Annotated in this window: 41 protein-coding genes, 2 tRNA genes, 2 rRNA genes and 1 riboswitch (1 of these 46 running past the window's edge); of the genes, 10 read left to right on the top strand and 35 right to left on the bottom strand. The window is 44.7% G+C overall.

Annotated elements, in window-relative coordinates; genetic code table 11:
• On the top strand, positions 1 to 1,153 hold the final stretch of the coding sequence (locus HRQ85_RS19650; RefSeq protein ID WP_086971272.1) for a TRAP transporter permease. The gene continues 1,427 nt to the left of window position 1, outside the view; only the last 1,153 of its 2,580 coding nucleotides appear in the window; its start codon lies off the left edge, out of view; the stop codon is at positions 1,151 to 1,153.
• Positions 1,154 to 1,260: 107 nt separating this feature from the next.
• Positions 1,261 to 1,698 carry a universal stress protein gene (locus tag HRQ85_RS19645; protein WP_172380428.1) on the top strand — a complete coding sequence of 146 codons (438 nt, stop codon included), beginning with the start codon at positions 1,261 to 1,263 and terminating at the stop codon, positions 1,696 to 1,698.
• Positions 1,699 to 1,802: 104 nt separating this feature from the next.
• Here the strand turns inward: HRQ85_RS19645 and HRQ85_RS19640 are convergent, their stop codons facing one another.
• Complete coding sequence (locus HRQ85_RS19640) at positions 1,803 to 2,765, bottom strand: D-2-hydroxyacid dehydrogenase (RefSeq protein ID WP_172380427.1); 963 nt, start codon at positions 2,763 to 2,765, stop codon at positions 1,803 to 1,805.
• Between the two features lie 34 nt (positions 2,766 to 2,799).
• Entirely contained in the window at positions 2,800 to 3,534 is a 735-nt protein-coding gene (locus tag HRQ85_RS19635; RefSeq protein ID WP_172380426.1) for a pseudouridine synthase, read from the bottom strand.
• A 158-nt stretch (positions 3,535 to 3,692) separates the two neighbouring features.
• Between HRQ85_RS19635 and HRQ85_RS19630 the strand changes: the two genes are divergently transcribed.
• Positions 3,693 to 4,970, top strand: coding sequence for an NRAMP family divalent metal transporter (locus HRQ85_RS19630; protein WP_172380425.1), 1,278 nt, complete (start codon positions 3,693 to 3,695; stop codon positions 4,968 to 4,970).
• Between the two features lie 111 nt (positions 4,971 to 5,081).
• On the opposite strand, the gene rapA is transcribed toward HRQ85_RS19630, so the two are convergent.
• Positions 5,082 to 7,991 carry an RNA polymerase-associated protein RapA gene (rapA, locus tag HRQ85_RS19625; protein WP_017062952.1) on the bottom strand — a complete coding sequence of 970 codons (2,910 nt, stop codon included), beginning with the start codon at positions 7,989 to 7,991 and terminating at the stop codon, positions 5,082 to 5,084.
• A gap of 466 nt (positions 7,992 to 8,457) precedes the next feature.
• Between rapA and HRQ85_RS19620 the strand changes: the two genes are divergently transcribed.
• Entirely contained in the window at positions 8,458 to 9,837 is a 1,380-nt protein-coding gene (locus tag HRQ85_RS19620) for a PhoH family protein (protein WP_052880148.1), read from the top strand.
• 108 nt (positions 9,838 to 9,945) lie between these two features.
• On the opposite strand, the gene tldD is transcribed toward HRQ85_RS19620, so the two are convergent.
• The 26 genes from tldD to HRQ85_RS19490 all read right to left on the bottom strand — a co-directional run bounded on the left by tldD (position 9,946) and on the right by HRQ85_RS19490 (position 41,078).
• Positions 9,946 to 11,391: a metalloprotease TldD gene (gene tldD / locus HRQ85_RS19615; RefSeq protein ID WP_172380424.1), complete on the bottom strand. Its 1,446-nt coding sequence runs from the start codon at positions 11,389 to 11,391 to the stop codon at positions 9,946 to 9,948.
• Positions 11,392 to 11,410: 19 nt separating this feature from the next.
• The gene (locus HRQ85_RS19610; protein WP_172380423.1) at positions 11,411 to 12,223 is read right to left on the bottom strand and encodes a carbon-nitrogen hydrolase family protein; all 813 of its coding nucleotides are present in this window, start codon (positions 12,221 to 12,223) and stop codon (positions 11,411 to 11,413) included.
• A gap of 95 nt (positions 12,224 to 12,318) precedes the next feature.
• Positions 12,319 to 16,194 (bottom strand): YhdP family protein, encoded by a 3,876-nt coding sequence (locus HRQ85_RS19605; RefSeq protein ID WP_172380422.1) that lies wholly within the window; start codon positions 16,192 to 16,194, stop codon positions 12,319 to 12,321.
• A 10-nt stretch (positions 16,195 to 16,204) separates the two neighbouring features.
• Complete coding sequence (rng, locus tag HRQ85_RS19600; RefSeq protein ID WP_017061363.1) at positions 16,205 to 17,674, bottom strand: ribonuclease G; 1,470 nt, start codon at positions 17,672 to 17,674, stop codon at positions 16,205 to 16,207.
• 20 nt (positions 17,675 to 17,694) lie between these two features.
• The gene (locus HRQ85_RS19595; RefSeq protein WP_017066953.1) at positions 17,695 to 18,318 is read right to left on the bottom strand and encodes a Maf family protein; all 624 of its coding nucleotides are present in this window, start codon (positions 18,316 to 18,318) and stop codon (positions 17,695 to 17,697) included.
• 7 nt (positions 18,319 to 18,325) lie between these two features.
• Positions 18,326 to 18,814, bottom strand: coding sequence for a rod shape-determining protein MreD (gene mreD, locus HRQ85_RS19590; RefSeq protein ID WP_017061361.1), 489 nt, complete (start codon positions 18,812 to 18,814; stop codon positions 18,326 to 18,328).
• Entirely contained in the window at positions 18,804 to 19,691 is an 888-nt protein-coding gene (mreC, locus tag HRQ85_RS19585) for a rod shape-determining protein MreC (protein WP_004735927.1), read from the bottom strand. Before mreC ends, mreD begins: the two co-directional genes overlap by 11 nt.
• 94 nt (positions 19,692 to 19,785) lie before the next feature.
• The gene (locus HRQ85_RS19580; protein WP_017062957.1) at positions 19,786 to 20,829 is read right to left on the bottom strand and encodes a rod shape-determining protein; all 1,044 of its coding nucleotides are present in this window, start codon (positions 20,827 to 20,829) and stop codon (positions 19,786 to 19,788) included.
• Between the two features lie 150 nt (positions 20,830 to 20,979).
• Positions 20,980 to 25,428, bottom strand: coding sequence for a DUF6701 domain-containing protein (locus HRQ85_RS19575; protein ID WP_172380421.1), 4,449 nt, complete (start codon positions 25,426 to 25,428; stop codon positions 20,980 to 20,982).
• 5 nt (positions 25,429 to 25,433) lie between these two features.
• Entirely contained in the window at positions 25,434 to 25,886 is a 453-nt protein-coding gene (locus HRQ85_RS19570) for an MSHA biogenesis protein MshP (protein WP_172380420.1), read from the bottom strand.
• The gene (locus HRQ85_RS19565; protein WP_172380419.1) at positions 25,876 to 26,598 is read right to left on the bottom strand and encodes a PilW family protein; all 723 of its coding nucleotides are present in this window, start codon (positions 26,596 to 26,598) and stop codon (positions 25,876 to 25,878) included. The genes HRQ85_RS19570 and HRQ85_RS19565 overlap by 11 nt, the downstream gene beginning before the upstream one ends.
• The gene (locus HRQ85_RS19560; RefSeq protein WP_172380418.1) at positions 26,598 to 26,960 is read right to left on the bottom strand and encodes a type IV pilus modification PilV family protein; all 363 of its coding nucleotides are present in this window, start codon (positions 26,958 to 26,960) and stop codon (positions 26,598 to 26,600) included. Before HRQ85_RS19560 ends, HRQ85_RS19565 begins: the two co-directional genes overlap by 1 nt.
• Positions 26,957 to 27,454 carry a prepilin-type N-terminal cleavage/methylation domain-containing protein gene (locus HRQ85_RS19555; RefSeq protein WP_172380417.1) on the bottom strand — a complete coding sequence of 166 codons (498 nt, stop codon included), beginning with the start codon at positions 27,452 to 27,454 and terminating at the stop codon, positions 26,957 to 26,959. The genes HRQ85_RS19560 and HRQ85_RS19555 overlap by 4 nt, the downstream gene beginning before the upstream one ends.
• Positions 27,455 to 27,602: 148 nt before the next feature.
• Entirely contained in the window at positions 27,603 to 28,097 is a 495-nt protein-coding gene (locus HRQ85_RS19550; RefSeq protein ID WP_172380416.1) for a type II secretion system protein, read from the bottom strand.
• 35 nt (positions 28,098 to 28,132) lie between these two features.
• Entirely contained in the window at positions 28,133 to 28,708 is a 576-nt protein-coding gene (locus tag HRQ85_RS19545) for a prepilin-type N-terminal cleavage/methylation domain-containing protein (protein WP_048618134.1), read from the bottom strand.
• Positions 28,709 to 28,787: 79 nt separating this feature from the next.
• Positions 28,788 to 29,243, bottom strand: a complete 456-nt coding sequence (locus tag HRQ85_RS19540) for an MSHA biogenesis protein MshF (RefSeq protein ID WP_172380415.1) — start codon at positions 29,241 to 29,243, stop codon at positions 28,788 to 28,790.
• A gap of 3 nt (positions 29,244 to 29,246) precedes the next feature.
• The gene (locus HRQ85_RS19535; protein ID WP_048657953.1) at positions 29,247 to 30,470 is read right to left on the bottom strand and encodes a type II secretion system F family protein; all 1,224 of its coding nucleotides are present in this window, start codon (positions 30,468 to 30,470) and stop codon (positions 29,247 to 29,249) included.
• A gap of 12 nt (positions 30,471 to 30,482) precedes the next feature.
• Positions 30,483 to 32,207: a GspE/PulE family protein gene (locus HRQ85_RS19530; RefSeq protein WP_061039550.1), complete on the bottom strand. Its 1,725-nt coding sequence runs from the start codon at positions 32,205 to 32,207 to the stop codon at positions 30,483 to 30,485.
• Entirely contained in the window at positions 32,197 to 33,372 is a 1,176-nt protein-coding gene (locus HRQ85_RS19525) for a tetratricopeptide repeat protein (RefSeq protein ID WP_081230430.1), read from the bottom strand. Before HRQ85_RS19525 ends, HRQ85_RS19530 begins: the two co-directional genes overlap by 11 nt.
• A gap of 2 nt (positions 33,373 to 33,374) precedes the next feature.
• Positions 33,375 to 34,214 carry an ExeA family protein gene (locus HRQ85_RS19520; RefSeq protein WP_061039552.1) on the bottom strand — a complete coding sequence of 280 codons (840 nt, stop codon included), beginning with the start codon at positions 34,212 to 34,214 and terminating at the stop codon, positions 33,375 to 33,377.
• A 53-nt stretch (positions 34,215 to 34,267) separates the two neighbouring features.
• A complete protein-coding gene (mshL, locus tag HRQ85_RS19515; protein ID WP_172380414.1) occupies positions 34,268 to 35,911 on the bottom strand; it encodes a pilus (MSHA type) biogenesis protein MshL in 1,644 nt (547 codons plus the stop codon).
• A 15-nt stretch (positions 35,912 to 35,926) separates the two neighbouring features.
• The gene (locus tag HRQ85_RS19510; protein ID WP_172380413.1) at positions 35,927 to 36,259 is read right to left on the bottom strand and encodes an MSHA biogenesis protein MshK; all 333 of its coding nucleotides are present in this window, start codon (positions 36,257 to 36,259) and stop codon (positions 35,927 to 35,929) included.
• Positions 36,252 to 36,899 carry a type 4a pilus biogenesis protein PilO gene (gene pilO, locus HRQ85_RS19505; protein WP_172380412.1) on the bottom strand — a complete coding sequence of 216 codons (648 nt, stop codon included), beginning with the start codon at positions 36,897 to 36,899 and terminating at the stop codon, positions 36,252 to 36,254. Before pilO ends, HRQ85_RS19510 begins: the two co-directional genes overlap by 8 nt.
• Positions 36,899 to 38,341: an MSHA biogenesis protein MshI gene (locus tag HRQ85_RS19500; protein WP_172380411.1), complete on the bottom strand. Its 1,443-nt coding sequence runs from the start codon at positions 38,339 to 38,341 to the stop codon at positions 36,899 to 36,901. Before HRQ85_RS19500 ends, pilO begins: the two co-directional genes overlap by 1 nt.
• A 2-nt stretch (positions 38,342 to 38,343) precedes the next feature.
• Complete coding sequence (csrD, locus tag HRQ85_RS19495) at positions 38,344 to 40,359, bottom strand: RNase E specificity factor CsrD (RefSeq protein ID WP_172380410.1); 2,016 nt, start codon at positions 40,357 to 40,359, stop codon at positions 38,344 to 38,346.
• 161 nt (positions 40,360 to 40,520) lie between these two features.
• Complete coding sequence (locus HRQ85_RS19490) at positions 40,521 to 41,078, bottom strand: single-stranded DNA-binding protein (protein ID WP_017061342.1); 558 nt, start codon at positions 41,076 to 41,078, stop codon at positions 40,521 to 40,523.
• A gap of 278 nt (positions 41,079 to 41,356) precedes the next feature.
• Here HRQ85_RS19490 and HRQ85_RS19485 point away from each other — a divergent pair, with 278 nt between their 5' ends.
• The 4 genes from HRQ85_RS19485 to HRQ85_RS19470 all read left to right on the top strand — a co-directional run bounded on the left by HRQ85_RS19485 (position 41,357) and on the right by HRQ85_RS19470 (position 47,875).
• A complete protein-coding gene (locus HRQ85_RS19485) occupies positions 41,357 to 42,004 on the top strand; it encodes a LuxR C-terminal-related transcriptional regulator (protein WP_172380409.1) in 648 nt (215 codons plus the stop codon).
• A gap of 157 nt (positions 42,005 to 42,161) precedes the next feature.
• Positions 42,162 to 43,034, top strand: coding sequence for a UTP--glucose-1-phosphate uridylyltransferase GalU (gene galU, locus HRQ85_RS19480; RefSeq protein WP_052880156.1), 873 nt, complete (start codon positions 42,162 to 42,164; stop codon positions 43,032 to 43,034).
• Positions 43,035 to 43,183: 149 nt separating this feature from the next.
• The gene (gene uvrA / locus HRQ85_RS19475) at positions 43,184 to 46,015 is read left to right on the top strand and encodes an excinuclease ABC subunit UvrA (RefSeq protein WP_122082109.1); all 2,832 of its coding nucleotides are present in this window, start codon (positions 43,184 to 43,186) and stop codon (positions 46,013 to 46,015) included.
• A gap of 96 nt (positions 46,016 to 46,111) precedes the next feature.
• Positions 46,112 to 47,875, top strand: a complete 1,764-nt coding sequence (locus tag HRQ85_RS19470) for a PglL family O-oligosaccharyltransferase (RefSeq protein ID WP_172380408.1) — start codon at positions 46,112 to 46,114, stop codon at positions 47,873 to 47,875.
• A gap of 113 nt (positions 47,876 to 47,988) precedes the next feature.
• On the opposite strand, the gene HRQ85_RS19465 is transcribed toward HRQ85_RS19470, so the two are convergent.
• Positions 47,989 to 49,128 carry a pyridoxal-phosphate-dependent aminotransferase family protein gene (locus HRQ85_RS19465; protein WP_172380407.1) on the bottom strand — a complete coding sequence of 380 codons (1,140 nt, stop codon included), beginning with the start codon at positions 49,126 to 49,128 and terminating at the stop codon, positions 47,989 to 47,991.
• Between the two features lie 176 nt (positions 49,129 to 49,304).
• Positions 49,305 to 49,482: riboswitch (Lysine riboswitch) on the top strand.
• A gap of 108 nt (positions 49,483 to 49,590) precedes the next feature.
• Here HRQ85_RS19465 and lysC point away from each other — a divergent pair.
• Positions 49,591 to 50,958 carry a lysine-sensitive aspartokinase 3 gene (lysC, locus tag HRQ85_RS19460; protein WP_172380406.1) on the top strand — a complete coding sequence of 456 codons (1,368 nt, stop codon included), beginning with the start codon at positions 49,591 to 49,593 and terminating at the stop codon, positions 50,956 to 50,958.
• Between the two features lie 115 nt (positions 50,959 to 51,073).
• Here the strand turns inward: lysC and metH are convergent, their stop codons facing one another.
• Positions 51,074 to 54,751: a methionine synthase gene (gene metH / locus HRQ85_RS19455; protein ID WP_172380405.1), complete on the bottom strand. Its 3,678-nt coding sequence runs from the start codon at positions 54,749 to 54,751 to the stop codon at positions 51,074 to 51,076.
• A gap of 169 nt (positions 54,752 to 54,920) precedes the next feature.
• Here metH and HRQ85_RS19450 point away from each other — a divergent pair, with 169 nt between their 5' ends.
• Positions 54,921 to 56,201 carry a cation:proton antiporter gene (locus HRQ85_RS19450; protein WP_017061334.1) on the top strand — a complete coding sequence of 427 codons (1,281 nt, stop codon included), beginning with the start codon at positions 54,921 to 54,923 and terminating at the stop codon, positions 56,199 to 56,201.
• A gap of 634 nt (positions 56,202 to 56,835) precedes the next feature.
• Here the strand turns inward: HRQ85_RS19450 and HRQ85_RS19445 are convergent.
• From HRQ85_RS19445 to HRQ85_RS19430, 4 genes are all read right to left on the bottom strand, one after another.
• A tRNA-Trp gene (locus HRQ85_RS19445) sits at positions 56,836 to 56,912 on the bottom strand.
• A 59-nt stretch (positions 56,913 to 56,971) separates the two neighbouring features.
• Positions 56,972 to 57,048 (bottom strand) — tRNA-Asp (locus HRQ85_RS19440).
• A gap of 67 nt (positions 57,049 to 57,115) precedes the next feature.
• A 5S ribosomal RNA gene (gene rrf, locus HRQ85_RS19435) occupies positions 57,116 to 57,231 on the bottom strand.
• A 93-nt stretch (positions 57,232 to 57,324) separates the two neighbouring features.
• Positions 57,325 to 57,671, bottom strand: a 23S ribosomal RNA gene (locus tag HRQ85_RS19430); the annotation flags it as partial.

The raw sequence follows: 57,671 nt of genomic DNA, 5'->3' as shown, positions 1-57,671 counted from the left end.
GATCACTCAGCGTCCTTTAATGACTTTGATGAACAAATCAGACGATCTTGCAGAGCAAACTAAAGCTGGCTTCGTTGATCTCGCAGAGAGCTTGGTTTCAGGCGCACGTAACATGATTGGTATCGGTGTCGCGACAGCGGCCGCAGGTACGGTTGTAGGCGTGGTGACTCTAACGGGTATCGGTCTAGTAATGACGGACTTCGTTGAGTTTATCTCAGGCGGTAGCATCATTCTTATGTTGCTATTCACTGCAGTAATCAGCTTGATCTTAGGTATGGGCTTGCCAACAACGGCGAACTACATCGTTGTATCAACGCTGATGGCTCCGGTAATCGTGACCCTAGGCGCTGCGCACGGCTTGATCATTCCATTGATTGCGGTTCACTTATTCGTGTTCTACTTCGGTATTCTTGCAGATGACACACCTCCGGTAGGTCTGGCAGCCTTTGCGGCCGCCGCGATTGCGAAATCAGACCCAATTCGTACAGGTATTCAAGGTTTTACCTACGATATCCGGACCGCGATCTTGCCGTTCATGTTCATCTTCAATACCCAACTACTGTTGATGGGCATTGATTCTTGGTGGCACTTAGCACTAACGATTTTCTCTTCTGTTACTGCAGTACTTATCTTTGCCGCAGCAACACAAGGATGGTGGTTTACTAAGAACAAGTGGTGGGAAACATTACTGCTGTTGATTCTAACCTTCTCTTTCTTCCGCCCTGGTTTCTGGTGGGACATGATTTATCCAGAGAAAGTTCTTTCACCTGGAGTTGAGATTGCTCAAATCACAGAAAATCTATCTGTGGGACAATCACTTGAATTGAGAGTAGGTGGCGAAAACTTAGAAGGTAACTATTCTGAGAAAACAGTTCGCCTTCCGTTTGAAGATTCTGCGACAACAAGTGAAGACCGCATTGCTTCAATGGGCCTAATGCTGACACAAGCTGACGACAAGATGATTGTTGATATGGTTGAGTTTGGTAGCCCTGCAGAAGCCGCTGGCATTGACTTTGATTGGGAAATTAAATCAGTTATCCAAGACGCAGAACGACCAATGAAAGAGTGGGTATTCTTACCTGCCCTACTGATTTTGATTGGTTTAGCGATGAACCAAAGAAGGCGTGCTCGTAAGGATGAGATTAGCGCGTAATGGATAGAGCCAAGTAGCGCTCTACTCTATTTGGCTTTTTTACTACATGGAAAAGATAATTACAGCGTTTGGTATGTACTAAGCGCTGCTCAAAAAGAGACGAATACATGTATAGACAAATCCTTGTTCCCGTTGATCTTAACGACAAAGGCTTTTCTGATAAAGCAGTCGAACTAGCGGTATGGCACGCGAAACACAGCAATGCTGAAGTCCACATTCTGAACGTACTACCGGGCATTCACATGTCGATGGTGGCGTCTTACTTCCCGAAAGATGCAGCGAACCAAATGAAGCTTGATGTGAAAAATCAGCTGAAAGATTTTGCTGACAAGCACATTGACGATGAAGTGGTGTATAAAGTTCACGTTGCCGAAGGCAAGACTTACACAACGATCCTTGATTACGCAGAAAAACTGGGCGCTGACCTTATCGTGATGCCTAGCCATAAGCGTTCGAAAATCGACAAAGTTGTGCTTGGTTCTGTCGCAAGCAAAGTGGTACAGAACTCACCAATCAATGTATTGGTAGTTAAGCCGCAAGGCTAAATCACTTAATCGACACAACGATCTAAAAAGGTTGGCCTAAAAGCCAACCTTTTTTGTTTTGCGTTCGCACCGTTTAATACCAATCGTAGTAAAGATCTCAAGAATCAACGCACTAAGTTCTGCGGATTACCCGCGACAAACCCATCAATATTATCGATTAAGATATCAGACAGCTTTTGAATTGAACTGTCACAGCCCCACGCCACATGAGGTGTCAGCAGTAAGTTAGGTAGGTGACTGTTGGCCAATAGTGGATTCGAGTTATCTGCTGGCTCTTGTGTGAACACATCCATACCTGCACCTGCGATCTCATGTTTTTTCAAAGCTTCAACCAAAGCTTGTTCATCGACAAGCCCACCACGGCCAGCATTAATTAACACCGCACTTGGTTTCATCATTGCTAGCTCTCGCTCCGAAATCAGATTTTGGGTCATATCAGTCAATGGGCAATGTAGGCTGATCGCATCCGCTTGCTGCAACACTGTATAAAAAGGCAAATACCCCTCTCGACAAGACTCCGCACCTTTTCGCTCTGCAAAAATCACTTTCATACCAATCGCTTTAGCCAATATCGCAGTCGCTTGCCCTAAACTGCCACTACCAATTAAACCCAATGTACTACCAGCCACATCTTGAATAGGGTGAGTAAAGAAACAGAACTGCTTATCCTTTTGCCACTCGCCGGATTCAATGTCTTGATGGTAGCCAACAAGATTTCGTTTTAGCGTAAACAGCATAGCAATCACATGTTCAGGTACCGACTGAGTCGCATAGCCTTGCACATTAGCCACTGCGATATTGTTACTCTTGCAGTAGTCGACATCGACATTATTGACGCCTGTCGCTGACACAGCGATCAGCTTGAGTTGTTGTGCTTGAGCTAAATTATCAGCGTTGAGCACAACCTTATTGGTGATAACAACATCCGCTCCGACAACGCGTTCAGCAACGAGCTCTGGAGCAGTAAAGTCATACTCTACCCACTCATGTTCAAAGCTGAGAGGTTTTAAATGGATTTGAGATGGGATGGTGGCTCTGTCGAGAAAGACCACTTTCAACTTCGGCATTGTACGTCCTTGAATTGGTATTGATGAGACCATTCTAAGCTTTTAGCTTACTGTAGTCTGGAAGCTCTGGCGCAATTTCAAAGTGCTGCTCGATTTGTGGCGATGCTTGAGGATAAAACTCACACGGAACAAAGGCTTTAAATAACTGATCATTAGCCGGGTGATAAAAACTGAGTTCACACGCGTGCAGAGCCAACCTATCGCTATAGTTAAAAGCATCTAGCGTGGCATAAAACTCATCACCCACAATAGGATTTCCTATCTCCATACAGTGCACTCGCAACTGATGAGATCGTCCCGTGATAGGCAGTAGCTTCAATAAGGTCGTTTGTACCTCATCTTGTTCCACCACATAGCGAGTCTGAGATGATTTACCATCCTCGAAACACACTTTCTGCTTCGGGCGGTTTGGCCAGTCGCAAATAAGAGGAAGGTCAATCAAGCCTTCTTTGTCTTCAACTGCACCCCATACTCGCGCGTAATAGAGCTTATGTGTCAGGCGATATTGAAATTGCTTCTTCAAATGTCGCTCTGCTTGCTTGTGTTTAGCGAGCAGCATCAAGCCCGATGTCGACATGTCCAATCGATGCACGACTTGAATCTCTGGAAATTCGACAACTAACCGACTCCACATACTGTCGTAATGATCAGGTAACCTACCCGGAACAGAAAGTAGGCCTGCAGGCTTGTTCACCACAAGAATATCGTCATCTTGATAAACAATATCAATCCACGGTTCACGCGGTGGTGTGTACTGTTCTAACGCCATTGGAGCCTCTTAATTGCTAGTGAACAAATAATTCACGGTTGATTCGTTTATAAATAAATACAATTTTCAACATTTTCGTACATAAAAGTTGACGACCTTACAAAACATGGTATTGATAGGGTAACGGATAATAAGAAGTCAGCATCAAAGGAAAAACGATGGACAGTACGGTTAAAACCACCAACACAAAAACACCAACCTCAGCTCCCCTATCTAGTTTAATTAAGTCTCTTGGCCCAGGCATTATGATGGCCGCAGCGGCTGTTGGTGGCTCTCACTTAGTCGCCTCAACCAAGGCGGGTGCGATTTATGGTTGGCAGCTCGCCGCGCTTATTATCCTCGTTAATATCTTCAAATACCCATTCTTCAGAGCCGGCATCCAATACACGCTAGGAACGGGTCAAAGCTTGGTGGAAGGTTACTCTAACCTAGGCCGCCCTTACCTTGTGATCTTTTCGATCTTGAGTTCCATATCAGCGGTCGTGAATACCGCTGCCCTGCTATTATTCAGTGCAAGTCTACTCAGTTACTTTATTCCTTTCGATTTAGCCACTAGCACCTTGTGCATGATCGTTTTGGCGACCTGTTTGATCATTCTGTTTGCTGGCCATTACCGCGCGCTTGATACTCTATCTAAAGCGATCATGGCGATCTTAACCATCACAACCTTAGCTGCTGTTGCGATTGCTATTGGCTCCCCAGTCCAGCCTGATGCTGCTTTTGTTCCGCCATCGCCTTGGTCATTGGCTGCTATTGGTTTTATCGTGGTGACCATGGGTTGGATGCCTGCGCCTATCGAGATTTCAAGCATCACCTCTATGTGGCTAAAAAGCCAAAAAGAGAAGCAGGAAGTGACCGCACAATCAGCACTGTTCGATTTTAATGTCGGTTACATTGGTACTGCACTGCTTGCTTTAGTATTCGTTGCGTTAGGCGCGCTAGTGCTTCACGGTTCGGGTGTTGAACTGTCTCGCTCTGGTGTTGGCTTTACTCATCAATTGGTCGGCATCTACGCTTCGACAATTGGTGAGTGGTCTCGTCCATTAATCGCTCTTATCGCTTTCTTCTGTATCTTTGGTAGCACGATTACCGTTATCGATGGCTACTCTCGCGTGCTTGCTGAATCACAGCGCCTATTATTCAAAAAAGACTCAAGCCCAAGAATGCTGCAAGGTTGGATCATCATAGTCTCTCTCGCGGCATTGGCGATTGTGATGTTCTTTAGCGCTGCACTGATGCCAATGCTTGATTTTGCGATGGTACTTGCCTTTGCGACTACGCCATTCTTCGCGCTGCTTAACTTCATCCTAGTGAATAAGGCTAAGCTTCCAGAAGCACTAGCCATTGGCAGCAAGCTAAAATGGCTGTCTGTCGCGGGTCTTGTTTACCTGTTTGGTTTCTTAGCAGTCTTTGTTTGGTGGAAGTGGTTGATGTAATTCTTCAGCCAATACATCTTTCAACAACGAAAACAGCTTTCAAGCGCTAGATAAAAATAAGGCCTTCATGATGAAGGCCTTATTTCGTTGAAGCATCTCGCTAATTCAAAACTAGTTGTGAGAAACCACAATCAAGCGTAATGAATCTAGCTGAACCTGAGCTTTGCTGATGTAACCTGTCAATTCATTGATTTGAGCTTCGATTACCTCTAGCTCTTCATCACGAATATTAGGGTTCACAGCTTTAAGCGCTTGTAGGCGCTCTAATTCACCGTTCAGGTTAGTCTGCATGTCTCGTTGAGCTTGTTCACGCACTTCTTCCACTTTAGGAAGTACGTGCGTCTCACCCGCTTCGATTAGCTTGTGAATTTCACCTTGTACCGAGTTAACTAGCTTGCTCGCTAGGTGACGGTTTACAGGGCTTAATTGACGGTTAAAGCTGTCGAACTCAACCTGAGCTGATAAGTCATTACCACGGCCATCCATCATCAAACGAATTGGCGTCTTAGGTAAGAACTGGCTGATACCACTGCGTTTCGGAGCTTGCGCATCCACAAGGTAAACCAACTCAAGCAGGATAGTACCCACTGGCAGCGCTTTGTTTTTCAGTAGCGATACCGCTGATGCACCAACACCTTCACTCAGTAGCAGATCGATACCGCCCTGAATCATTGGGTGTTCCCAACTAATGAAGTTCATGTCTTCACGAGAAAGCGCAGTATCACGATCAAACGTGATGGTTGCGCCTTCGTATGGTAAGCCCGGGTAGCTTGGTACCATCATATGCTCAGATGGCGTCACAACCAGCGCATTTTCACCCTTGTCGTCTTGGTTCAAGCCAATCGTATCGAACAGGCTCAATGCAAACGTCACTAGGTTAGTATCGCCGTCAGTCGACGCGATCTTTTCTGCAATTTCATGCGCTTTGTCGCCGCCGTTTGAGTGCATCTCTAGTAGGCGATCACGGCCTTTTTCTAGATCTGATTTCAGGCTTTGGTTTAGCTTGGCAGATTCTTCAATCACTTCATCAAGTTGCTCTGTGTTACCAGAAGCCAGCATCTCGATAAGAACATCTGAGTACTTGTCGTAAACCGTGCGACCCGTTGGACAAGTTTCCGCAAATGCGTTCAGGCCTTCATCAAACCAACGCGCAAGAATCGCCTGTGATGTACCTTTTAGGTAAGGAACATGAATGTCGATATCACGTAGCTGACCAATACGGTCCAAGCGACCAATACGTTGCTCAAGCAAATCTGGGTTGAACGGTAGATCAAACATCACTAATTGGTTAGCGAACTGGAAGTTACGACCTTCAGAGCCGATTTCACTACAGATAAGAACCTGAGCGCCGCCCTCTTCTTGAGCAAAGTAAGCCGCAGCTTTATCACGCTCTAGAATCGACATGCCTTCGTGGAATACGGTTGCACGTACACCTTCACGCTCACGCAGTGCTTGCTCTAATTGAAGAGCCGTACTTGCACGAGAGGCGATCACTAGGATCTTCTCGCTGCGCTTGTCTTGGATCTTTTCAATCAACCAGTTAACACGTGAGTCGAACTGCCACCAGCTTGAATCTTCACCTTCAAACTCTTGGAAGATCTCTTCTGGGTACAGCATCTTCATTGCACGAGCTTCGGGAGCCATCTTGCCACCGATCATGCCAGATACACGCATTGAGGTTGTGTACTGCGTTGGAATTTCCATCGGCAATAGGTTTACATTTCGCTTAGGGAAGCCTTTGATTGCAGCACGTGTGTTTCTGAAAAGAACACGGCCAGTACCATGGCGATCCATAAGGTTATCAATCAATTCTTGGCGAGCTAACGCTTGCTCTTCTTCGCTGCTATCACCTTCGATAACGCGGAATAGAGGCTCAACATCTTGCTCAGAAAGCAGTTCCGTAATCTGGTTCTTCGCGCTGTTTTCAAGCTTCACGCCTGAGAACAATGCAGTTACTGCATCGGCAACCGGTGCGTATTGGTCTTCTTCTTCAACGAATGCTTCGTAATCGTAGAAGCGGTCAGGATCAAGCAGACGCAGACGTGCAAAGTGGCTCTCACGACCCAATTGCTCAGGGGTTGCTGTTAGTAGTAGCACACCAGACGTATTTTCCGCTAAGCCTTCAACCACTTGGTATTCACGGCTTGGTTTGTCTTGGCTCCACTCAAGGTGATGCGCTTCATCGACAACCAACAAGTCCCACTCGCCTTCAAGTGCTTGCTCGTAGCGCTTACGGCTCTTACGTAGGAAGTCCAAAGAACACAGAACGTACTGCTGGGTATCAAATGGGTTGTCAGATTCAGCAAACGCTTCAATACAACGCTCTTCGTCAAAGATAGAGAAGTGCAGATTGAAACGACGCATCATCTCTACTAACCACTGGTGTTGTAGAGTTTCAGGAACCACTATCAGAATACGTTCAGCACGGCCAGACAACACCTGTTGGTGGATGATCATGCCCGCTTCAATGGTTTTACCTAGGCCAACTTCATCGGCAAGTAAAACGCGCGGAGCGTGACGACGACCCACTTCATGAGCGATGTATAACTGGTGAGGGATCAAGCCAGCACGCATACCACACAAGCCACGCATAGGGCTCTTGTGCTGTTGGTACTGGTTACTCAGCGCGCGGTAACGCAACACAAAATTATCCATACGGTCGATTTGACCTGCGTACAGCTTGTCTTGTGGCTTGTTAAAGCGGATCTGGTTGCTTAAGAAGATTTCACGCAGAGTGACTTCTGTTTCTTGGGTATCTTCGCGAGTACCTAAGTAGGTTAGCAGTCCTTTGTCTTCGATAACTTCTTCGACAGACAGAGACCAACCTTCTTGGCATTCGATGACATCGCCTACATTAAACGTTACTCGGGTTACGGGAGCATCAGTACGTGCATAAACACGGTTTTCTTCTGACGCTGCAAACATTAGTGTCACTGTGCGAGCATCCATTGCTACAACGGTACCTAAACCTAAATCGCTCTCCGTATCGCTTATCCAGCGTTGCCCCAAAGCAAATGTCATGAATCGACTACCTCAATCTTATAGTTGGAATTTGGTCTTTTTAACTGCAGTTTCAAACAAGAACGTTCTCGCTCCTGAACTAAAAATATAGCCAAAAATGCCTAGTTTGCAGCCACTTTTTAAGTGCGCTCTAGATAATAAATATCTCAAGAAAATGGTGCAGAAAAAGGTCGCTAATCTTACTCGATGCTGTGATTTAGGTCACGCCTAAAGGAGATGATTTCGTGCTTTTTTTCTGTTTTCGCCAGTGCAATCAAACTGTCAAAAAATCATGGTTAATCTATAGGTAGCAGATTGCTGCTCTCAAACGAATACGCCATAGTCATCTACAACGATATGGTGGTATTCCTCTAGATGAAGTTTAGGTGAGTAGTTGACTATCACCAGAATCAGATACTAATCTTTATATGAGCTTTATCTACGTTCAATGAATGCAAGGCAAGCCGCACGTCGGCAAGGAGATGCTATGGGCGAGACCAACCGGAAGCTATTTGTTTTAGACACCAATATCCTACTTCACGAACCCTTCGCTATATTTTCTTTCCAAGAGCACGATGTCGTTATCCCCATGACAGTGCTAGAAGAACTAGACAGAATCAAAGACAGTAAGAGAGACGTTGCCCGAGATGCGAGAATTGCGATACGAACTCTCGAAGATCTATTCAGGGAAGCTACACCAGACCAAATATCGGAAGGTATCCCTTTCACCAAAGACATTAAAGCCTCAGGCAGTATTTCAATACTCGCCGATTACGAACTTCAAGAAAGCATCAAAGCCTTTGCCGACGACAAGGCAGGCGATAACCGAATCCTCAACGCTGTACTCTACCTTCAAAACAAACGCGCGCCACGCGAAGTGGTTCTCATCACCAAAGACATCAACATGCGCTTACGAGCCAAAGGCGCTGGTGTTCGCTTTGTTGAAGACTATCAAACCGACCAACTGATTGATGATATCCAATATCTCACCAAAGGCTTTCAACAGCTCGAAGGATCATTTTGGGATGGTATCGACAATGTCGAGAGCAGAAGTTTAGGTGGAAAGACACTGCACACCTTAGCTAGAGCGCCTTTTGAACCAACCTTCCTTAACCAATATGTGATTGATGAAGAGAGTGACTTTGCAGCAAGAGTTGAAGAGATTGATACCGAAACCATCACACTCAGGGACTTAAGCCGTGAACGCTTAATGAACAGAAGAGCTTGGGACATCACGCCAAAAAACATTTATCAAGGAATGGCGATTGATGCCCTGCTCGACCCTGATATTGATCTGGTGATCCTAACTGGTGCGGCAGGGAGTGGTAAAACGCTGCTCGCCATGGCTGCTGCACTTGAGCAAACCATTGAGCGTAAACAGTTCGATAAGATCATCGTAACCCGAAACACGCCCGACATTGGTGAGTCGATTGGTTTCCTCCCTGGTACCGAAGAAGAGAAGATGCTGCCTTGGTTGGCTGCTGTGACCGATACACTGGAAGCGCTACACAAAAACGACCACTGCACCGAAGGGTCGATGAAATACATCTGTGACAAAGCTAATATCCAGTTCAAATCGATCAACTTCATGCGCGGCCGTTCCATCCAAAATGCGTTTGTGCTTCTCGATGAGTGTCAGAACCTGACTGCATCACAAATCAAAACCATCATCACCCGCTGTGGTGAAGGTACTAAGATCGTCTGCTCAGGAAACCTAGCGCAGATAGACTCTTCTTACTTAACCCCTGTGACTTCAGGCTTAACCTACATGGTTGAGCGTTTTAAAAACTTCGAAGGCAGTGCCAATATCCACCTCAATGGCGTGGTACGTAGCCGACTGGCAGAGTTTGCTGAAGAGAACATGTAGCGACTCTATACGCTCACTGAATCAATAACCTAAAAACAAAAAGCGCCTCACATTGGAGGCGCTTTTCAATTTAATATTTTGAAGTAAGTTGGCAGAGATTCGTCTGAATTACTCAGTACCACCAACAGTTAACGAGTCTAGTTTCAATGTTGGCTGACCAACACCTACTGGCACACTTTGGCCAGCCTTACCACACACACCAACACCTCGGTCGATGCTTAGGTCGTTACCGACCATAGACACTTGCTGCATCGCTTCAATACCAGAACCGATCAACGTTGCACCCTTCACTGGGTGAGTGATCTTACCGTTTTCAATCATGTACGCTTCAGAAGCCGAGAATACAAACTTACCAGAAGTAATATCAACCTGACCGCCGCCGAAGTTCGGGGCGTAGATACCCTTCTCAACCGTTGCGATGATCTCTTCCGGCGTGTGTTCGCCCGGTAGCATGTATGTATTCGTCATACGTGGCATTGGAAGATGGGCGTAAGACTCACGACGACCATTACCTGTCGGTGCTACACCCATTAGGCGAGCGTTCAGCTTATCTTGCATGTAACCTTTTAAGATGCCGTTTTCGATTAAAGTATTGTACTGACCGTTAACACCTTCATCATCGACGTTCAATGAACCACGAAGATCAGTCAATGTACCGTCATCGACAATCGTACATAGGCTTGAAGTGACTTGCTCGCCAACTTTACCCGAGAATACTGATGACTCTTTACGGTTGAAGTCGCCTTCTAAACCGTGGCCTACCGCTTCATGCAGTAGAACACCCGGCCAACCAGAACCAAGAACCACAGGCATTGCCCCAGCAGGCGCAGCAACCGCTTCAAGGTTAACAAGAGCTTGACGAATCGCTTCATCAGCAAATTGGTAAGCAACTTGAGTGCCTTTGTCATCACTTAAGAAGAAGTCGTAACCAAAACGGCCACCACCACCAGCGCTACCACGCTCACGACGAGCACCCTTCTGTGCGAGTACGCTAATAGACAAGCGAACCAGCGGACGAATATCACCAGCGTAAGTGCCATCAGTAGCAGCAACCAGCATCTGCTCATGCACACCACTTAGGCTCACCGATACTTCAGTCACCATCGGCTCTTTAGTGCGAATATAAGCATCTAATGATTTTAGTAATTCTGTTTTCTGCTGTTTTTCCCAGCTCGCTAGCGGGTTAACTGCATCATAGTAAGCTTGGTTAGAGTTGCGTTTGAACGCTTGAACCTTGCCGTTTTGACCTTGTTTAGCGATACCACGAGCCGCAATTGCGCTCTGCTTAAGACCATCCAGTTGGATTTGGTCAGAGTAAGCAAAACCGGTCTTTTCACCAGATACTGCACGAACGCCAACACCGCAATCGATATTGAAAGAGCCGTCTTTAATAATGCTGTCTTCTAGCACTAAAGATTCGTGCCAGCTTGACTGAAAGTAGATATCAGCATAATCAATTTGGCGGGTAGCAATGCTCGCCAATGTATCTGCGATATTTTGCTCCGTAAGCCCTGTCGGGTTCAGTAGCGCTTCTTCAATTTGATTAATGCTCATAGATGGCTCTTGTTTGTAATTAAAATTGATTGGTAAATCGAGAGTGTTGCGCGATGGGCATATTTTGCCTAATGGACTCGCAACTGGATGTGTCTATCTCAACCACCATACTTTTAGGATCTTGGTCTAACTGTACGACCACTCGTCCCCATGGATCAACCACCATTGAGTGTCCCCATGTTTCTCTTTGACAAGGGTGTTTTCCGCCTTGTCCTACCCCGACAATCCACGACTGTGTTTCGATCGCGCGGCATCTTAATAGTGCTTCCCAGTGCGCTTGACCCGTTACCGCTGTAAAAGCCGCAGGCACCACAATGATTTGCGCACCTTGCTTACGTAACTCTGAATACAAATGTGGAAAGCGCACATCATAACAAATACTCAAACCTAAGCGACCAAAAGGCGTTTCCGCTGTCACAACTTGTTTGCCCGGAGTGAAAATATCCGACTCTCGATAGCACTTATGCGCGTCAGCGACATCCACATCAAACATGTGTAGCTTGTCGTAATGAGCAACGAGGCAACCAAAATCATCAATTACCAAGGTTGTGGTCGTCACTCCGTTAGTTGTGCTTATCGGCATGCTACCAATGACGATCCAAATTCTATGAAGCTTTGCTAGCTCAGAGATTTTCTTTTGCAGTGGGCCATCATTTAAAGGCTCAGCATACTGGTGATAGTCGGCTTTACTGCCAAAAACTAACGCGTTTTCAGGGCACACAACCCATTTAGCCCCCAACTCTTTGCACTTTGCTACTTCTTGAGCAAGGTACTCAAAGTTCAATTCAGGGCTAGGACCAGAGGTCATTTGAATCAACCCAACACAATCCATGTGTATCGCTCCTCCATTCATTATGATTCAGAAATCAGCATTTCACCGTATATTAGCTAATTAGGATACTAAGGTCTTTTCGGCTAATTTAAGGTTTATTCGGCTAATTTTCTCAGCTTCTCTGGTAGCTGGAACTCGCCAGAGCTACGAGAAAGCTCGCTCACCGTTGGTGAATCCAATGGTCCTTTCACCGAATAATTTACTTGGGTAAAGACTTCCACAACTGGCGAAATAACCGTGGTCACCGCCAATACGTACAGCGCCGTTTGAGGGGTTACTGCAAAGGCCGTTAACACAGGAATACCCGATGTAATATCTGGGGTGAAGTTCACCTCAGCATCGACCTGACGCGTGTTGAGGTTAGCAATACCTTTGATTTTCATCTCACCGGCGACCGCATCCATATTCAAATCATTAGTCAGGAAAATGCCATTTTGAATCTCGCCCGTTCCGGTGATGCTGTTGAAGGCCATACCTTTATCAAACACGTCTGAGAAATCGAGCTGCATCTTACGGATGATCGAATCTAGGCTAAACAGACCAAGCAATCGAGCTGCGCCGCTCACATCCGAGATAATGCCTTTACCAAACTTGGTTTTAACGTTGCCATCAAGGGTATCCATTTTGATCCCCCAAGGCGAACCGTCCCAATTTAGTTGACCTTCCAACGCAAATGGCGCTTTTTGAATCCCGGAAGTAATACCAAAGCGCTCCATAAGTTCGCTGTTGTTTTCACCTTCAACATCAACGGTTAACGATGAATGACTCTTGTCACCTTGCAGTTCCCACCAGCCACTCACATCCGCTTTGTTGCCGCCGCTTCGAACCTGGATTTTGTTCCACTCGATACGGTCTTCGTTCCTCGTCATTTCAACATCGACCTTACCAACCTTGTAGCCTTGCAGCCAAAAGTCGTTCAGCGTCAGAGTCAGGTTTGGCATCGCATCGTGGATCTCTCTATCCAATTTTGAGATCAATGGCGCTGCTTGCTCTTTGCGTTGTAACAACTGCTGATCTTGATTGTTCTTATCACTCCACTCAGGAACAAACAGGTGCAGACGATCCAGTGAAACCGTCAAATCGTAAGGTGGCAGATAGTTAATATCCCCTTCCAGCTCTTGGCTAGACACTTCCATTTGCCACGCTTGTTTGTTCTTACGAGCACTAAAATCGACATCATTCCAAGAGATACCACCCAAGATCAGCTCTTTACTCTCAAAGGTAATACGGCTTGGCGCAGGTATGGTTGGCGTGTTCATTTGGCTAAGTACAGCCGTTGAAGGCTTTACTGGTTCCATCACAACCGATAACCAGTCATCGGCATTGAATTTGTCAGTACGAATCAGAGCATGATGGCCAACAACCGGGCTAATTTTATAGCCACCACGGCCAAGTACTAAGTTGGTCGCCGTTAACTCAGGCACGTCGCCTGTGATATCAATCTCAGCTTGGTACTTGGTGTTTGGCAATTGCAGGCGCGCGGTAATCGTCTCTTGGTTACCCGATGCCTGTAGCCTTGCAGAGCCACTTTCTAGTGATTTTTTCTCCAAAGGATACGGGTAATCACTCGCCAAGTATTTTAGGTCTGACTGTAAGTCTAGTTGGTAGGTAAAGCCGATATCATTAAGCTGGATATCAATCTGACTTTGCCATTGCGCATGACCTGACAAGCGACTTAACCATTGCTGACCGATGTAAGGTTCTAGAGGCTTAACGTCCCAATCACCTAACACATCAATATCAACTGCATAGCCAGGACCATCATTAAGGCCCTTAAAATCAAGCGAGATACCTTGGTTAAGCAGATCCGCAGCGAGGCCATTTGCCGTCACTACGTCATTATCAAATTCAATTCGACCCGTGGTGTTCTCAAGCACCATTGGCGGCGCTTCAATCTCAACATGGTTACCACTTAAGTCTGCATAACCCCACGCTCTTGCTTCTTTTTCAGAATCAAACGGAATATTCAGCTGGAACTCAGAAGAGACATCACCACTCACTTGAAGTGCGGTTAACGCTGCGCCTACTGAACCCACCAGTGGCGAAGACGTCATGTAATCGCGCACTGCATTGCCTGACGCCGTCGCTTTAGCTTCAATTTCAATATGGCCGCCTTCCCCTAAATAAGGAATGCGTCCTGTGATTCGATCTGCCGTCACATCCATCAATTGAGCGGAACGAGAATCCAGATGCATCGCATCATTTTCAAACAACAGATCAAGCTGAAGGTCAGTAATCAGTGGCCACGCGGTATCAAAGCTGAATTTCGCGTCTTCTAAGCCAACCCAAACCTGAAAAATACCATCGTGGTTAGTGTATGGATATTGAGATAAGTCACCATGCCACAGCAGTTTTACGGTGTCCGCTTTACCCGCTTGAATCGCAGTTGAAAGGTAGTCTGTTAGGTCTTGCCCAAGAGCCAGCGTAGGTAAGTAACGCCATGTTTCACCGACATTGTAAGCGTCCGCTTCACCGTAGAAGGATAAGAACGGGCTCGCATCCTTTGGGAAGTCTAAGCGGAATGCGCCTAGTACTTGTAAGTCTGGCGTTGCCGCTGTGATTTTGTCCGACCACAGTTTCCAGCCGTTTTCATCTTGCTGCCAAACAATATCAACCTGACCTTGTTTGATATTCAAAGGCGCTTGGAATACGTCACCATAAGGGAACACATCGTCAATAACATGCAGGCTAGCTTTCGCTTCCGAAGCCGAACCAAACACACTGCCGGACACTTGGCTAAAGCCTGGGACTAGTTCCCACTGCTCGATAGCAAGATCAGAAAAACTGGCTGAATAACGTAAACTGTCGATTCCTGAATCCATGGAGACACGGATATCAGAAACAGAGCCGCCCGGCGCCAATACGTTAATCATTTTGGTTGATTGTTCAGAGTCAGGCAGCAGCTTAATCAACGGAGTAATGGTCGCAATATCCAGCTCGGAAACGTTGAGTTGCCATGGACCTTGATTCCACTTGAACGCTACGTCAAGTTCCGGCCAAGGTGTGTCATCCGTTCTAAGATTTAGTGAGTGACCATTTACTTGCCAACCATCATCAGTCGGAGACAACTTAAAGACACCGGACTCAAGCATGAGGTCATGCTCGCCATCTTCGTTCCACGTCAATTCTGAGGGTAAAACCTCAACATAAGCGCTTACTGGTTTGCTATTTCGTAGCGTAAGCCAGCTATTCAAGCTCACAGTACCCGTTTCAATGCCGGATTCCGCCTGCATATAACGAGTTAACCAAGGCTTAACCGAGATACTGTCGGCACTGACATAAAACTCTCCCGTCATATCGATTAACGAGCCGCCATCAATAAAGTTAGCGCTCACTGACAAAGAGTTTAGATTGGCGTCTTTAATACTCACCACACCTTCCGCAAGGTGATGTTTACCTGAGTTTTGCCATTTCAGAGTTTCGATATCAAGCTGACGTTCTTCATCAGAGATAGTTCGATATAAAAGAGTGGAATCTTTGGCGGTCACATCCACCAAAGTTTTCAGAAGTAAATTATCGAGCTCTTGTATCACTCGCTTGGAGGAACCGGGATCTTTAGGTTCGTCTTTGCCGTTTTGTCCGGCAAACAGATCAATTGAGCGAATATCAAGATACATTTGATTCATGACCAAGTCGGCCACAACCGGACGCATCTGCACGACCGATTGAATCAAGTCAAACTCGACTTCAACACGCTCGACAGAAAAGCTCACATCTTCCGCATTGGGAAGGCTGGCTTTAACGCCTTGCAGAGCAATAGAGGGGTGAGTGTTACGCCAAAAACCGCCCACGTCTTGAATCGAAAAATCAAAACCGGAGTGTTGGTTTACCCAAAGCTCAATTTCAGATTGATACTTGTTTAAATTGGGCAAGGCTACACGCAGTGTAGTAACGGCAATGGCTAGCGTTACTAAGAGAGTAACCACTAACCATAAACATGCACGTAGAATCAGAGTAACGCTTGAGCTCACAAAATTTCCATTACATCATAACAACATCAAACTGCTCTTGTATGTACAGAGGCTCAGCCTGGATTTTAACTTGCTTACCAATAAAGACTTCAAGCTCCGCAAGCGCATGAGATTCATCGCCCTCTAACGCCTCAGCTACGGCAGCTGCCGCATAGACCACAAATTTATCGGCGTCGTAAGCACGATTCACTCGCGTGATCTCTCGAAGAATTTCATAACAAACGGTTTCAACTGTCTTCACACTGCCACGCCCTTCACAAGCAGGACAGCTCGAACACAGAATATGCTCAATACTTTCGCGAGTACGTTTACGAGTCATCTCAACCAAACCAAGCTGCGTGAAGCCATTAATATTGGTTTTCACACGATCTTTGTCGAGCGCAGCCTCTAAAGAAGTGAGCACTCGCTTACGATGTTCCTCAGACAACATATCGATAAAGTCGATAATGATGATGCCACCTAAGTTACGCAGACGCAGCTGACGAGCAATCGCTTGAGTCGCTTCTACGTTGGTGTTGAAAATCGTCTCTTCTAGATTACGACGACCAACAAACGCGCCAGTGTTGATATCAACAGTGGTCATTGCTTCAGTTTGGTCGATAATCAGATATCCACCAGACTTTAATTCGACTTTACGATCTAATGAACGCTGAATTTCGTTCTCGGTATCGTACATATCAAAGATAGGCTTATCACCTTCATACAGCTCAAGCTTGTCTGTCAGCTCAGGCACATATTCAGAGGTAAACTCTTTTAGGTTTTCATATTCTAGACGAGAATCGACCTGAATCTTGCTCAGCTCGGTACCGACGAAGTCACGTAAGATGCGTTGGCTTAAGCAAAGCTCACCATACAAACGAGTACGCGCCTTGTGCTTACCACGACGCTCTAATACTTTTAGCCATAATCGCTTCAAGAATGCGGCATCTTGTGCCAACTCATTTGAATCTGCACCTTCTGCGGCAGTGCGGATGATGAAGCCACCATGTTCGTCACAGTAACGAGACACGACTTTTTTAAGGCGGTTACGTTCAGACTCGCTGTCGATACGTTGAGATACACCAACATGACTTGCGCCCGGCATAAATACCAGATAGCGAGACGGCAGAGTGATATCAGTGGTTAAGCGGGCACCTTTAGTACCAAGAGGGTCTTTGACCACTTGCACCACAATGTCTTGCCCTTGACGAACAAGCTCTGAAATATCACGAACCTGAAATTGCTTCTTTTCGTTTTCAGCGACACATTCAGTGTGTGGGACAATATCAGAGGCGTGTAAAAAAGCTGCTTTCTCAAGACCTATATCAACAAAAGCCGCCTGCATTCCCGGAAGAACACGGCTTACACGTCCTTTATAGATATTTCCTACGATACCGCGTCGAGCATCTCGTTCGACATGGATCTCTTGAAGAGCCCCCCCTTCAATCATGGCCACACGAGTTTCACTCGGGGTCACGTTCAGCAACAATTCAGCACTCATGGTGCACCTCAGATTAGTAATTATAAGAATTCTTGCAGTAGCTGGTCCGTTTCAAATAAAGGTAAGCCGACAACGGCGTAATAACTACCTTCGATTCGGGTGACAAAGCGTCCGCCCAAACCTTGGATCCCATAGCTACCGGCTTTATCGCATGGCTCCCCTGTTTGCCAGTATTGTTCTATTTCTTTTTCACTGAGGGGTTTAAACCATACGTCGGTAATAATGATTTCTGTTCTTTGTTTTTCTTCTGAAACCACAGAAACCGCCGTCATCACTTGGTGACGTTCATTCGCCAACTGAGTAAGCATGCGCTTAGAGTCAGCAAAATCGGTCGGTTTCTCGAGCACTTGCCCTTGGCTTACGACGACTGTGTCAGAACCAAGAACGACTATATCAGAGCCATGATCTACAGTATCAGAACTAGGAACGACATGCTGCCTTTCAGAAGGGTTATCTTTCAATAAAGACAACGCAGCTAAGGCTTTATCTAAAGATAGTCGCTTAACATACTCTTCGGCGGTTTCTTGAGCGTGTTTACACTCTTCAACATCGGTTACGAGGACAGAGAACTCATAACCGAGTTGAGATAGCAATTCTTTGCGGCGTGGAGAGCCGGATGCCAAAACTAAATGTTTCTTTTCCATCGTCACGCTACCTCACATGCCAATGGCGACGCACGCGTCTCATTAATAAAAACATCCAAGGCCAAAGTATACAGTTTATCAATGCGCTCCATAACGATAACGGATTGAAAACAACATCTTGGATCAAATATTCACCAAAGAAGATCAACACCTCAAACAAGACCGTTAACGCGGCAATGATCATCGCTTGCTGCCATAACGCCATGTTACGAATGACGAGGAAGTTCATCGCAATAATGTACATCACTATTGCCATCATCATGCCTCGAATACCCAGAGTAGAGCCGATCAAAAGGTCCCACAATAAGCCTAGAATCAAAGCACTACCCACGTTAACACGATGCGGTAGAGCCAAAACCCAGTAACACGTAACCAGCAGTAACCAAGATGGTCTAAATAAATCTAAGCTACCAGGCCAAGGGATCGTCTGCAGAATCAGTGCTATTAAAAATGAGCAGAAAATTACTACCTTGCTTCTCAAAACGCTATTGGCCATCTTCGCCCTCTAACAATGCTTGTTCTATGCTGGATTGATCCGCTTGCATCTGTTTGTTTTCATCAGGCCATACAAGCAGCAGGTATCTGAGCTTATCGAACTCAACCACAGGCTCTGCTTTAATCACAGCGAACTCACGTTTCGGGTCGTAATCAACGGCAGTAACATAGGCGACTGGATAACCTTCTGGATATACACCACCAAGACCCGATGTCACCAACAGATCTTCTTCTTGTATATCGGTACTGGTTGGAATGTGCTCTAGTTGGATCTCATCAATCATGCCATTGCCCGAAGCAATCACACGGATGTCATTACGAATAACCTGCACAGGGATCGCATTGTTTGCATCAGTGAGTAGTAACACACGACTATTATGAGCAGCAACGAAAGTGACTTGGCCGACAATGCCTTTTTCGTTGATCACCGGCTGACCTTCATACACCCCATCAATCTGACCTTTGTCGATCACGACTTGATGACGATATGGTGAAGTATCTACCGCCATAACTTCTGTGACGACTTTCTTCTCATCACGGATAAACGGCGAGCCTAACAGCTTACGAAGGCGCTTGTTTTCTTCTTGATATTGCTCAAGCAGAATCAGCTCGCTCTTCAGACGCAAGACTTCTCGTTTAATATTATGGTTAGATTCAATTAACCCTTTGCGAGTGCTAAAACGGTCGTAAACACCATCGAACATAGTGCGAGGCAAGTTGGCTGCATATTGAATAGGCGCAACCATGCTGTTTAATAGATAGCGAACATTTGAGAAAGCATCTAAACGACTATCAGCCAGCATAAGGCTGGCTGATAAAATTACAGCAAAAAACAGGCGCAATTGTAGAGAGGGACCTCTACCAAAAATTGGCTTCATTCTATATTTGGTCCTAGAGCTACATTTGATCCTATAGACAAGGTCCTAGGCTCTTTACATAAAACTAGATAATAAAAGAGCCTAACACTAGATATTATTCTTCGCTGAACAGATCGCCGCCGTGCATGTCGATCATCTCTAGCGCTTTACCGCCACCTAGAGCAACACACGTTAATGGCTCTTCTGCAACAACAACAGGGATACCTGTTTCTTCAGTTAGCAGACGATCAAGGTCTTTAAGCAGTGCACCACCACCTGTTAGTACCATACCGTTTTCTGAGATATCAGAAGCCAGCTCTGGTGGACACTGTTCAAGTGCAACCATGACTGCAGATACGATGCCAGATAGAGGTTCTTGAAGTGCTTCAAGGATTTCGTTTGAGTTTAGGCTAAAGCTACGAGGCACACCTTCAGCAAGGTTACGACCACGTACTTCGATCTCTTCTACTTCATCGCCAGGGTAAGCTGAACCGATTTCGTGTTTGATCTTCTCTGCTGTCGCTTCACCGATCAAGCTGCCGTAGTTACGACGAACGTAGTTGATGATCGCTTCATCAAAACGGTCACCACCGATACGTACAGAAGACGAGTAAACCACACCGTTTAGTGAGATAACCGCAACTTCAGTAGTACCACCACCGATATCAACAACCATTGAACCCGTTGGTTCAGAGACACGTAGGCCAGCACCAATCGCAGCAGCCATAGGCTCATCGATTAGGTAAACCTCACGAGCACCAGCACCTAACGCTGATTCACGGATAGCACGACGCTCAACTTGTGTTGAACCACAAGGTACACAAACCAAAACACGAGGACTTGGTTTAAGCACACTGTTGTCATGCACTTGTTTAATGAAGTGCTGAAGCATTTTTTCCGTTACGTAAAAGTCGGCAATTACACCATCTTTCATCGGACGGATCGCTGAGATGTTACCAGGCGTACGCCCAAGCATTTGCTTAGCAGCGTGGCCAACAGCAGCGACACTCTTTGCAGAACCCGCACGATCTTGGCGAATAGCTACAACTGAAGGCTCATCAAGAACAATGCCTTGGCCTTTTACATAAATAAGGGTATTGGCTGTACCTAAATCAATCGATAGGTCGTTTGAAAACATGCCACGAAGTTTTTTAAACATATTCTTCGCTCATCCTGCAAGAATTAGAAGACAAAAATTGCACTAAATGTACCAATGCCTTGCTGTTACGGCAAGGCATTGAAGTACAAACATGGACTGAAACCCGCAATTTCTTACAGATTCCTAACTTAAGGGGCAAAAATTATATTATTACTGACCTGTTAAGCCACTTTCACCTCGGTAGATAACACGATCGTTACCGCGGTAGATGCCAAATGTGACGACGGTGGAGGGATCTTGCTCTCCATTTGCCTCATCCGAAACTTTATCGCTATCCCAATCGTATCTGAGCCATGGAATATCATCCATATTTTGCCACAACTGTACTTGTTCACGGATGCTTACACCTGCACCTTGAGAAGCCGTCAGGTTATGAGACTCTCCATCAGAGACCAATCCGCCATTAGCGAGCGTTACTGTCGTGGTGACACTGCCGTCTTCTGACCAAATAACATCGCTAGCACTCGTAGAAGCTTCAACGTTTGTAGCATTATCATCTTCATTAAGAACAAAGCGGCTGCCATTCCAATACTCAGCTCTTAGAGGAATAGTAATTGTTGCACCTGAATTACCACCAACATCGTCTAAGTCCATTCGACCAAAGCGAATATCGGGCTGGGCGGTTAGGCGTTGAGGATCTCTATCCCCCTCCTCGTTTTGATAAGCAACCGGATCATCACTTACAGAACCAGTGTGAGTAATTGATATATCTGTTGAGTTGCCATTAGTACCGTTGTAAGGACCATCCTCATAATTATTAGCCGTTGATAATTTTTCGAGACATAGTTCTGAATCACATTCAGTTGAAGGAGAAGTTTCACTTAATGTAAAAGTACCAATACTTCGATTATCAGTAGTTGTCCACTCTTTGTTAGGCACAGGAGCATTAAAGCGATCACCAAAGTTTGACTCAAATAATGAGAAGCCCGCCGTTAACATGGCATCAAATGATGCATAATTTTCAACCGCGTGTCCTAGAGCATTTAGCGCCTCAACTTCAAATTCGACACCATTAAACGGCTGATTCATATAAGCAAAACTTTGCTCAACCGGATTTCCTGACACAACAGAAACAACGTCTGGATAATCCCAAATTGGAGTACCAACTGTCTGAAAATACTTAGGGTAAAAGCGCCCTAACTCTCTAGCACCATCATCTATACCATTAAGAATACCGTTATAGAATGCATTACTAGTTGAAGCCGTAAAATGAAAACTGCCAACTTCCGTCACGGATACATTGGAAAACTCTAATTCAGAAGTAGAAGCATAACTATTTACACTCTCCAGATAAGCATCACCAAGCTCTCCACCGCTTGGTGTCGCTAAAGAGTTAGCTAGCCCTACAATTGTATTTAGAGTCGAGTTATTAATAAAAAAGTTGTTGGTTACATCAAGTGAACAAAACGGATTAGCGCTAGGTTCTTTCTTTTGGTGCAACCGTAAAGCTTCGCCAGAATCTGAATCGACAATATCTAATGTTCTGCTCCACACAACAGGCTTAACATACAAACTAAATGTTTCTCCAGCGGCTATAAATTTAGAACCACCTGATGCATCACCACCAGTTGTAGTCCCTGAAGGAGGACACACAGCAAATGTCCAAGGTCGAGATTTGACCTCTTTCGTGCCTGTATATTCTTTACACTTCTCAACAGCATCTTCATCGGTGATGCATTGTTTATCACTGAGAGTGAATGTTACCTGTCCAGCTTCTGCGTATTTAATTTCAGAGTTCGCTACCACTTTCCCACTCTCAGAAACGAAAGTTAGACCAAGAGGTGTAACACCAGAGCTTGGAGAGCTGATCCAGTCGCCATCTTTATCGAGTATTTCAATTGATACTGAATTCAAAGGGACACCTGGATAAATATAAGAAACATTCGATAACGACACTTCCGAATCACCCAAGTAGCTCGTATCTGAGATAGGTGTTCCCCCTCCATCACATTCTAGTGGGGAGATAGTAATAGCTTGCGATCGACCAGCTATGAGATTTAAAGGGGTTGGCAAAATTTCAAAACGTTCTGGAACAAACTGATAGTTCACAGTATTAGATACATAGTCTTGCCCGGTGATCGTAATACTAGCCATTGCGTCGATTGTTTGAACAACATTAGAGTCAACAGAGAATGTCGCTACGCCAGATTGAGCCATTGCTGTATCAAGCGTATTTCCATTTGAAGACAAAGTAACAGTTCCGTTGAACGAAGTGTCAATGACCTTATTATTGTAAACCTTCGCAGTCGCTGTGATCGCCTCGCAAGTTAAAGCAATATCGATTTCCGGAGACAAAACAACTTCATAGTCCGACGTTTCAACCGGACAGCTCAGGTCATTATTAATGATCTTTCCGTCTGGAGAAAGGGTTACGTCAAAGGCTGTGACTCGACCATTGATGACCCCTCGTCCACTAGAGACAGTAACAGAATCTCGGCTAAATACGTCAGCATTGAGGTTATCAGCAACAGAAACGGACGCCTTAGACGCACCATTATTTTCAGCCCAAACCCTCAGTGAATGCCCATTTGTATTGAAGGTTGATGAGTCGGTAAGAGTGAAAGTATTGACTACAATTTCAGTATCCTGCGTTAAATTCATTCGACTGCCTGCAATGATCTCTAAATGTTCAATACGATAGGAGCCACCAGTAAGTGTAATTGTACCGCCTCCAGAAGAAGTCACAGTATTGTAGGCTTGATTATCTGAAAGTTGATGCAGCCCTGAACCCGGTTGGAAATTTTGGTTAACAGGCCAATCAACAGAAATTACATCAGGAGAAGATACATACAACGCATCAGATTCAACACAAGAGCTCCCGTCACACTGACTATCGTTCCCTTGAATATTATTTGAAGGGTCTAACCGAATACCGATTGCTCCTGAGCGGTTATATGTCCCGTTGATCTGGATAGCTTGAGTATTGGATGTCCAAGATAGTTTACTAGAGTGATCCCAAGATTGAACGGCAAATGGTGTCACTGAACAAACTGGAGGAAGCTCAATATTTTTTTCAAACGCAAAGTATCCGATATCTTCAACAATGTGTCCTCTTCTCGTATAGTCTTCGTCCATAACAACACTGTATTGATTGCTGTTTAACTGACAGCGCCTTAGCCAACCACCATGTGTTCCCGCCCGCTCTTGCTTCTTGAGAAGAATACCGTCAATAGAGGATAAACCTGTGGACTTGAGCCTTCTGCAGCCATCATAGAGTGACGTGAACTCACCTTGAGAAACAGAAGTATTGGTACCAAATTCAAACTGATACATGCCATCTACAAGAGGCTGGTTGGTTGGCTCTGCCGCTAGAAAGGCAATAGTTTCCTCTTGCTGGATTGTATTTGACGAAGCTCCCAGCTCAATAAAAAGTCTAACTCCTGATCTCGTTGGTCTTAACTGTCCTGATGTCATCCAGTTAGCATTATTTCTTGATTGTAACTGGTGTAATACAACAGGACGATGAGTGAACTGAGAAAAACCAAAAGAAGAGAAGTTGACAGATACCGAGCTATTACCACTGAATCTAGCCGCTTTCGCTTTTGTTGATGTATAACCTGCGACGATTCGATGTCCAGCAATAGTTTGAGTCCCCGGTTCCATAACAAAGTAAGAAACTTCTGTCATAGGCCGACTTTGCCATGGACGATTGCTATCGTCCCTTGATAAAGCCCTTACTTGTCTGATTGTTGCATTCAATTTGGAGATACTTTCAACATACAAAGATGCAGGTGCATCACTGTCTAATGCACTCTCATCAGAAGTCGGCATCACAAAAACAAGAGGTGTGATCTCATAGTCCTTTTTAAAATCAATTTGACACTCTCCACCAACACAACTTGCTACGCCAAATTCATACTGGGCATCATTGGAATATACTGGCGACTCATGGTCGCAATTCGCTGGAAGCTGCGTGTTTAAGATAGAGTTCTCCTTCAAGTGTACTTTTTTACCCGTTATGGTACCTGTAAAATAAACTTCCTCTTCTAAATCAATATGGTCATCAGAAACGATATGTGCGTAAACACTATTGTCCGTTTCAATTTTAATGTGAGACTTATCTGTACCAACCAAGAAGAATTCATTCCCACTGTTCCCTCTGTTGTAACTAATGAAGGAATCATGTTCCATCTTGAACTTATCAACATAGAGAACAACATCGCCAGAAACTCTTAGGCTTGAATCATCCTTCAGTTCAATTTCTTTCGACGAAAAGTAAACCCCGCTTGGAACAACGATACTTTGCCAATCCTCTAGCTTGATCTTGTTACCAGAAATATAGTTGGGAACACCAGGCAGTGATTCAATGTCTATAGCGTTATTTGGAATCGTAAAATTAGGTGATTGGGTTAGAATTTTCGAACTATCGGCAGAGCAAGCACTCCGTCCACAAGACTCATCGTGGTTCTTCTTTATAGAACTAAACCCAACGCCTGCGGAGTTGCGAACATAACTATCTTCTTTAAACTCAACTTCTCCACCACTGCCACTCCATGTTTGTACGCTGGCACTAGGACAAGTCCCTCCCGGAAAAAGTTCAGCATGAGCACTGACACTCAATAGAGAAAGAGTCAGTACGCCAACTAGTTTTCGAAACATGCTCATTACTCTCTCACCCAAACTTCTTGATTACGCTGAACTTGACTCACACCAGAGCCGCAAACAACCGAAGACTCTAAGACATAAAAAACAAAGCCATCAAGCTCTCCCCGGCTAGAACACTGCATTAACTCAAGAGAGCAGTTCATTGAAGCTTCATCAACCATAGAACTTGCTACCGTAAAAAACCCACCTCCTGGTTGAAGATCATTGCTGCTACAAACACTAGCAACGGCAGAAGAAGCCTGAGGATCAGGATCCGGATAAAACTGAGTCATAACATACTCATTAACCGAATGGCTGAGTAACCAAGCTTGTGTGCCAAGTACAACTCGAGTGTTTGAATCATTATCAGACCAACTCGTTCGACTCAAACTTGTCGCTAAGAAACCAAGCACCACGATAACAAAGATGACCATGACTAGCGCACTACCTCTTTGGCTTGCTTTACGGGACATTAATCACCTGTATATCTTGCTCAAACACTGTGGACTCATAATTTTCTGCAAACTCGAGAATCAACTTAACAACACCGTTACTCTGAACATCCGCAGGTTGATAACTCAGAGTACTATTCTCACTCATAACTCGATCGCTTATTGTGACACCATTACGAGTTAGTAAATTACTATTCGCAAGGCAATACTCCACAAGGTTATTTGAGTCAAAAATGTAGTGTCTTTTACCTACAGATTCACTAACAAGATTGTTAACTCCATTTGGAATAGAAAAGTATGCAGCAGATACGCTTGGAGGAACCACACTATCAAGGGGGTATATATTATTGAGGTTGCTGATATCTGTATGTGGCCTAGTCGGATTGATAACCAATGACATAGATTGTAATGAACTACTTGTCGCTCCAGTATCACTAACTAAGAAATTAATATCGGCCCCCGAGGTAGCGTAAAAACCTGAATCAACAATTGGATAAAATGATACGCAACCGCTACTTACAGAAGCAGGAAACAGATTAGGTACAGCATGTCTCACTTCACGAGAAAGCTTTTCCAATACAAATCTAGCTTCGGTTTGTAGTCGAAAACGTTCTACAGAGCCAAAATAGCCTCTCATACCGAGTTCAGTAAAATTCGCAACACCAAGCAAGACGATACTTGAGATGACAATAGCTAAAATCATCTCTATGAGCGTAAATCCTTTCCCTTTCATCAATACTCCCCTTTATAAGCAACTAAGGTAATAGGAGGATTATTGCTTGCGGTGATTGTTAACGTAAATTTCTGCATCGAAGCGGTTGGCGTATCGTTGGCAACGACCAAATCCACATCAAAATTAGTATAAGTGCTGCCGAGTTCAATTGGAGTACCAGAGCTCACCGCTCCGTAATCTCGAGCTAACAGATCGGTCATAATACTTTGACCTAATGCCGAAGCTCGGTTGGAATAATTCACTTGCCCTGAAAGCGCGGATTGTGGTGCAAGAAAAGTAGAAAATGCGAGCATTGCAAAACCAAGTAGTACAATAACAATGATCGACTCAATAAGCGTAAAGCCACTATTTACGTACTTCATGGGCATACCTGATTACTTGGATAAACAAAACCTTGAGAATTGATACAAACCCAAGCTCTGTCGGAACTATTATTCGATGAGATGGTAATTTGAACACCCGATGAGGCAGTATTTTCAGGGTTACCTAAAAGGTTGAATTCGATTGGAGAAGTGTAGCTAGAGGTTGGTACAGATGAGAAACTATAATCATCACTAGCGATAACGTCACTTCTTGTTTCAGATGTGTTGTCACAAGCAGATTGTGCACCGATACAATTGTTCGCAGCCACTAAACGTAAGCTTTCAGCACCAGCTACGGACATATCCATATTAGACTGCATTCGATTGAGCTGAATTTGTCGGATGACAGAAGATGTCTGTTCTTGAAGAGCATACAATTCATAACTCTGTCTTCCACTAAAGCGGCTAATCGCAGTTAGAGAAACAATAGCCAGCAAAAGAACAACTACAATTAATTCTACTAAGGTAAACCCCCAGTTTAGCTTTGCATTCATAAATGCCCCAAGTAACTCTTAGTAGCTCTACATTACAAGATAGAGTCAGAATAATGAAGGTTTCTAATATGAGTTTCAATCCTAATTCTAGTTTATAACTTGAATAAAAAAGGCCAGCAAATGCTGGCCTTCAATAGAAAAATCTATATTAGCAATCTGTATCAACTACCGTTGTTGACGGTGCTTCATCAACACCAGTACCTGAAGCTTCGGTATATACAACATAACAGCCGGTTTCAATAATAGTAGCTGCAGTTGTCAATTCAGGGTCTGCAGTAAAAGTAGCATAATATTGAGCAGGAGCGCCAATTGCACCAGACACAGCAGAATCCCAATCTTCTTCTAGACCAGTAACAGCTCGTTCAATACCTGTAGCAGTGCCAGTTGGGTATCCAAAATACGTAATAATCCCATCAACATCAGTACCAGCAGCAGCACTTACAGACTCAACACCTTCAATTGCTGCTTTACCATATACAATACCTGCTGCGCCAGACATGGCCCCTTTTAAGCCTTGTAAAGATGAAGCTCGAGCATCGCCTTGCAGGTTTAGGAAACGTGGTGCCGCAGTTACAGCAAGAATACCTAGAATAACAATTACAACCACTAGTTCGATTAGGGTGAAACCGCCTTGTCTTTTCATAGTTAAGCTCTCTCTATGTTTAATTTTACGCAGACTTACTGCAAAGTTACGGTCACACGACCAGTTTTAATTTCGTAAACAAATTCATGCTCGGTACTACCTTCTAATTGAACGTAAGTACAGGTTGCATCACCTGAATTCGCTTGCGCTGAATATTTGTAATTTGAGTCATTAGCGACATCTGAAACCGCACCAACTTTAGGTGGATTTTGCAGCAAGTTTTCCATCAACTCAGAACATGTTTCATCTGAAATATCTTGTGGCGCAGTGCTCGAATTGTTGTTCAGAGTCCACGGATAGCCATCACGAAAGTCGGTCTCGACGTTGTTACTGTTCTTTGATCTTGTTAACCAAAAATCAACACCATCATAGTTTACAGTATTGTATGTTTCAACACCTATCTTCTCTGATGGCCTAGCTTCTGCTTCCCACTGTGCTCTTGCCGACAGTACTGCCGTCGCAAAACCACCAGCAACGCCTTCAATGCTTGATTTCTTGGCTTCATCTGTCACATCTAAGAAGCGAGGTAGGGCGGCAACCGCCAATAAACCAACGACTACGATCACTATGACTAATTCGACAAGGGAGAAACCCTTTTGATTCTTAAGCATTTTCTACCTACTCATCTAATTATTAACGCGCATTATACATTCACGCTCGTATAAAACCATAAAAAAACTGTCAATATTTTCACAAAGCCAAAATATTGGCTTTCACACTAAACCTTTCTCTTTTGAGCAATATATCTATCTGATATTTATCAGTATAATGATAGCTGCAGTGAAAGTGTATGTTATCACTTTTATCTTCAATACTTGGAGAGCTTAGCCCTAAAATGTTCCCTTGAGGATATAATTGATCCAGCCAATAGTTGCAGTCTCGCTTCGTACCTTGGATAGGCATTATCCATCCAGTTCTGCTATAGACCTTTGAGGGTTCCGAGCCTTCTTCTTGCCCAACACCCGATAACAAATATTGCTGTTTGAACAAATTGGCTTGTTCTAAAATCCGCTTGCTCGCGACGATAAATGCCGTGTTAGTCGCTTCTTCTTCTACCGTTTTGAATGCCGAAAGCACACCGACAATAAGAAAAAGAATAACCACAGTCCAAATAACAAAACGTGAGCGTTGTAGGTTATTTAGCATTCCCTAGCCTTTGATCGCATCCAACATTCCCCACATCGGCAAGAATATACCCAGAGCCAAAATCAGCACCATGCCCGCAACGATGGTTAACAAAATGGGTTCAATTCTGGCGGTTAGGGTTTTCAGATCGTAATCAACTTCGCGGTCATAAAAATCAGCCACTTCAAGTAAGAGCTCATCAATACGGCCCGTCTCTTCACCCACCGAAATCATTTGTATCACGAGCGGTGTGAAAATTTCGCTGTTAATCGCGGTCGATGAAACCGTACTACCGGCTTCAATGGCCGACTTCATCGCTTGAACTCGCAACTCTAGAAAACGGTTATCTAAGGCTTCTGCCGATAGCGCTAGCGACTGGTTCAGTGGAACACCCGCTTTAAGCATCAAAGCAAAAGTACGTGAGAAGCGTGACAATAGTGCTCGATTCACTACCCCACCAATGACCGGCATTTTTAAGCGTAACCGATCCCACTTCTCTAGCCCTTTGTCTGTCTTAACCCAGGCTTTAAAAGCAAAGATAAGGCCAAAGATCACGCCGAGCATTAAGCCCCAGTAATTCACAAAGAACTCAGACATACCAATCAAGATACGAGTAGGCAGCGGCAAATCGACACCAAAGCGCGCAAACATGCTTGAGAACTGTGGAATAACCTTGATGTTAAGAATGAACATTGCGATCAAGATAAAACTGATCACGAATGTTGGGTAACGCATCGCAGTCTTAATTCGCTTGCGAGTTTCGACTTCTTGTTCGTAGTAACCCGCTAATTGCAGCAATGCCTGATCAAGGCGACCTGTATTTTCACCAACACCGATCATCGAGACAAACAATGGGCTAAACACTTTAGGATGCATCTGCATCGATGCCGCTAGTCCACGACCATTAGTTAACTCAGCAACCACTTCTTCTAAGGCGGCTTTCAACTGCTTATTTTCACAGTTTTGAGTTAGGCCTTTCATCGATCTTAATAGTGGTACACCCGCTTTGGTCAGGCTGTATAACTGTCGACAAAACAGAACCAACACCTCTAACGGTACACTCGGAGAGAACAGACTCGATACATCCATATCTAAGACTGAACCACCACTTTTACCCAATTTGATAGAGGTTGGAATGATCCCTTTGCTCATCAAGCTTTCAGCAGCAAGATCTTCGTTATTCGCGTCTAATTGCCCACTTACTTGGCTACCATCAGAGCTGCGACCTACATAACGATACGTTGGCATATCATTCCACCCCTACAGATAAATTGGGTCAGTGGCGCCGGACGCATCGCCTTCGCCAAGATGCATTATCTCATCAAGACTCACGACACCTTGCAGAGCCAGTTCCATCGCAGAAGCCAGTAACGGTTTGTAGTTTTCAGACTGTCTCGCCGTTTGAGCAAACCCTACCGCATCATTCGCTCTCAGTGCATCCATCATGTTTTGCTCTAGCTCCAACATTTCAAATACACCAATTCGCCCGCGGTAACCGGTTAAGTTACAGTTCTGGCAACCACGGCCTTTCATAAACGGCACACCTACTTGGTTAGGGAAACGGACGCTCAACCACTGCTTGCGAGGTTCATCTAACTCATCCTCAACCTTACAATCGGTACACACCTTACGAACTAATCGCTGTGCGACTACTGCTCGAACCGCGCTCGCCACCAAGTAACCTGGAGCACCCATATCCATCATACGCAACGCACTGTCTACCGCATCATTGGTATGCAGCGTACTTAATACTAAGTGACCGGTCAGTGCAGCTCTCAAGCCGATCTCAACGGTTTCGTGGTCACGCATCTCACCGATAAGAATGATATCGGGGTCCTGACGTAGAAAGGTTCTCAAGATAGTAGAGAAATCGAGGTTGATCTTAGGGTTAACCTGAACTTGGTTCACACGAGGAAGGCGGTATTCCACCGGATCTTCCGCAGTAATGATCTTTTTACCCGGTTCGTTGAGCTCGCTTAATGCACCATACAAGGTTGTGGTTTTACCCGAACCTGTCGGCCCAGTCACCAAGATCATACCGTGCGGGCGGCGCAGCTGTTGACGAAGACGAACCAACAGATCGCTCGGTATGCCCGACGCTTCTAACTTACGTAAACCCGCTGATTGATTAAGAAGACGCATAACCACAGACTCCCCGTGCTGTACTGGCATGGTCGACATACGAATATCAACCGACTGCCCTTTAGCGCGGATATTAAAGCGACCATCTTGAGGAAGACGCTTCTCTGAGATATCGAGGTTTGCCATCAGCTTTAAGCGCAGTACAAGTGCAGAAGCAATATTCACTTCATTCAGCAGTGTTTCATGCAGCACACCATCAATACGCTGGCGAAGGCGCAAAACATTCGAGTCAGGTTCAATATGAATATCAGAAGCGCCAACTTGGATGGCATCTTCAAATAGCGAGTTAATTAGCTTTACTACTGTAACTTCGTCACTGTCTTCTTCAGCGATATCGAAATCAAACGCGTCATTAACTTGGTGTTCAGCGTGAAGCTGCTCAGCAAACGAGGCGATCTCTTTGGTTCTTCGGTAATAGCGATCGAAGCCATCAACCAATTGCCTCTCTTGAGCAACAACGAATTCAAGCGCGTAATCACCGAGCTGGCCAAGCAAAGACTCTTGGGCAAACAGATCAGCAGGATCACTCATTGCGACACGCAAGGTGTCACCTTGGCGTCCAATAACTAATGCACGAAGACGACGCGCATGTACTTCCGGTAAAAGCTGTACCGCTTCGACATCGACAACAGCTCGGCTTAGATCAATAAGAGGAATCGCTAACTGCTGCGACAAGAAACTCAACATCTGTTGCTCTGACAAGAAGCCAAGCTCAATTAGAGCGTCACCCAGCTTACGCCCAGTGCTTTTCTGAGCGGCCAGTGCTTGTTCAACTTGAGCCTCAGTGATAATGCCTTCTTCGACAAGCAAATCACCAAGTCTTTTTCTCAATCTAATTTGCATCGTCGCTCTCCTCTAAAGCATTGAGTATTTTTAATCGGTCACGCACAAAGCTTTGTGATTGAGATGAGATACCGACTCTAGTCAACGCACCTTGATATGATTGTTTTGCTGCAGCGAAGTCTAACTGGCGTTCTTGCTGAATCGCTAAGCCCAACCACCAGCGAGCGTTATCTGAATCGACTTCAACCAACTTTTGATAACTCTCGAGTGCGATTTCTTCTTGCTGTGATTTTTGGCTCAACGCCGCACGCATTGCTAGATACTCTTGAGTTGGATGCGGAGGCATGTGTACTAAGGGGCTCAGCGCCGCTTCTGATTGATTCGCTTTAACCAGCAGTTTAGATAACCCTAATCGCAATTTTTCACTGTTGATGTTGAGCTTGATACCAGACTGATAAAGCTCATAGGCTTTGCGAGTATCGCCTTTACCAAAATAGAGAATCGCAAGTTTCTGGCGAACATCTTCATTTCTTGGCGTGTAGCGTAGAGCTTCAGTGTAGCCCTTCAACGCACCAGTAAGATCGTTCGCATCAAGCGCTTTCTGAGCTCGACCTTGTGCATTCACAGATAGCTGTTCCGGAGTTAACTCAACCTGCTCGATCAACATTCCGTTATTTTCTGAATCACCAGAGGCTACAGGCTCATTAGAGATAGGCGTGGGATCTTTTTTTGCCACACTAGCAACGTAAATCGGCTGGGGAGCTTTAGCTTTAGTCGCTTTAGGCGCGCTTAGATCTTTCGTTGGTGCTTGCTGTTTTGTCGCTTTTGGGGCAGACATAACAACTGATTCGGAAACACTAGGCTTAGCTTGAGCGCTTTTTACCATTACTGTGTTTTGTGTTGAAAGGTTCGCAGAGTCTAGTGTCACCAATTTCTTAGTTGGCGATGAGATAGGTTGAGCAACTTCCTGAATGCCATTTGAATCATCAACGACAGAGACTTGAACCTGTAAATCTCGAGTTGAGATTGACTGCTCAACAATAGACTGATCAATCACAGGGCCTTGCGATATCGCCCAACCGCCCATAGCTAAGCTCAACGTAAAACCTGCAACAACCCAAACTAGGGGGGAACGCGTTTTTACTTTAGGTACGACTGCCGCTTCAATCGAAGTCGCTGACTTTTTCTTTGCCAATTCAGACAAGGCGTTGTTAATGACGCTCATAATTAATTCCAACCCCACAGTATTGGCGTTTTAAATTTAGGCTTACACACATCGTACGTTTCATGCATAGCTGAAAAAAGATGTTGGTTGTCGATACTTTTCTTATCTTCACTGAACGAAAGCAATAGAGCCTTATGGCAAAGTTGGTTTATCAATCTAGGGATACCTAACGACGAACGACAGATCGCCTTTTTTTGATTCAAGCTGAATAACTCAGGGCTGCCACCAGATTTAGCGATTCGATTATCAATATACGCCACCGTTTCATCGAGAGTTAGTGGCCTTAGTGTCGAACTAAATGTGATTCTTTGACGAAACTGCCTTAGGTGGTAAGCCTCTAATCGAGCATCCAATTCTGGCTGCCCTAATAAGACAATCTGCAGCAGTTTTTTGTCTTCCGTTTCAAGGTTACCAAACAGCCTTAATGTTTCGAGCGCTTCATCCGATAGAGCCTGGGCTTCATCAAGAATAGCCACCACTCTTAAACCTGAATTGTGTAATTCAATAAGCTTATGCTGAATGTTATCAACCAAGGTTGCTTCATTATCGACAGCTAAACCAAGCTCTGTAGCAACAGCCTGGCGCAAGTCAGCCCCTGATAGCACAGGGTTTGGTAAGTAGATCAGAGCTGTACAGTTATGTAGGTGGTTGACCAACATCCGGCAAACCATGGTTTTTCCAGTGCCGACCTCTCCGGTCACCTTAATCACACCCTCGCCCATTTCCAACGCCGAGATTACCGTCTGAATCGCTTCGAAATGAGGCGCTAAACCATAAAAGAAATCGGTATTCGGCGTTAAGGTAAATGGCAGTTGTTCAAAACCAAAGTGAGCTTGATACATACGACGACCTAGCTTAGTGAGACACTGCCACTCTATAGAGAGAAAGTAAGCAACTACTCTTCATCAGGGAACCACTGTTGAAGAAGATCACGTGAACGCTCCAACTCATTTTGCCAAGTATTCACACCCACGATCGTTGGCTTAAGCAAGATCACGAGCTCAGTTTTTTGCGTTAACTGATTGGTGTTACGGAACAAATGACCAAGTGCTGGGATATCACCAAGGAATGGGACTTTAGAGGTTACATCACTGGTGTTGGATTTCATCAAACCACCAATAACAACCACATCGCCATCTCGAGCTCGAATCACTGAGTCAGATTCACGAATAGAGCTTTTCGCCAAAGGAAGTTGCACCAAGCCCGTCGTGGAACCTAGGTTGAGCGATTTCACTTCTTCCTCTACTTCAATAACGGCTGGGTGAACATGTAAGAACACGCTACCTTTGTCATCTATCTGAGGGGTCACGTCTAAAGAAATACCAGAGAAGAACGGAGTTAGTTCAACCTCAGGCGCCACATTCGCGTTATCACCACTACCTACCGAACTTGATAAATCTGTTACGTAGTACTCATCGGTACCCACTTTGATAACCGCTTTCTGGTTGTTTGCCGCTGTGACTCGTGGGCTTGATAGAACGTTCAGATCACCTTGAGTATCCATAAAGCTCAATACTGCTTCGAAACTACCATCTGAGATCGTTACGTTAGTTTGTCCGCCTAACAAAGAGCTGATCGCATCTAATGGAGGTAAAGTACTTGCAGGACGGTCGATAACCACACCACCACTACCAATCGACTTAGATAAATTAGACCAGCTAATACCTTGTTGATAACCATCACTCAAGGTTACTTCCATGATTTTGGCTTCTAAGATCACTTGACGCTGCAGGCGTTGTTGAGAAATACCTAAGAACTCTCGAACCTCACGAATTTCATCCGGGTAAGCACGCACTGTAATCACACTAGCTTGCGGGGTCACGACTACGCTTTGCCCATCGCCCGAGCCAACTAAGTGAGCAACCGCCGCTTCAAGCTGTGGCCAAAAATCACTTTCAGAAGTCGTTTCAATCTCTGTACCACCATTCGATGTCGAGTTTGATGAATTAGAAGAGTTAGATGAATTTGACGAGTTTGAGTTCGAGTTCGAGTTTGAAGAGCTCGATGAATTCGAATCTGAGTTAGAGATCGTGCCAGTGGTGATCGTCGTCAGTGAGCGACCAGAACGCTTAACTTGTAAGTAATCGACAGGGATCGTTACGGTGCGAAGACCGGCAGGATAAACTTGAATCACTTTGCCACGCTTTTCAATATCGTAGCCATACATATCTTGAGCAACAGCCAGTACCTCATCTAACGTCACGTCCGTTAGATTAAGCGTAAGGTTTCCAGACACACTTGGGTGAATAGCCGCACTATACTCCGTACCTTTCACTAAGCTGGCAAAAAAGGTTCTCGCCTCAACGCCTTTTGCCTGAATACGAAAACGCTTAACCGTTTCCATCCCCGGAGACATAGAGTCAGAATAAAGCTGAGGCATAAGGTCATCTTGAACCGACGAAGGCAGCTCATGAAGCGCTCTGCTATTGGCTTCATTAATTGACTCGTTTAAAGACTCTTTAATCTCAACAGGATCTCTATGCCCCATCGAACAGCCGACTAAAGATGACACTAGGATTGCTACTACAAGTTTACGCATGTCTTCACTCTAACCTTAATTATTCTTAACATCTAAAGAGAACATCTCTAATTTCCACTGCTTAGAGCTTCTCTGCAGAGTGACGTATTCTGGATCTATGTTCTTAACTCGGTACCCTCTGATCGTTTCCCCTTGTCCGAGAATCTGACCATTCATAATCGCATAGCAAGGCGTATCTCCCTTACACACGATGCTCTCTAAAGAAGGCAAGCGATAACGAGTTAGTGCTTTCTTAGCAGGCGCCGTTTTCTGTTGAGGTGAAAGCCAGCCTAATGGCGCCGTGGGATCTTGCTCAGCCCACACAAAAGAGCTACTAAATAGCAAGGACAACAAAAGAGTTCTAACCACCGATAAACTCCTGTCTAGTACCTAATGTATAAACCTCAAACACCAGTCGAGCTTTAGGATATTCTTCTACTGAGTATTCAAATGTGCGCCAGTAGTAACTCACAGGTAGAGACTCAAGTGCTTGAAGGTAAGCTGAGATATCAAAGTAACTGCCGGTTAGCTCCATTCTTACAGGGTGAAGAAAGTAGCCTGAATATTCGCTGGTCTCTTTATTGTTCGAAATCGCTTCTGGTTTTAATGACTCTAGCGATTCAAGCTTTAGCCCATTACCGGCGTTAAGAACGCTCTCCAATAACTGCGACATTTGAGAAGGTGTGATTAATCCATCGACAATCTGCGAAAGTTGAAGTGAGAGATCTTGGCTCTCCACCAGCAATTTTTTGTACTCTCGATTAATTTCTTTGTCTGGGTCTTTGTTTAACTTAGCTTGCAGAACAAGTAACTCACCCTGCTGCCTTTGGTTCGATTGAGTCAGGCTGGTCGCCTTGGCATTTTTAGCTTGTAGGTCGAGATACGCAGGCTCAACCAATAAGGTGAACAACAACATCGATAGGCCAACAAATCCACACAAAAAAAGTAGCCATTTTTCTCTTTGACTTAATGCAAGAAACTTATCGCTCAGCTGGTTCCACTGCTGCATTATTTACTCTCCCGACGAGTGCTTAGCTCGAACGTCACCACATCCTGATCATTACGACCAATTTTTAGTTTTTCAAAAGTGCGCCCAACTAAATTAAGCTCACTTTTGAACTGACCAATCCAGTTAGGAACGACATTTGCGTTACGAGCCAAGCCACTAAGATCTAAAGTATCGTGGGTCATGTAGATGTGCGAAAGAGAGATGTCATTTCGGCCTAATTTAGCTAAGGAATTCATGACGCCAGAATACCCGACTTGTTGGGATTCGTCGTATTGCCCAACCGCCTTCAAAGCCTCTTTTTTAGCCTCAGTCTCACGTTTGAGACGCGCAACAGCCGCGACTTTCTCTGGAGACGGTTTATGCTGAGTTAACTTACTATTCAATTGGTTAACTTGCTTGTTAAGTTGATTCGAGTCTTGTTGCAGAGCTGTTAGTTCTTTATCTAGATTAGAGACCTGATACTGCATCGCGAAGTAACCACCAAGCAGCAAAACACAAACTACCCCCCAACTCGCAACAACATTGGTCAGCGTAAAATATTCTTTTTTAGGCTTAAGGTGTTCTGGGTAAAGATTGACCTTAAACGTCTCTTTTTCCGCTGCGAGTTTAACCAACAAACTCTCTGAATTATCACGCTCACCTTCAACCAACAATGAAACTGTCGAGCTCAATGTACTGTTTAAGGCACTTTGTAACTCTGCTTCATCTTCTTCGTCACAACAGATTTTCAACTGGTGAAGCTGGGTGCCTTTAATTTGCGAAGAAAGGTAATCAATCGAGCGTTGAAGCTCTAAAGCGAGACCATCCAACTGCAGAGCACTTGACGCAACCCCAGTTAAAGGTGGGACAACACTGCGGATTGTTCTTTGAAAACAAACGGTATTTTCAACAAACGCACCCAACTTAAAGTGTGAATTGGCGCTGCGCTGCAAAAGAATGAAATTAGACAGTTCGCCAGCGCTGTAACCCCAGATTTCATCTTCAGGAGCAACGCCTATTAATTCAACCTGAGCCGAATTAGCAATATTCAAAAGCTTGTCTAACAGCTTTTTAGGCAGAACGTATACTTGCAGCTTGTTCGACGTTGGTAACGCGACCGCACTCGCGGTAATTTCAGTGACTCTTTCTGAAACAAGATCTTTGAGTAAAAAAGGCAGAGCTACCGACCATTCATTCTCTGGAATGTCCGGTTTCTCAATTTGGTAGGTTTGGTAGTAGTTAGCACAGACAATCAGTTGGACACTATGACTGGTAAACGCCTCACTGCTAAACGATTTTTTTAGCGCACTCTCCCAGTCCCCATTAATCACGGGAATGCTGGCTACTTGAGGCTCTTGTTCTGTCGATGAAATATAAATAGCATCATTGCCCAGCAGGACAACTTGCGAACTACCTTTATTATTCGTTGGCTTTATCTTGTCTAAAATCGCTTTAAAATTCATTCTTAACTACTACTCTTACGCCATCGATTTCTTCGTCCAACTTTGACAACAGATTCCGCTTTCGCGACCTTTTCTGCTTGATTAGGCAAAGGGATAATTTGTTGTTCTTCGTCGAAATATCTCCCTTGATAGCCGTTAATGCCTAACTCTATCAAGGTATTCTTTTCTTGTTTTGTCTCGACTCCAACGGCAATAACTTGAGTTGGAGAATCACCGCACGCCCCAATTAAGCTTCGAACAAACAGTTGGTTCTCATGCCTTTGATCGATTTTCTTAATTAGGCTTCGATGAAGCTTAATATAATTAACCTTCAAATCCTTGATGTAGTGAGTGCTAACAATGGTTCGTCCAGCTTGGCCGACCACAACTTTACACCCTAAACCCCGCAGCATCTTTGCCACCGGTCTCATATAATCAAGATGAGCAATCAAGTGCCCTTCTGGAAACTCAAAAGAAAGCTGAGAGCGGTGTTGAGCAGAAAGCTGTAACAACTCACTCCTAAACCACTTAAAGTGCTGTTTATTAGCAAACGGGGTAACATTCAGATTCACCGAATAGTTGATAGGTTGAGTTGATTCTTTCAGCGATTTCAACACAACCTTTAGCACCGATTGGTCCATTTGAGCTTGGTAACCCACTTGCTCTACCGCAGGCATAAATCGAGACGATTTCAATAAACCTTTATCAGGATCCTGAATTCTAGTAAATATTTCTCTATGTAATTCATTAGCTTGACCAGATTCCGGCATAAGATAACACCGCTGAGCAAAGATTACTAAATTTTCAGGAAGCAGCGCTTTATCAAGTAATGTTCTCCAACGAACACTGCCTCTATCAAGCTCATTCTTATTCTCTTTCGGGTAGCGGCTCCAGTTATTAATACGCTCTAACTGAGCACTCTTTAATGCTGTTTCCGTTTCATCCATGATCTGGCTGTGACGCTCACCTTCGGTATACATGGTCACACCGATATGACACCAGTTATCCGACTCCAAAGGCTCTGGCGGGGTTAGCTTATCTAACTGCCTTAAACACTGAGCAGCTAAGGTCGCAATATCTTTTGCGCCCTGATGAGGGATAAATACAGCAAAGTCCGCTTCGTAATAGCGAGAAAAAATGACATCGGGATAGCGCTGAACGATATTCGACAGTACTTCACCGACTTCAATAATAAAGCCGTCAGTGATTTGCTTATCGTTAGCATCACGAACTTGCTCCCATTCGTCGATACGTATCAGTAACACAGCGCCTCGTGCGCCACTTTCATGCAGTGCCGATTCCAGCTTATTATCGAATAAAACTCGGTTTGCCGTTCCCGTGAGTTTATCTAAGAAGGTATGGGTACGAATAAAGGTATCAAAGCGGCTTCGTTCTTGACGAGCATCTTGCAGCTCTTCAATTAATACATCTAAGGCTTCGCTTGCGGTATAAGGCCACTCTCGCTCATCTCCCTTTGCATGAGCTTCAACCTGACCGGCCAAGATCATTCTTCCTCGCTCTTCCAAAATCTCAGAACCCATGAGTTGCTCTTTCAACCAACGAACACCACGAGCAAGACAGAAAAGGACTAATGCGACAGCTAAAGTAATTGACCACATAGCTTCCATTGAGTAGTTGTAGCCAATATAAGGAGGAAGCGCTTTAAATTCGATTCGGTAGCCTTCATTACGCTCTAAAATGAAGCTTTTCTCATAAAGACGATTGGGATCAATTTGTGGGGAAGTATCTTTGAAACGATAAACGATGCCGGTCTTGTTCGAGAGTTTCATCTCAACAATATTGCTCGCCTGCAACATCTTAGGCATCCAGCGCTGCATTGAATACGCGGCGTCAGGGTCTTCCATCTCTTTATCTACAACGTCGACAATGCCAACCAAATAATGGTCTAAATATTCCTGTCCAATACGCTTAAAGGAAAGTGTGCCACCAATAAAAAGAATGAACATCGCGCTGATCACTATCACGGTGACAAATGCGACCAATCGAGTGCTCAATTTTAGTGTCGGGGTATATCTCATGAATAACGAAATCCTTTTCAACTCACATTATACCGTATTGCTACTTATACTATAAATTGACGTTGTAAATAAAGCGTTAAGAATTGTAGGTAACAAAAAGCCGCGATGAACGCGGCTTTTTCCAATTTAATACTGTCTTTATAATATATTAAAAACAGGGCTTAAAATGGGATGTCATCATCAAAATCCATTGGCGGCTCATTATATTGAGGTTGAGCCTGCTGAGGAGCTTGTTGAGGTGCTTTTGGCTGCTGTTGAGCTGGAGCACTGTATTGTTGCTGCTGTTGTTGTGGCTGCTGTGGCTGACCCCAACCACCTTGCTGTTGGTTGTTACCCATACCTCCTTGAGCAGGAGCACCACCTTGAGCACGGCCGCCAAGCATTTGCATTACACCATTGAAGCCTTGAACAACCACTTCAGTTGTGTAGCGATCTTGACCGCTTTGATCTTGCCATTTACGAGTTTGAAGTTGACCTTCAATGTAAACTTGAGAACCTTTACGTAGGTACTCACCAGCAACTTCCGCTAACTTGCCAAACAGAGCAACACGGTGCCATTCTGTTTTTTCACGCTGCTCGCCAGTTGCTTTATCACGCCATGACTCTGACGTTGCAATGGTAATGTTCGCTACTGCGCCGCCATTTGGCATGTAACGAATTTCAGGGTCATTACCTAGGTTACCCACTAATATAACTTTGTTAACTCCACGGCTAGCCATGATTTGCTCCGTCTAAATTCATAGTCTCAGAAAATTTTAGCGCACAAGAATAGCATGCTTTTCTGCAGTGATAAATCGCATTCCTATTCTCTCCTCACTACAAAGAATAAAAACGTAACAAATCATGATATTCAGAGCGATGTTGCTTTTTTCTCCACTTACAAACCACTCATTTACTTTGATAATTGATATTCAACGCAAGTCACTATTAATGCGCTAGAGAAGCGAAAGCCTGCATGACAACGTGGAATCTAATTCCCCTTAAACAGGACGTTTCAATGAGAAAATCACGATACGCTCGCACTTTGCATTTTCTGTGCATCGACCCAAACGACACCTATCTACATGTAAAAGAGATAGAAAAGCACTTATCTATTATTCTCTACAAAATGACGCCCGACGAATTAATGCTAGTTGATAGAAAGCAGAGTAACCGGATCTTGCTCGTCGATTACAGAGAGGTACAACAACTACTGATTATTTGTCCTAACCTGACTGTTATGTGGAAAAACCATGAGATCATCTTATTCAATGTCCCTCAACAACTTCCGACATCTGAGCTTCTTACCTATGGTGTACTAAAAGGGCTCTTTTACAACACCGATCAAAAGGACAAGATTGCTCGTGGTCTTCAAGAAGTCATAGATGGTGAGAACTGGCTGCCAAGGAAGGTAACCAATCAACTGCTGTTTTATTATCGTAATATGGTCAATACCAACACCACACCAACCAATGTTGATTTAACCATTCGCGAGATTCAGGTGATTCGCTGTCTTCAGTCAGGGTCATCAAACACACAAATCGCCGATGACTTGTTTATTAGTGAGTTCACGGTTAAATCTCACCTTTATCAGATATTCCGTAAGTTAGCGGTCAAAAATAGGGTTCAAGCCATTGCGTGGGCCAACCAGAACCTACTTGCATAATCGATCCGCCTCTTAATCTAACGATAATTTTGAGGGAAGCTCTAGAAAACCATGGCTATTGTTGCTGAATTTTCGACATAACTTGTGCTAGAGTTGCCCTCAGAAATATCAACCACTCAGGTTGAATCAATAATTATTATAGATAAAGGGTCTTATCATGATCAAAAAGTGCCTTTTCCCGGCAGCTGGCTACGGTACACGTTTTTTACCTGCGACTAAGTCAATGCCTAAAGAAATGATGCCTGTAGTAAACAAGCCTCTGATTGAATACGGTGTTGAAGAAGCGATCGAAGCCGGTATGGACGGCATGTGCATCGTTACTGGCCGTGGTAAACATTCACTGATGGATCACTTTGATAAGAACTACGAGCTTGAGCACCAGATTAGCGGAACCAATAAAGAAGACCTATTGATTAATATCCGTGAAACGATTGAAGCGGCAAACTTCACTTACATTCGTCAGCGTGAAATGAAAGGCCTTGGTCATGCTATTTTAACGGGTCGCGAGCTTGTGGGTGATGAACCGTTCGCTGTTGTACTTGCCGATGACCTTTGTGTGAACGAGCAACAAGGTGTATTGGCTCAAATGGTTGCTCTGTACAAACAGTTCCGCTGTTCTATTGTTGCTGTACAAGAAGTTCCTGAAGAAGAAACTCACAAGTACGGTGTTATCTCTGGCGAAATGATCAAAGATGATCTTTTCCGAGTTGATGACATGATAGAGAAGCCAGAGCAAGGCACTGCACCAAGCAACCTAGCGATCATCGGTCGTTATATTCTGACTCCAGATATCTTTGAACTTATCGAGCAGACTGAACCAGGTAAAGGCGGCGAGATCCAGATTACTGATGCATTGCTAAAACAAGCAAAAGCAGGCTGTGTATTAGCTTACAAATTTAAAGGCCAGCGTTTTGACTGTGGCAGTGTTGAAGGCTATATCGAAGCAACAAACTACTGCTTCGAAAACCTATACAAGAAAGACCAGCAGCAAATCGAGCTAGGGAAACACTCGACAAAGAAAGAAGCATAACGACTGGTTTATCACTAACGTTACTGATTTTAGAAAGGGCGACTCTTTGAGTCGCCCTTTTTGTTTACTGTTTTTTTATCCAGTAAAACTTTGCACAAATCTCACTCTATGTAATACTTTAGCCACTTAAAATTACATGGTCTATTGAGATGGATAAAATAGAAATTAGAGGCGCTCGTACGCATAACCTCAAAGACGTTAACCTAACCATTCCACGTGACAAACTGACTGTCATCACCGGATTATCAGGGTCAGGAAAGTCGTCACTTGCGTTTGACACACTCTACGCAGAAGGTCAGCGTCGTTATGTTGAGTCTCTGTCTGCTTACGCTCGTCAATTTCTATCTCTTATGGAAAAGCCTGATGTCGACCATATTGAAGGCCTATCCCCAGCAATCTCAATAGAACAAAAATCGACTTCCCATAACCCTCGTTCAACCGTCGGCACGATTACTGAAGTCTATGACTATCTTAGATTACTGTATGCGCGAGTTGGCGAGCCTCGCTGTCCAGATCACAACATCCCTCTTGCAGCACAAACCATCAGCCAAATGGTCGATAAGGTCTTAGAACTACCTGAAGGTTCAAAGATGATGTTAATGGCACCGATCGTCAAAGAGCGCAAAGGTGAGCATGTTAAGACACTGGAGAACTTAGCTGCGCAAGGCTTTATCCGAGCGCGTATTGATGGTGAGACCTGTGACCTATCCGATCCACCAGCACTTGAACTTCATAAGAAGCACACCATTGAAGTTGTGGTTGACCGATTTAAGGTACGCCCAGATCTACAACAACGCTTGGCTGAATCGTTTGAAACAACACTGGAGCTATCTGGCGGTATCGCTGTCGTCGGCTGGATGGACGAAACGGATCAAGAAGAGATCGTATTCTCTGCTAACTTCGCTTGTCCTAAATGTGGTTACAGCATGCAAGAGCTTGAGCCTCGCCTGTTCTCATTTAATAACCCGGCAGGAGCCTGTGGTACTTGTGATGGTCTTGGTGTTCAACAGTATTTTGATCCAAGCCGAGTGATTTTAGACGAGAACCTAAGCATTGCTGAAGGTGCGATAAAAGGTTGGGATCAAAAAAACTACTACTATTTCCAAATGCTAACATCGCTGTCAGAACATTATGGTTTTGACCTGTATGCACCATTTAATTCTCTACCGAAAAAGACTCAAGAGATCATTCTAAAAGGATCAGGTCGTACTGAAGTGGAATTCAAGTACATCAATGACCGAGGTGATATTCGAGTTAAGCGTCACCCATTCGAGGGAATATTAAATACCTTAGAGCGCCGTTACCGTGATACTGAATCTAGCGCGGTGCGTGAAGACCTTGCCAAATACATCTCAACGAAATCGTGTTCTAGCTGTGATGGCACTCGCTTAAGACTAGAGGCTCGAAATGTTTTCATTGGTGATACAACGCTGCCAGAAATCGTTGAACTTAGCATTGCTGACGCACTACAATTTTTCCAAGAGTTAAAGTTAGACGGTCAGCGTGGGCAGATCGCAGATAAAGTGATGAAAGAGATCAATGATCGTCTGCATTTCTTAGTCAACGTTGGTTTGAACTACCTTAACCTATCACGCAGTGCTGAAACGCTGTCTGGTGGTGAGGCGCAACGTATTCGTTTGGCGAGTCAAATCGGTGCCGGTTTAGTTGGCGTGATGTATGTACTGGATGAGCCATCAATTGGTCTCCACCAGCGCGATAATGAACGTCTATTGCAAACCTTGATTCACCTAAGAGACTTAGGTAATACCGTGCTTGTTGTGGAACATGACGAAGATGCAATTCGTTGTGCTGACCATGTTATCGATATCGGCCCAGGCGCAGGTGTTCATGGTGGTCACGTGGTGGCAGAAGGTACCATGCAAGACATCATCGAAAACCCGAACTCTTTGACAGGCCAATACCTGAGCGGCGCTAAAGAGATTGCAGTGCCAGAAAAGAGAACACCTATCGACAAGAAAAAGGTCGTAGAGATCGTTGGCGCAACAGGGAACAACCTAAAGAATGTCACTGCGACAATTCCTGTTGGCTTGTTCAGTTGTATTACAGGCGTATCAGGTTCGGGTAAATCAACGCTTATCAACGATACCTTCTTTAAAGTCGCCCACACTCAATTAAACGGTGCCACGACTGCAGTTCCAGCACAGCACAAAAAGATTAAAGGGTTAGAACATTTTGATAAGGTAATCGACATAGATCAAAGCCCTATCGGTCGTACACCAAGATCAAACCCTGCAACTTATACAGGAATTTTCACCCCTATCCGTGAGTTATTCGCAGGCACCCAGGAATCACGTTCTCGTGGTTACAAGCCAGGTCGATTCAGTTTTAACGTTCGAGGTGGTCGTTGTGAAGCTTGTCAGGGCGATGGCGTAATCAAGGTAGAGATGCACTTCTTACCCGATGTGTATGTGCCTTGTGATGTGTGTAAAGGTAAGCGCTATAACCGTGAGACTCTAGAGGTCCGCTACAAGGGGAAAACCATTGACGAAGTTCTAGAGATGACTGTGGAAGATGCTCGTGAATACTTCAACCCGGTGCCTGTTATCGCTCGTAAGCTGCAAACTTTAATGGACGTTGGCCTTTCCTACATTCGCCTCGGACAAGCAGCGACAACCTTGTCTGGCGGTGAAGCTCAACGTGTTAAGTTGGCGCGTGAGCTATCGAAACGAGACACGGGAAAAACCTTATACATTCTCGATGAGCCAACCACAGGCCTTCATTTCCACGATATCCAGCAGCTACTGACGGTATTACATAGACTGCGTGATCACGGTAATACAGTGGTCGTGATTGAGCACAACCTAGATGTCGTTAAAACAGCAGACTGGATCCTAGATCTCGGCCCTGAAGGTGGTCAAGGTGGTGGTGAGATTGTTGCAGAAGGTACACCTGAAGATGTGGCGTTAGTCGAAGGTTCACACACTGCTCGCTTCCTTAAGCCTATGTTAAATTTGAAGTAGGTGTAAAATAGCGCCCTGCGAGCAGACAGAAAAATGTTAAAGTAACAGAGCTTGTTTCAGAAGGAACAAGCTCTGTTTTTATAAGGTTAGGGATTTATGGCAACAATACACACTAGCGGTACCCAGCTAGAAGATCAGGTCACTCAGCTACCACTCAACAAAGCATTTCTGGCTTCTTTAGCTGTTGTATTCTTGTTAGCTATGCATTTTTTCATGCCTAATCCTGGAGGCTCGGGGCTTGCTCTATCCTTTAACCCTACCACTTGGCTGGCGCTAAGCTTCACACTAGCGATTGGCTTTTACCAACTCGCGACCAATCGAGTACTCAAGTATTCCAAATTAACGATTGGTTTGTTGATTAGCTGCATCATACTCACGCTACCTATTTTATACAGTAATGCAGCTCCTCAAGGAGCCTCTGGACGCTTGCTTGGATTATGGGCTGGCTTTGCATTATTCGTCGTGCTGCAGCAATTTAAGTTCAGCAATAAACACAAGCAGCGAATGCTATGGTTCATTGTGCTGGCTGTGGTTATACAAGCACTATTTGGCTATGTGCAATATTTCTTATTAGAACCTGGCAACCTATTTGGCTACAACACTGCTGCAAACCGACCATATGGGATATTCCAACAACCGAATGTAATGGCAAGCTTTCTTGCTACTGGTTTTGTGCTGTCCGCTTACCTTTTAGCAAGACAGCCAGCTAAATATAATCACAAAATTAGCGAGTCATTCCTACTGTATTTAACTCCAACCTTAACCGTGCCATTGCTTATCATCATCGCATCACGCACAGGGTGGTTGGCAGCACTCATCGGGTTTGTATGTATTCTGCCTTACCTTTACAAATTCTCGACCAAGAAACGCTTCTACGGATGGTGCGCATCAGTGCTCGTCGGTGTCGTCATCGCTTTTTCGGTGATCAGCCTCAGTGCGACTGATAGCCTCGCAAGTAAAAGAGCTAACTTAGAAAGCCCACGAGCTTATACGTTCCCACAAGCTCTAGATATGATGATCGAAAAGCCATTCACAGGTTATGGTTACGGGAATTTTGAGTCGGAATACACGCTATATACGGCTCGCCAACATCAACTCAACTCGAACTATCACCCAGGTCTTCCTTCAATGGATCATCCGCACAATGAGTTCCTATTTTGGGGAGTGGAAGGGGGAATAGTACCAATCATAGGGATCTTGATTGCTGCAATATTGGTGATGTCACGCATAGCAAGTTCTGCAAAGGGAACGCGTCTAGCCCTCCTCGCCTTATTTATCCCGATCCTGTTGCACTCTCAACTTGAGTATCCTTTTTACCACTCGGCCATTCACTGGATAACATTCATTATATTGATTTACTGGGTAGATCAGCGCTCTTCCCGACATTATCAACAGCCGTTCAGCATCATCAGTAAAACCCTGTTTAGAGTGTCGAGCTTAGTGATACCTATCTTGGTCAGTTTTTATATGTTGAGCGCTCTACATACCAACTATGTACTGACTAAGTTTGAACTGTCTAAGCCTAAAAACCCGGACATTCTTAAGCAGGTAACGAACCCAGTGGTGTGGAAAGATCGCTACGACTGGGACATATACAGCACTTACCTTAATATTGGTCTCTACAAAGCAGACCCGAGCCTTATACAGCCTTACATCGATTGGTCACTGGAGATCATAAAGAGCAAACCAAGACCGGCTTTCTACAGCAATCTGATTCTGGCGTATCAAGGCCTAGGTGAAGAAAGTAAGGCAGAGCAAATTCGTAGCGAAGCGAACTTTTTATTCCCTAACAGAGACTTTTCGAAGGTTCAGTATAAGAAAGTGTCACAGGCAGAAGATAACGTTTCGTCTGCAGAATAATGTTAAGAATTCGCAACGCAAGCTTCACTTAGTAGGCAGTAGGAGCTTGGGGTAGATACAAAAAAGCGCACGATCTCTCGTGCGCTTTTCTTTTTAATTTCAGTTCATTGTAGCTACCGTAAAACATCTTTTAGTGCTTTTAGACACAACGCGACATTCTCTTTACGAGCGCCGTAACCCATCAGGCCGATACGCCATGCCTTACCAGCCAAAGATCCCAGCCCTGCACCGATTTCAAGATTGTATTCTTCTAAAAGCTGCGTTCTGATCTTAGCTTCATCAATTCCTTCAGGGAAATAAAGTGCGTTCAGCTGCGGCAAGCGGCTATCTTCATCAACCACAAATTTTAACCCTAGAGCTTCTACACCTTCTTTAAGCTCTTGGTGCATCGCATGATGACGAGACCACGCATTATCTAGGCCTTCATTTTTCAACAAAACCAGCGACTCATGCAGAGCATAAAGGCTGTTCACGGGTGCGGTATGGTGGTAGCTACGCTTACCTTCTCCACTCCAGTAACCTAATACTAAACTTTGATCCAAAAACCAGCTTTGCACTGGCGCTTGGCGGGCTTTCATTTTATTAACCGCACGCTGAGAGAAAGTCACCGGAGATAGCCCTGGCACACAAGACAGACACTTTTGGCTACCAGAATAAACCGCATCAAGCTGCCACTCATCAACCAGCAATGGCACACCACCTAATGATGTCACCGCATCAACAATCGTTAACGCATCAAACTGACGAGCGACAGCAGAGATAGCTTGAGCATCAGATAACGCTCCGGTTGATGTCTCTGCATGCACAAATGCAACAGCAACGGCATCGGGGTTTTCTGCCAATGCTTGTTCTACCTTTTCAACTGAAACGGGCTTACCCCACTCGTCATCAACAAGGATGGCTTCGCCACCACAACGCACCACGTTTTCTCGCATACGCTCACCGAAGACACCGTTACGACAAACAATCACCTTTTCACCAGGCTCAATCAAGTTAACAAAACAGGTCTCCATACCAGCACTGCCCGGTGCAGAAACGGCAATCGTAAATTCGTTTTCAGTCTGAAAAGCGTATTTAAGAAGCTGTTTAAGCTCGTCCATCATCGCAATAAACAGCGGATCTAGGTGACCTATGGTTGGACGACTCAAAGCCTGCAGCACTTGAGGCGAGATATCAGAAGGACCTGGTCCCATTAACGTTCGGTGTGGTGGATAAAAGCTATCGATAGCAGTAGTGAGTGTTAAATTAGACATGTACATCCCTTACGTTAATATTGTGAACAATCCACCCTAAAGCAAATTGATTACCTCAGCAATTAGCCATAAGTATTGAGGTCAAATCACTGTCACATAATTGTTAAAATTATTTTTCAATTATCTCAAGTTACGGATTGACATTGTGACCACAAAAACGTTCAATGAAATGGCTATCTAGCAGAAGAGGAGCACTGCCCAGGCAGATGTTTTGTGGAACCGCATTTCCAATACAAAACATTTATGGGGAGCAGTGCCGAGATAATAAAAGGATGCAGGACCTTTATTATCGGTTGAGCGGGCTGAATCCCTTCAACTGTCGCCATTTCTATATGGTGAAGAGCTTCTGAGGTTACTATTCTAATAATTCCTCTCTTTTTGCTCTAAAACTCTCTTCGAAAAACATCGGACGTTGGATTACCCAACCGTAATTTTATTTTAGGAAGTCGTGGGAGATATATCGTGAGTGCATCTAATGTAGCTGGTTCTTTTAATGTCGCTAAGTTTGGTGGAACAAGTGTTGCCAACTTTGAAGCAATGAGCCGTTGTGCTGCCATTATTGAAAACAACTCAAACACGAAACTGGTCGTGAGTAGTGCATGCTCTGGTGTCACTAACTTGCTGGTTGAACTGGCAAATGGTGTTCAAGACAAAGCTCGTCGTCAGGAACTAATGGCGCAATTAGCGGATATTCATAACGCAATTCTTGACCAACTCGCAGACCCAATCAGCATCGAAAAAGAAGTTCACAGCATTCTTGATGACATTGCAAGCGCTGCAGAGGCTGCATCATTCCAAACAAGCACTAAACTGACCGATCACCTTGTCGCATGTGGCGAGTTGATGTCGACACACATCTTGGCTCAGATCATCCGTGAACGAGGCACTCCTGCTGTTCGCTTTGATATAAGAGATGTGATGCGCACTAATGATGATTTTGGTAAAGCCGAACCTCAACTAAAAGATATTGTCGCTCTAGCGCAACAGAAACTGATTCCACTTTGCCAACAACAAGTTGTCGTTACACAAGGTTTTATCGGTGCTGATAGCGAAGGCAACACCACGACTTTAGGCCGCGGTGGCAGTGATTACTCAGCAGCATTGATTGCCGAATCTGTACAGGCGATTGGCTTAGAAATCTGGACGGATGTTCCGGGTATCTACACCACTGACCCTCGTATTGCACCTAAAGCTTCTCCTATCCCAGAGATCAGCTTTAGTGAAGCGTCGGAAATGGCAAACTTTGGTGCGAAGATCTTGCACCCATCAACTCTAGTACCTGCACTACGCCACCAAATACCGGTATTTGTCGGCTCTTCTAAAGCGCCAGAGTTAGGTGGAACTTGGATTCGCCAACAAGTTGAGAGCTCCCCTCTATTTAGAGCGCTTGCCCTACGCTGCAACCAAACTATGGTTACGCTACGCAGTGCTAACATGTTCCATGCCTATGGCTTCTTGGCAAAGGTATTCGAGATCCTTGCTAAGCATAAGATCTCAGTCGATCTTATCACCACCTCAGAGATCAGTGTGTCACTCACTCTCGATCAAACAGACACATCTGGTGGTGCTCCGGAGTTACCTGAAGCCGCTCGCCTCGAGCTTGAAGAACTGTGTTCTGTTGATATTGAGCACGACCTATGCCTTGTTGCGCTTATTGGTAACAACATGAGCGAAAGCAAAGGCTATGCGAAACAGGTATTCGGCACTCTTGAAGATTTCAACCTACGCATGATTTGTTACGGAGCAAGCCCACACAACCTGTGTTTCTTGTTGAATGAGTCTGTTTCTAAGCTGGCGATTCAGAAACTTCATCAAGAATTATTTGAGTAGAAAGTCCGTTTATCATCGACAGATAAATAACTAAGTCACCGATACAAAAAGGGTTGCAATTAAGCAACCCTTTCTCTTTTTTACTATACGAATCAAAGCTCGTCGTAGATTCAAACTAGTTAATGTTTGGACCTAACCACTTCTCGGCTTCTAACATATCCCAACCTTTGCGGTCAGCATAGCTATCCACTTGATCCTGCTGAATCTGTGCAATAGCAAAGTATCTAGCATCAGGGTGTGAGAAATACATACCAGACACTGAGGCACCAGGCCACATCGCGTAGCTTGTCGTTAATGACATATCAATTGCCTTTTCAACGTCCATCAGCTCCCACAACGTACCTTTCTCTGTATGCTCTGGGCAAGCAGGGTAACCTGGAGCTGGACGAATACCTTGGTATTTCTCTCGAATCAAATCGTCGTTAGACAAATCCTCATCTGGTGAGTAGCCCCAAATGTCCTTTCTCACTTCTTTATGCAAGTATTCAGCGAACGCTTCAGCCAATCGGTCAGCAACCGCCTGAATCATAATTGCGTTGTAGTCATCGCCTTTCGCTTTGTATTCATCAGCCAGCTCGCGCTCACCAATACCACCCGTCACCGCAAAGCCACCAATCCAGTCCGCTTTACCACTTTCTTTTGGCGCAATGTAATCTGACAGGCAATAGTTAAAGCCTTTTGGTTTCTCTGTTTGTTGACGAAGATTGTGTAGAACTTTTAGAACTTCGGTACGAGATTCATCGGTATACACCTCAATATCATCACCAACACTGTTCGCTGGGAACATGGCACACATGCCACGCGCTTCAAGCAGCTTCTCTTTCTCTACACGATCCAGTAAATCATTGGCATCTTTGAATAAACGTTTTGCTTCTTCACCCACTTCTTCATGGTCCAAAATAGCTGGGTACTTACCAACCAATGACCATGTCATAAAGAATGGAGTCCAATCGATGTACTGACGCAGAGTAGCTACATCAAAATCATTGAAGATGTGAACTCCCGGTTTAGCGGGTGCCGGTGGCGTATACGCGTCCCAATCGATAACGACTTTATTGGCACGAGCTCTCTCTAGTGTGACCGGCTTGGTGCGCGGCTTCTTACGATTGTGCTGATCTCGAACGCGGTCGTAATCGATATCCAGCTTCTCAACGAAAGCGGGCTTCAATTCATCAGAAAGTAGTGAAGTACAAACACCCACAGCACGCGAGGCATTATTTACGTATACAACAGGTTCTGAATAATTCTGTTCAATCTTAACAGCTGTGTGAGCTTTAGATGTGGTTGCACCGCCAATCAGAAGAGGCAGCTTAAAACCCTGTCTCTCCATCTCTTTAGCAACATGTACCATTTCATCAAGAGACGGTGTAATCAGTCCAGACAGGCCAATAATGTCGACATTCTCTTCTTTGGCTACCTTGAGAATCTTCTCGCAAGAAACCATGACACCCAGATCGATAATCTCGTAGTTATTACATTGTAAAACCACACCAACGATATTTTTACCGATATCGTGAACGTCACCTTTAACGGTCGCTAACAAAATCTTACCGTTAGTTGCGCCCACTTCTTTGGATGCATTAATGAATGGTTCTAAGTGGGCAACGGCCTGCTTCATCACACGCGCAGACTTTACAACCTGTGGTAAGAACATCTTACCTTCACCAAACAGGTCACCAACAACGTTCATGCCGTCCATTAGAGGACCTTCAATCACTTCAATAGGACGAGAAGCATTAACGCGAGCTTCTTCGGTATCTTCAACAATAAAGTCGGTGATACCTTTTACCAAAGAGTGCTCCAAACGCTTCTCTACAGGCCAAGTTCGCCACTCTAATGCAGATTTATCTTCAACCTTACCAACAGCACGCTCTAGGTATTCGGTCGCCATATCCAGCAATCGTTCAGTCGAATCGTCACGACGGTTTAGTACGACATCTTCAACAGCATCACGCAGATCTTCTGGAACATTATCGTAAATCTCCAACTGACCAGCGTTTACAATGCCCATATCCATACCGTTTTTAAAACAGTGATATAGGAACACCGCGTGAATAGCCTCACGGACGTAGTTATTACCGCGGAATGAGAATGAAACATTCGACACACCGCCAGAGATCATCGCATGCGGGAGATCGCGTTTGATGTCCCCTACCGCCTCAATGAAATCAACCGCATAGTTATTATGCTCATCGATACCAGTAGCCACTGCGAAAATGTTCGGGTCAAAAATAATATCTTCTGGCGGGAAACCGACTTCATCAACAAGAATGTTGTAGGCATTGGTACAGATCTCAACTTTACGTTCTCGAGTATCAGCCTGCCCGACTTCATCGAACGCCATCACGATGACAGCAGCACCATAACGACGAACTAATTTGGCTTGCTCAACAAACTTCTCTTTGCCTTCTTTTAGAGAGATGGAGTTAACGATGCCTTTGCCTTGAATACACTTTAGGCCAGCTTCGATAACTTCCCACTTAGAAGAATCGACCATAACAGGTACTTTCGAGATTTCAGGTTCTGAAGCACATAGATTCAGGAATTTAACCATACACGCCTCGGCGTCTAGCATCCCTTCATCCATGTTGATATCGATAATTTGAGCACCATTCTCGACTTGCTCTCGAGCTACACTCAACGCTTCGTCGTAGAGCTCTTCTTTGATAAGGCGCTTAAAGCGTGCAGAGCCGGTAACATTGGTCCGCTCACCTACATTCACGAACAAAGATTCTTTAGCTATCGTCAGTGGCTCTAGTCCCGAAAGACGACAAGAAACTGGTAAGTCTGGCAATTGACGCGGCGTTACACCTTCAACGGCCTCAGCCATTTGACGGATATGCTCTGGAGTAGTACCACAACACCCACCAATTAGGTTCAAGAAGCCACTTTCAGCCCACTCTTTAACATGTTCAGCCATATCCTCAGGAGAAAGGTCATACTCACCAAATGCATTAGGCAAACCCGCATTAGGGTGAGCAGAAACATTGCACTCTGAGATACGAGACATCTCGCCAACATACTCTCGTAGTTCGTCAGGGCCTAATGCACAGTTCAATCCAAATGAGATAGGTTTTACATGACGAAGGGCGTTGTAGAATGCTTCTGTCGTCTGTCCTGAAAGGGTACGACCTGAAGCATCAGTGATGGTACCGGAAATCATCACTGGCAGACTGGTACCTACTTCTTCGAAAACAGATTCAACCGCAAAAGCACACGCTTTTGCGTTTAACGTATCGAAGATAGTTTCAATAAGTATTAAGTCTGAACCGCCCTTAATGAGCGCGCGAGTCGATTCAGAATAAGCTTCAACCAGTTCGTCAAAGCTAACATTACGGTAACCAGGATCGTTTACATCAGGGGATATAGAACAAGTTCGGTTGGTTGGACCCAATACACCCGCTACGAAGCGAGGCTTATCTGGGGTCTTTGCGGTCCATTCATCAGCTGCTTCACGAGCAAGCTTGGCAGCAGAAAAGTTAATTTCTTCACTAAGGCTTTCCATATCATAGTCGGCCATAGCGATGGTTGTAGCGTTAAAGGTATTGGTTTCGAGGATGTCAGCCCCAGCTTCCAAGTATTCTGAATGGATATCTTTGATAAGCTTAGGCTGTGTAAGAACTAAAAGGTCATTGTTGCCCTTTAAGTCACTGTGCCAATTAGCAAAGCGTTCACCACGATAGTCTTGCTCTTCCAATTTATAATCCTGAATCATGGTGCCCATGCCACCATCAATCAGTAAAATTCGTTGCTTCAACAGAGCGTCAATCTTTTGCCTTACATTACTTCCCACGGTACAACCTCATTCCTTTAATTATCCGTCCATCCTATCACACATTAAAAAGGAGTCTAGACGTCTAAAAAAGGAAATTGATTACCGACTCATGACAAAAAAATGTTTGCTATTTGAGCATGAGACAACGAAAATTCATATTCATACTTTGTTACATGTTGGAATCCCAATGTCGGTCTATTACACCTTATGCTTCTTGTCCGCTGCAGCCATGCTTATTGCTTTCGTGAATACCAAAATTGGTAAAATGCAGACAACCATCGCCATCACAGCTGGCTCAATGATGTTATCTCTATTGATTATCATTGCGGGACAAAACAATTGGTTCCAATTGGCTGACATCGCCTCAGAAACCGTTGCCAGTATCAACTTTGAAGATTTCTTACTTAAGGGAATCTTGGGGTTCTTGCTCTTTGCCGGTGGTTTGGGGATTAAATTACCAAACCTAAAAGACCAGAAGTGGGAAATAACAGTACTCGCATTAGGTGCAACGCTGTTTTCAACATTCTTTATCGGTTTTGTGCTGTACGGGTTCTGCCAGTTCATCGGTATTCAATTTGATCTAATTTACTGCCTACTGTTTGGCTCTCTAATCTCCCCTACCGATCCCATTGCCGTGCTAGCCATCGTAAAGAAACTCGATGCGCCAAGACGAATCTCTACTCAAATCGAGGGAGAGTCTCTATTTAACGATGGTTTTGGTTTGGTTATCTTCGTAACCTTATTTACTATCGCATTCGGTACAGAAGCACCGACTGTCGGTAGTGTCACCATGTTATTCGTTCAAGAGGCGATTGGCGGCATTGTCTACGGTTTTGTTTTAGGTCTCGTATTCCACTACCTAATCAGCAACACCGATGACCACTCTATGGAGTTGCTATTAACCATCGGCATCCCAACTGCTGGTTATGCATTTGCTGAAGTTCTACATGTATCAGGGCCATTAGCGATGGTGGTATCAGGTATCATGATTGGTAACTGGACTCGCTTTATCGGATTCTCAAAAGAGAGTGAAGATCACCTAGATCATTTCTGGGAATTGATAGATGAATTCTTAAACGGCGTATTATTCCTATTAATTGGTATGTCGATGCTGTTATTCAAATTCCACCAAGAAGACTGGATCTTAATGGCGTTCGCAGTCCCTCTAGTATTGAGTGCACGCTACTTGAGTGTTTTCTTGTCTTATATCGGATTTAAACGCTTTAGAACTTACAACCCGTGGTCGATTAAGATTCTAACTTGGGGTGGTTTACGCGGTGGCTTAGCTTTAGCAATGGCGCTTTCAATCCCTTCAGGTATCTGGGTAATTGAAGACAAAGCAATAGATGTAAAAGAGATAATCCTTGTCATGACATACGCCGTTGTTGTGTTCTCTATTCTGGTTCAAGGCTCAACAATCACTCCTATGATAGAGAAAGCAAAACAAGCAGAGAAAGAGCTAGATTAACACCTAGATAGATCAACCAAGGCCGCCTACTTTAGGTGGCCTTTTTTATACCTAATGGAAGTCAAACTCACCAATTTCCAAAATGAAGCTATCGCTGAAAAGCATACATGGAACATAGAGCTCATATAGATATTTGATACCACTATTAGAGTAATCGAAAGCCTTAATGTGGGTGACCAGAACTCTTTAAGGAGCTTAAGTCATACAGACAATTAGTTCTTCTGCCCACTCGCTAGTCTACCCAATAACCCACTCTCAAGTTATATAAGCTTCAATCGAAAGGCTCCACCTTTCACCTGGAAACAAAAATAACGGGACTCAACGTCTCGCTAGAATAGCGTTAGTTATTAACTAGCAGAACTACAGAGCAAAATGAGTGTTGAGTAGATAGAAATAACTAAAGGAGCACTTGGTGGTTCCAGCGTTACTTCTAAAGATGACAGGAATAATAAAGGCTCTAGCATTTCTACCAAGACGCGCAGTCTAGAGCTTTAAATATTGAAGGATTCGAATGAGCCGGCACTCCGGAGATTCGACCGCGCAGGTGAGCTAGGAGCGCCTAGTTATCCCAACATAACTTCGCAGAAGCCGCGGATGTAAAAAAGCCCCAGCATTTCTGCTAGAGCCTTAAATATGGCAGGGGTGGAGAGATTCGAACTCCCAACACGCGGATTTGGAATCCGCTGCTCTGCCAATTGGAGCTACACCCCTAAAACTTTCATTACTTCAGATTCGAAAAAACCTCGCACTAGGCGAGGTTATCGAATAAGTGGCGGAGTGGACGGGACTCGAACCCGCGACCCCCGGCGTGACAGGCCGGTATTCTAACCAACTGAACTACCACTCCGCAGTGGTCAACTCACTAAGTGAGCGTCCATATCTCCAGGTTGGTCAACCTAAAGATTTAATTTAAAGCCTGGCGATGTCCTACTCTCACATGGGGAAACCCCACACTACCATCGGCGCTATTGTGTTTCACTTCTGAGTTCGGCATGGAATCAGGTGGGTCCACAATGCTATGGTCGCCAAGCAAATTTTAAAATTCGGAAAGCTGTTAAATTCTCTTCAAACTCATTCAAGCGTTTGGTATTTCTTTGAGTCCACAAAACCCCTTGGGTGTTGTATGGTTAAGCCTCACGGGCAATTAGTACAGGTTAGCTCAATGCCTCGCAGCACTTACACACCCTGCCTATCAACGTCGTAGTCTACGACAACCCTTTAGGACRCTTATAGYGCCAGGGAAAACTCATCTCAAGGCTCGCTTCCCGCTTAGATGCTTTCAGCGGTTATCGATTCCGAACTTAGCTACCGGGCAATGCCATTGGCATGACAACCCGAACACCAGAGGTTCGTCCACTCCGGTCCTCTCGTACTAGGAGCAGCCCCTTTCAATTTTCCAACGCCCACGGCAGATAGGGACCGAACTGTCTCACGACGTTCTAAACCCAGCTCGCGTACCACTTTAAATGG

The organism is Vibrio sp. Vb339 (genome assembly GCF_902751245.1).
Taxonomy (GTDB): Bacteria; Pseudomonadota; Gammaproteobacteria; order Enterobacterales; family Vibrionaceae; genus Vibrio; species Vibrio coralliirubri.
Note: the sequence above shows the minus strand (reverse complement) of the source record. Positions and strands in the feature narration are given on the sequence as shown.

What these genes read in the sequence shown, in the direction of transcription:
- HRQ85_RS19485 (WP_172380409.1), top strand. Translation starts at nt 41,357, where the DNA reads ATGAGAAAATCACGATACGCTCGCACTTTGCATTTTCTGTGCATCGAC.
- HRQ85_RS19470 (WP_172380408.1), top strand. Translation starts at nt 46,112, where the DNA reads ATGGCAACAATACACACTAGCGGTACCCAGCTAGAAGATCAGGTCACT.
- HRQ85_RS19560 (WP_172380418.1), bottom strand. Translation starts at nt 26,960, where the DNA reads ATGAAGTACGTAAATAGTGGCTTTACGCTTATTGAGTCGATCATTGTT.
- tldD (WP_172380424.1), bottom strand. Translation starts at nt 11,391, where the DNA reads ATGAGCATTAATCAAATTGAAGAAGCGCTACTGAACCCGACAGGGCTT.
- HRQ85_RS19500 (WP_172380411.1), bottom strand. Translation starts at nt 38,341, where the DNA reads ATGAATTTTAAAGCGATTTTAGACAAGATAAAGCCAACGAATAATAAA.
- csrD (WP_172380410.1), bottom strand. Translation starts at nt 40,359, where the DNA reads ATGAGATATACCCCGACACTAAAATTGAGCACTCGATTGGTCGCATTT.
- HRQ85_RS19640 (WP_172380427.1), bottom strand. Translation starts at nt 2,765, where the DNA reads ATGCCGAAGTTGAAAGTGGTCTTTCTCGACAGAGCCACCATCCCATCT.
- HRQ85_RS19550 (WP_172380416.1), bottom strand. Translation starts at nt 28,097, where the DNA reads ATGAAAAGACAAGGCGGTTTCACCCTAATCGAACTAGTGGTTGTAATT.
- HRQ85_RS19635 (WP_172380426.1), bottom strand. Translation starts at nt 3,534, where the DNA reads ATGGCGTTAGAACAGTACACACCACCGCGTGAACCGTGGATTGATATT.
- rapA (WP_017062952.1), bottom strand. Translation starts at nt 7,991, where the DNA reads ATGACATTTGCTTTGGGGCAACGCTGGATAAGCGATACGGAGAGCGAT.
- HRQ85_RS19575 (WP_172380421.1), bottom strand. Translation starts at nt 25,428, where the DNA reads ATGTTTCGAAAACTAGTTGGCGTACTGACTCTTTCTCTATTGAGTGTC.
- HRQ85_RS19465 (WP_172380407.1), bottom strand. Translation starts at nt 49,128, where the DNA reads ATGTCTAATTTAACACTCACTACTGCTATCGATAGCTTTTATCCACCA.
- HRQ85_RS19490 (WP_017061342.1), bottom strand. Translation starts at nt 41,078, where the DNA reads ATGGCTAGCCGTGGAGTTAACAAAGTTATATTAGTGGGTAACCTAGGT.
- HRQ85_RS19525 (WP_081230430.1), bottom strand. Translation starts at nt 33,372, where the DNA reads ATGAGCGTCATTAACAACGCCTTGTCTGAATTGGCAAAGAAAAAGTCA.
- HRQ85_RS19580 (WP_017062957.1), bottom strand. Translation starts at nt 20,829, where the DNA reads ATGTTTAAAAAACTTCGTGGCATGTTTTCAAACGACCTATCGATTGAT.
- uvrA (WP_122082109.1), top strand. Translation starts at nt 43,184, where the DNA reads ATGGATAAAATAGAAATTAGAGGCGCTCGTACGCATAACCTCAAAGAC.
- HRQ85_RS19520 (WP_061039552.1), bottom strand. Translation starts at nt 34,214, where the DNA reads ATGTATCAAGCTCACTTTGGTTTTGAACAACTGCCATTTACCTTAACG.
- HRQ85_RS19630 (WP_172380425.1), top strand. Translation starts at nt 3,693, where the DNA reads ATGGACAGTACGGTTAAAACCACCAACACAAAAACACCAACCTCAGCT.
- mreC (WP_004735927.1), bottom strand. Translation starts at nt 19,691, where the DNA reads ATGAAGCCAATTTTTGGTAGAGGTCCCTCTCTACAATTGCGCCTGTTT.
- HRQ85_RS19540 (WP_172380415.1), bottom strand. Translation starts at nt 29,243, where the DNA reads ATGCTAAATAACCTACAACGCTCACGTTTTGTTATTTGGACTGTGGTT.
- HRQ85_RS19450 (WP_017061334.1), top strand. Translation starts at nt 54,921, where the DNA reads ATGTCGGTCTATTACACCTTATGCTTCTTGTCCGCTGCAGCCATGCTT.
- galU (WP_052880156.1), top strand. Translation starts at nt 42,162, where the DNA reads ATGATCAAAAAGTGCCTTTTCCCGGCAGCTGGCTACGGTACACGTTTT.
- HRQ85_RS19565 (WP_172380419.1), bottom strand. Translation starts at nt 26,598, where the DNA reads ATGAAAGGGAAAGGATTTACGCTCATAGAGATGATTTTAGCTATTGTC.
- mshL (WP_172380414.1), bottom strand. Translation starts at nt 35,911, where the DNA reads ATGCGTAAACTTGTAGTAGCAATCCTAGTGTCATCTTTAGTCGGCTGT.
- HRQ85_RS19555 (WP_172380417.1), bottom strand. Translation starts at nt 27,454, where the DNA reads ATGAATGCAAAGCTAAACTGGGGGTTTACCTTAGTAGAATTAATTGTA.
- HRQ85_RS19535 (WP_048657953.1), bottom strand. Translation starts at nt 30,470, where the DNA reads ATGCCAACGTATCGTTATGTAGGTCGCAGCTCTGATGGTAGCCAAGTA.
- HRQ85_RS19620 (WP_052880148.1), top strand. Translation starts at nt 8,458, where the DNA reads ATGGGCGAGACCAACCGGAAGCTATTTGTTTTAGACACCAATATCCTA.
- HRQ85_RS19545 (WP_048618134.1), bottom strand. Translation starts at nt 28,708, where the DNA reads ATGCTTAAGAATCAAAAGGGTTTCTCCCTTGTCGAATTAGTCATAGTG.
- rng (WP_017061363.1), bottom strand. Translation starts at nt 17,674, where the DNA reads ATGAGTGCTGAATTGTTGCTGAACGTGACCCCGAGTGAAACTCGTGTG.
- HRQ85_RS19610 (WP_172380423.1), bottom strand. Translation starts at nt 12,223, where the DNA reads ATGGATTGTGTTGGGTTGATTCAAATGACCTCTGGTCCTAGCCCTGAA.
- HRQ85_RS19645 (WP_172380428.1), top strand. Translation starts at nt 1,261, where the DNA reads ATGTATAGACAAATCCTTGTTCCCGTTGATCTTAACGACAAAGGCTTT.
- mreD (WP_017061361.1), bottom strand. Translation starts at nt 18,814, where the DNA reads ATGGCCAATAGCGTTTTGAGAAGCAAGGTAGTAATTTTCTGCTCATTT.
- pilO (WP_172380412.1), bottom strand. Translation starts at nt 36,899, where the DNA reads ATGCAGCAGTGGAACCAGCTGAGCGATAAGTTTCTTGCATTAAGTCAA.
- HRQ85_RS19570 (WP_172380420.1), bottom strand. Translation starts at nt 25,886, where the DNA reads ATGTCCCGTAAAGCAAGCCAAAGAGGTAGTGCGCTAGTCATGGTCATC.
- HRQ85_RS19595 (WP_017066953.1), bottom strand. Translation starts at nt 18,318, where the DNA reads ATGGAAAAGAAACATTTAGTTTTGGCATCCGGCTCTCCACGCCGCAAA.
- HRQ85_RS19530 (WP_061039550.1), bottom strand. Translation starts at nt 32,207, where the DNA reads ATGCAAATTAGATTGAGAAAAAGACTTGGTGATTTGCTTGTCGAAGAA.